This is a genomic window from Aquabacterium sp. (genome assembly GCF_029946005.1).
In the GTDB taxonomy this organism is placed as follows: Bacteria; Pseudomonadota; Gammaproteobacteria; order Burkholderiales; family Burkholderiaceae_C; genus Aquabacterium.
Window position 1 is genome coordinate 1 of the sequence record NZ_JAQSDR010000040.1, and the last position, 57,671, is coordinate 57,671.

The following is a 57,671-nucleotide window of genomic DNA, read 5'->3' on the forward strand; positions in this document are numbered from 1 at the left end:
TGATCGTGGGCGTGGCATCGTTGGTGATGCCGTCGCCCTTGGTGCCGCTGTCGGAAGCGGGGTCCAGTTGCGCGGTCAAAACTGACGGAGGTGTGGTGTCGATGATGGCGCTGTCGGTGCCGGTGGCACCCAGGTTGCCCGCCACATCCTTGACTTGGGCAGTCACCGTCAGGGTGCTGCCTTCGCCAGGGTTGGTGATGCCAGGCACGGACACACTGCCCTTGTCAATGTCGGCTTGCGTCAGCAAGATCGGAGCTTGGGCCGCACCATTGGCGCTGACCAGCAGGCTGTCGCCCGCCTTGGCCGTGGCAGGCAGGGCCACCGAGACGTCGATGTTGCCGCTCAGTTCGGCCTTGTTGATGAAGCCGTCGTTGTTGCTGTCTTCACCGATCGTGACGATGGGCGCGCCAGGCACGCCCAGTTGCAGGCGGGCAGCGTCGATAACCGGTCCTGCGCTATTGCCCGCCGCGTCCACGATGCTGGCCGTGGACACGAAGTCGGTGTTGTCGGCCGTGGGGTTGAATTTCAGGTCCACAAAGCCAGCAGACAGTTGCGCAGCGCTCAAGGTGATCACTTGCGCCACATTGCCCGAGCCAGTCACGCTCAGGGTGTCGCCTGCGGCAGCCCCGGCTGGCAGGGTGACCCGCACGCCGATGGTGTTGTCGGTCAACTCGGCCTTGCTGATGTAGCCGTCGTTGTTGCCATCGGTGGTGATGGCGATGCCCAGGCCGGTGTAGTTCGTTGTGTCGATCCTGGCGCTGTCAGTGCCGGGCGCACTGCTGTTGCCAGCGGTGTCCACGATGAGGGCGGTCACCGTCATGGTCGTGCCTTCGGCGGCTGGCGTGAAGCTGGTGCTCACGAAGCCGTTGGCCTTGTCTTGCGCCGTGATCGTCACGTCATTGGTCACGCCACCGGAGGTGACTTTGACCACATCGCCGATGTTGACCTGGGCCGAGGTGAAGGCCACTTTGACGTCCACATTGCCGTTCAGCTCGGCCTTGTTGATGAAGCCGTCGTTGTTGGCATCTTCCGTGATCGTCACGGTGGGCGCTGCGCCATTGTTGGGCACGCCCGTGTCGATGTTCAGCGGGACGGTGGTTTGCGTGGTGTTGCCTGCGGCATCCGTCTCGGTGACTTGGGCTTGGCCCGTCGTGCCGTTGGGGATGTCTTGCGTGGGTGTGACCGTCCAGGTGCCGTTGGGCAACACGGTGGTGGTCAGCACTTCGCCAGTGCCAGGCATGGTCACCTTGATCTGCGCGCCGGGGTCGCCTGTGCCACTGATCGTGGGCGTGGCATCGTTGGTGATGCCGTCGCCCTTGGTACCGCTGTCGGAAGCGGGGTCCAGTTGCGCGGTCAGGATGGCTGGCGGTGTCGTATCGATGATGGCGCTGTCGGTGCCGGTGGCACCCAGGTTGCCCGCCACGTCCTTGACTTGGGCCGTCACCGTCAAGGTGCTGCCTTCGCCAGGGTTGGTGATGCCAGGCACGGACACGCTGCCCTTGTCAATGTCGGCTTGTGTCAGCACGATTGGCGTTTGCGCGGCGCCATTGGCGCTGACCAGCAGGCTGTCGCCCGCCTTGGCCGTGGCAGGCAGGGCCACCGAGACGTCGATGTTGCCGCTCAGTTCGGCCTTGTTGATGAAGCCGTCGTTGTTGCTGTCTTCACCGATCGTGACGATGGGCGCGCCAGGCACGCCCAGTTGCAGGCGGGCAGCGTCGATAACCGGTCCTGCGCTATTGCCCGCCGCGTCCACGATGCTGGCCGTGGACACGAAGTCGGTGTTGTCGGCCGTGGGGTTGAATTTCAGGTCCACAAAGCCAGCAGACAGTTGCGCAGCGCTCAAGGTGATCACTTGCGCCACATTGCCCGAGCCAGTCACGCTCAGGGTGTCGCCTGCGGCAGCCCCGGCTGGCAGGGTGACCCGCACGCCGATGGTGTTGTCGGTCAACTCGGCCTTGCTGATGTAGCCGTCGTTGTTGCCATCGGTGGTGATGCTGATGCCCAGGCCGGTGTAGCTCGTTGTGTCGATTTTGGCGCTGTCAGTGCCCGTGGCACCCAGGTTGCCCGCCACATCCTTGAATTGCGCCGTCACCGTCAAGGTACCGCCATCGCCTGGGCTGGTCACGCCAGGAATGGCCACGCTGTGGTTGTCGATGTCAGCCTGCGTCAGAACGATCGGCGCCTGGTTGGCACCGTTGATGCTCACCAGCAAACTGTCGCCCGCTTTGGCTGTGCCGGGCAGGTCGATCTGCACGCCGATGGCGCTGCTGGCGCCTTGTTCGGCTTGGTTGATGTAGCCGTCGTTGTTGGCGTCCGTGGTGATGGTCACCTTGGGTGCCAAGATGTCGTCGGTGGCGATGATGGCGTGGTCGCTGACCACCGCAGATTGGTTGCCCGCCGCATCGCTCACTTGCGCCGTGGCCACCAGATCGGTGCCACTGGTCGGAGCCGTCAGGCTGATTTGCACCTGGCCCGCGTCGATTTGCGCTTGCGTCAGGACAATGGTTTGCGGGGCATTGCCGGTGGCCGTGATGCTCAGCGCATCGCCTGCGGCCGCATCAACCGGCAACTTGACTTGTGCCGTGACCTGGCTGCCGCCCGCCAACTCGACCTGGTTGATGAAGCCATCGTCGTTCGCATCGGTGCTGAGGCTGATGCTCAGACCCGTGAGCGTGCTCAGGTCCAGCTTGGCGGCATCGCTGCCGGTGGCACTGACATTGCCCGCCGAATCTTCGATGTGAGAGTTCACCGTCATCGTCGTGCCGTTGGCGGGCGCGGTGAAGGTCGTGTTGACAAAGCCGTTGGCCCTGTCTTGCGCCGTGATGACGATGTCATTGGTCACGCCACCAGAGGTGATCTTGACCACGTCGCCCACGCTCACCTGCGCTGGCGTGAAGGCCACCTTGACGTCCACATTGCCGTTCAGCTCGGCCTTGTTGATGAAGCCGTCGTTGTTGGCATCTTCCGTGATCGTCACGGTGGGCGCTGCGCCATTGTTGGGCACGCCCGTGTCGATGTTCAGCGGGACGGTGGTTTGCGTGGTGTTGCCTGCGGCATCCGTCTCGGTGACTTGGGCTTGGCCCGTCGTGCCGTTGGGGATGTCTTGCGTGGGTGTGACCGTCCAGGTGCCGTTGGGCAACACGGTGGTGGTCAGCACTTCGCCAGTGCCAGGCATGGTCACCTTGATCTGCGCGCCGGGGTCGCCTGTGCCACTGATCGTGGGCGTGGCATCGTTGGTGATGCCGTCGCCCTTGGTGCCGCTGTCGGAAGCGGGGTCCAGCTGCGCGGTCAGGACTGACGGAGGTGTGGTGTCGATGACCGCGCTGTCGGTGCCGGTGGCACCCAGGTTGCCCGCCACGTCCTTGACTTGGGCCGTCACCGTCAAGGTGCTGCCTTCGCCAGGGTTGGTGATGCCAGGCACGGACACGCTGCCCTTGTCAATGTCGGCTTGTGTCAGCACGATTGGCGTTTGCGCGGCGCCATTGGCGCTGACCAGCAGGCTGTCGCCCGCCTTGGCCGTGGCAGGCAGGGCCACTGAGACGTCGATGTTGCCGTTCAGCTCCACTTTGTTGATGTAGCCGTCGTCATTGGCATCTTCGCCAATAGTGACCTTGGGCGCCAAAATGTCATCGGTCGCGATGACGGCATGGTCGCTGACCACGGCGGACTGGTTGCCCGCCGCATCGCTCACTTGGGCTGTGACCACCAGATCAGTGCCACTGGCCAGAGCGACAACGCTCACTTGCACCTGGCCCGCATCAATGTGCGACTGGGTGAGCGTGATGGTTTGTGGCGCACTGCCCGTGCTGGTGACGGTCAGCAAATCGCCAGCCACGGCGTCACTCGGCAGCTTGACCCGTGCATCGGCCGTCTGGGCACCTGCCAGTTCGCTCTGGTTGATGAAGCCATCGTCATTCGCATCGGTGGTGAGGCTGATGCTCAGCCCAGTCAGCGTGCTCAGGTCCAGCTTGGCGGTATCGCTGCCGGTGGCACTGCGGTTGCCGGCAGCATCTTCGATGTGCGAGATCACCGTCATCGTCGTGCCGTTGGCGGGCGCGGTGAAGCTCGTGGCGACAAAGCCATTGGCTTTGTTTTGCGCCGTGATGCTCACTTCATTGGTCACGCCACCGGAGGTGACCTTGACCACATCGCCTACGCTCACTTGCGCTGGCGTGAACGCCACTTTGACATCCACGTTGCCGGTCAACTCGGCCTTGTTGATGAAGCCGTCGTTGTTGGCGTCTTCCGTGATCGTCACAGTCGGCGCAGCGCCGTTGTTGGGCACGCTCGTGTCAATGCTCAGAGGGACCGTGGTTTGCGTGGCATTGCCAGCCGCATCGGTCTCAGTGACCTGAACCAGGCCCGTCGTGCCGTTGGGGATGTTTTGCGTGGGCGTGACCGTCCAGGTTCCGTTGGGCAGGACCGTGGTGGTCAGCACTTCATTCGTGCCAGGCATGGTCACCTTGATCTGCGCGCCAGGGTCGCCCGTGCCGCTGATCGTCGGAGTGGCGTCGTTGGTGATGCCGTCGCCCTTGGTGCCGCTGTCGGACGAGGGGTCCAACTGGGCCGTCAGGATGGCTGGCGGTGTCGTGTCCTCGGCTGCCGGATACAAAGGCTGTTCGGCCGAGGCCAGCGGTGCCGTGGGGGCACCGCGTTCTGTGCTGTATTGGTATTCCTGACCAGTGACGGCTTCGGAAACCCGGTCAACGCGCAGGCCAGGCAGCAATCCGCCACTGCCGCCGCCTTGCAAGCCGGCGGCGGTGTTGAAATCCAACTCGTCGTTGTTCAGGCCGGTGATGACCTTGTCGGTGTCGGCAGCGGCCAGCTTGGCCTTCAGCAACACCGTGGGGCCGTCATCGGAGGTGATTTTGACGATGCCGTCCTGACTCGTCAGGATCGCCTCCCCCCCCTCGATGTGGTCACCAACTTTGACCGGCACGAGCTTGCCATTGGGCAGGTGATAAAACGCCTTGCCCCAAACAGCGACGACGGTACCGGCGGATTGACTCAGGATCGGCATGACAAGCCCAGTTGAACAGTTGGTAACACTTCAAGTGTACCGTCCAGAGCCTTACGCTTAACTGCATTCAACCCCCGATATAGGCGGCATAAGTCACAAGTAAGCGGGCTATTTGAGTAGATAAGGCACGTGATTTTCGTGACTTATTTGGCATATTTCATCCAGTGCAGCGCGCAGCAATGCCGGCAGGTCAGCTTTGACCGCCAAAGACAGGGGGGAATATGGAGGTCAGCGGCTGGCGAGCGTCAGCACGCGGTCGATGTAGGCTGGGCCGTCAAATGGCAAGCCGGAACGCTGGGAGTTCCACACCATCTCCCCCAAAGCTTCCATGACTTCATGATGAGCGTCATGCAACGAAGCCCGGCTTTGCGCCAAACGCTGCACAGCCGCACGGATGCCCGGCGGTTGGTCGATGCTGACCTGCTCGGTGATCGACAAGTGCATGGACAGGTGCAGAAAGGGGTTGGTGCGCCCGCCTTCCACGGCATACACCGCCTTGACCGCTGACTCGGCATCGGCGAGGTCAGTGTGGTACTCGGGATGCTGGGCCGCCCAGTCGGTGGCCTGCAATTCCAGCGGGGTCAGAACCTGCCCGGCCTCGTGCTTGGCCCACGCCTCGCAGAAAAACCGCCGAACCTGGTCCTGACTGGGGGCAAACATGATTGATCAGACCGCCAGCAGATCGACTTCAAACAGCAAGGTGGCATTGGGGGGGATCACGCCGCCAGCGCCACGGGCACCGTAGCCCAGCTCGGGCGGGATGACCAAGGTGCGCGTGCCGCCCACTTTCATGCCTTGCACACCCTCGTCCCAGCCACGGATCACATGACCCGCGCCGAGCGGAAACTCGAAGGGATCGTTGCGATCCTTGCTGGAGTCGAACTTGGCCCCCTTGACGCCACCTTCGTACAACCAACCGGTGTAGTGCACGGAAACGTAAGTGCCGGCCTGAGCGACTTCGCCCTCGCCTTCAACGGTGTCTTCATATTGCAGGCCGGAAGGGGTGGTGGTGACAGGCATGGCAAATCCTTTCAACTGTCCTGGAAGAAAAATAGAGGCCAGAGTCTAACCGCTGAGCTCTGGCCATTAACGCCGTAGGGTGTGATCCCTGATATCGGCCTCCTGCGGCTCTGTCGTAAAATGGGTCACGTCGCGTGCTCTATTTCAATTGCGCACAAGCGACCGTCATGCAATCACAATCAGGGAACACACAAAATGCGCCATGCCATCGTTCAATCCATGCCTGTTCTGGCCATGCTGGCCGCCCTTTCGCAACAGGTCATGGCCGCGCCCGTCGCGGAAGCCCGGGTCGAACTGACCAATCTGCGCTACCAGCTGACCGACCTGAACCCGAACGATGGCATCGCCCCCAACTTGGTTTTCACGGGGCCCTCGTATCCAGGCCAGCTCTCCACGGTGCTGCTTGTCAGCAACATCACTTCCAATGGAAACGAAACGCTTTCGGGCGCGCTCCAGCGCCTCGATCTGACGGGGCTGCCCTTCAGCCCGCAAAACACCGGATCCCTGAGCGTTGGCGGCGTGAACGCCAGCGCAACCAAAACCATCGACGGGCAATCCGCTCACAGCGCCATTGATGCACAGAATGTCAACAATCTCCTGGCGCTTTACCCGAACAACCTGCTGACCTACTACTCCCAGGGTGCCAGCACGTCAGGCATCAGTGATGCGGCCTTCACCCTGTCGCCCGGCACCAAGGTTGAATTCTTTGTCGATGTGGACATGGCCACGACCTTGGACGCTGCCGCCATCCAGCCCCTCACAAACGGGCTTTTCAGCGGCACCGGAAACCTGCGAGTCGGCACCCAGGCCAGCATCAACGGCGGCATCCGTTTTTTGGATCTCAGCGACTTCGACACCTTTTACAACTACCGGGGACAGTCCTACACCTTCAGCAATGCCGGCGTCCAGTTGAACAGTGAGGTCAACCAGGTGAGCGATTTCCACCTGGTGCTGACCAATGCCAGCAACGCGACCAAGACCGGAGAGTTGAGGCTCACAGTCGGGGCCGCCCAGGGCCTGGCGCTGACCGGTCCGGTGCCCGAACCAGGCACCCTGGCGTTGCAAGCGCTGGGCCTGCTGGGCGTGGCCGGTGTCGTTAGCCGCCACCGTCGACGCTGAATCCAGCGCGAACGCGTCCGGCCGACGGGGTCATCAGATCGACATCAGTTGCCGCACACCATCGGCCTCCATGTCCGCCCCTCGGCCGCGCTTGATGATTTCGCCCCGTTCCATGACCAGGTATTGGTCGGCCAGTTCAGCGGCGAAGTCGTAAAACTGCTCCACCAGCACCACGGCCATCTTCTGGCCGTTCAATCCCTCGTCGGCCAGTTTGCGGATGGCGCGGCCGATGTCTTTGATGATGCTGGGCTGGATGCCTTCGGTCGGCTCGTCCAGGATCAGCAGTTTGGGGCCTGCCGCCAGCGCGCGGGCAATGGCCAGCTGCTGCTGCTGCCCGCCCGACAGGTCACCGCCGCGGCGGTGCAACATCTGCTTGAGCACGGGGAAGAGCTCAAACAACTGCTCGGGCAAGGGGGTACTGCCCGGCTTGCTGGCCAGCCCCATCTGCAGGTTTTCTTCGACCGTGAGGCGGCCGAAGATTTCGCGGCCCTGCGGCACATAGCCCACGCCCAGCCGCACGCGCTCGTAGGGCTTGAGCTTGTCGATGGCCTGCCCATCCAGCTTGATCGAGCCGGATTTGATGGAGACGACGCCCATCAGGCTTTTCAGCAAGGTGGTCTTGCCAACACCATTGCGGCCCAGCACCACCGTGACCTCGCCCAGCTTGGCCTCGAAACCCAGGCCACGCAGGATGTGAGAGCCGCCGTAGTACTGATTGACTTGTTCAACATTCAACATAGGTTTGCTCAGCGGCCCAAATAGACTTCGACGACTTTGTCATTGGCCTGCACATCGGCCAGCGTGCCTTCGGCCAGCACCGAGCCTTCGTGCAGCACCGTCACCTTTTTCCGGGCGGCGTTCTTGCCTTGCGTGGTCAATTCGTTGATGAACTTCATGTCGTGCTCGACCACCACCAGCGAGTGCGAACCCTCTTCTTCCAGCGACAGGAACAGTTCGGCCGTGCGTTCGGTTTCTTCGTCGGTCATGCCCGCCACAGGCTCGTCCAGCAGCAGCAGCTTGGGGTCCTGCATCAGCAGCATGCCGATTTCCAGCCATTGTTTCTGGCCGTGCGACAGCAAGCCAGCCGTGCGCTGGGCCTGGTCTCGCAGGTGGATCAGCTTGAGCATCTCGCCGATGCGGTCGAGTTGTTCGCTGTTCAACTTGAAGAACACCGAGGCGCGGGCGCGGCGATCGGCCTTCAAGGCCAGCTCCAGGTTCTCGAACACGCTGAGCTGCTCGAACACCGTGGGCTTTTGGAACTTGCGGCCGATGCCGATGCGGGCGATTTCGTTCTCGCGCATGGCCAGCAGGTCGATGGTCGAGCCAAAGAAGGCCGACCCGGAATCCGGCTTGGTCTTGCCCGTGATGACGTCCATCATCGTGGTCTTGCCCGCGCCGTTGGGGCCGATGATGCAACGCATCTCGCCCGCCGCGATGTTCAAGCACAGCTTGTTCAGCGCCCTGAAACCATCGAAGCTCACAGTGATGTCGTCCACATAAAGGATCGAACCGTGGGCCAGATCGACCTGGTCGGGCACCAGCACGCGACCGTAGCTGACCTCGCGGCCGCCAGATTCGCTCAACACAGGCAGGCCCTTGGCCTTGTTCAGGGCTTGCACCCCGGCTTCCATCAGATCGGGCGTCATACTTTGGTCTCCGGTGCGTTTTTGTTGAACAGTTTCTTCAGGCCACCGACGATGCCTTGCGGCAGCAACAGGGTCACCAGGATGAACAGCAGACCCAGGAAGTACAGCCAGAACTCGGGGTAGGCCACCGTGAGCCAGCTCTTGGCCCCGTTGACGAAGAAAGCACCCACGATGGGCCCAATCAACGAGGCACGACCACCCACCGCCGTCCAGATGGCGATCTCGATGCCCGCCGCGGCCGACATTTCACCCGGGTTGATGATGCCCACCTGGGGCACGTACAAAGCACCAGCGATGCCGCACATCACGGCCGACAAGGTCCAGATGGCGAGCTTGTAGGCCAGCGGGTTGTAGCCGCAGAACATGACGCGGTTCTCGGCATCGCGGATCGCTTGCAGCACGCGGCCGAACTTGGTGTTCACCAACCAGCGGGCCATCAGGTAGAAGCCGATCAGCGTCATGCCGGTGAGGATGAACAGCACCATGCGCGTGGAAGGCTGGGCCAGCGGGATGTCCAGGATGCGCTTGAAATCGGTGAAGCCGTTGTTGCCACCAAAGCCGGTTTCATTGCGAAAGAACAGCAGCATGGCCGCGTAGGTCATGGCCTGGGTGATGATCGAGAAATACACCCCCTTGATGCGCGAACGGAAGGCGAAGAAGCCGAAGATGAAGGCCAGCAGGCCGGGCACCAGGATCACCAGCAGCATCTGGCCGACGAAGGACTCGCTCCAGGCCCAGTGCCAGGGCACTTCTTTCCAGTCGAGGAAGACCATGAAGTCGGGCAGATCGGACTTGTAGCTGCCATCGCGGCCAATCTGGCGCATCAGGTACATGCCCATGGCATAGCCGCCCAGCGCAAAGAACAGGCCGTGGCCCAGCGACAGGATGCCGGTGTAGCCCCAGATCAGGTCCATCGCCAAGGCGCAAATGGCGTAGCACATGATCTTGGCGATCAGGCCGACGGCGTAGTCCGACAGGTGGAAGGCGGAATCCACCGGCACCATCAGGTTGAGCACCGGTACCAGCAGGCACACCACGATGATGGCCACCATGACGCTGCTCCAGCCCTTGATGCCCAAGGCGCTGTGGGGCACGGTCACGGCCGGGGAAAGGAGGGATGGTTTCAACACGGCACTCATGCTTCGGCACTCCGGCCCTTCATGGCAAACAAACCTTGGGGACGCTTCTGGATGAAGACGACGATGAACATCAACACCATGATCTTGGCCAGCACCGCGCCGGCCCAGCCTTCCAGCAGCTTGTTGAAAATGCCCAGGCCCATGGCGGCGTAGACGGTGCCCGCGATCTGCCCCACGCCGCCCAGCACCACCACCATGAACGAATCCACGATGTAGTTCTGACCCAGGTCGGGGCCCACATTGCCGACCTGCGACAAGGCGCAACCAGCCAGGCCTGCGATGCCTGCACCCAGCGAGAACGCCATGGTGTCGACCCGGGCGGTGTTCACGCCCACGCAAGCGGCCATGGGCCGGTTCTGCGTCACGCTGCGCACGAACAAGCCCATGCGCGTCTTCGCGATCAGCAGGGTCATGCCCAGCAGCACCAAACCAGCGAAGGCGATGATGGCCAAACGGTTGTAGGGCAGCGTGAGGTTACTCAGCACGTTGAAGCCGCCGGACATCCACGCCGGGTTCTCAACCTGAACGTTCTGCGCACCAAACAGACCACGCACGGCCTGCATCAACACCAGGCTGATCCCCCAAGTGGCCAGCAGGGTTTCAAGCGGGCGGCCGTAGAGGAAGCGGATCACCGTGCGCTCCAGCACCGCGCCCACCAGGGCCGCCGCCATGAACGAAGCCGGCACGGCCGCCAGGATGTACCAGTCGAAAGCACCGGGCAGGTGGTCGCGGAACAAATTCTGCACGACGTAGGTGGCGTAAGCGCCAATCATCATCAACTCGCCGTGGGCCATGTTGATCACGCCCATCAGGCCATAGGTGATGGCCAGGCCCAGCGCGGCCAACAGCAGGATGGAGCCCAGGCTGATGCCGGTGAACAGCACACCGGCGCGGTCGCCCCAGGCCAGGCGGCTGGCGATGGAGTCGAGCGACTTCTTGACCTCAATCTTCACCTGCGGATCAGTTTCCACGCCATCCTGCAGGCGCTCCATCAGCAAGGCTTGGGTTTCGGGGTCGGCGCTGGCGGCCAACTCTTGCGCGGCTTCAATGCGCTTGGCAGCGTCGGTGCCGCTCAGCAAGGCCTTGGCGCGCAGGTTTTGCAGTTGGATCTTGAGCTTGGGATCGGCCTCCGCCGCCAGGGCTTTGTCGATCATGGGCAGCTTGGCTTCGTCCACGCTCTGCGCGATGGTCTTGATGGCCTCGGCGCGCACGGCCACATCGGGCGACAAGAGCTTGCCCACGGCCAGCACGGCCTCCAGCTCGCCGCTCATGCGGCCGTTGTTGGTGACGTCTTCGGCGTCTTCGGGCAAGGTGGTGGGCTGGCCGGTGGCCGCATCCAACACCTTGTCGTCTTCAATGATGTAGGCCTTCTCGCCAGAGACCTTGACGCTGTCGTTCAACAGCGCCTGGACCAGGATGGGCAGGCGCGCGTCGTTCTTGGGGATGAGTTTTTGCAATGCCTGGATGCGGGCATCGTTGTCGCCGGCCGAGACCGCATGGGCTTCTTCGGCAGTCAGCGCGTGGGCAGGGTTCGTCATGCAACCGAGGGTGACCAACATGGCCAGCCCCAGCTTGCGTGCTGCGTCAAATCGTTTCACAGCTTGGTTCCAGTCGTTTTTACAATAGACAGCGGACAAGAAAATCGCCCCGTTGGGTGACCCCCCAACGGGGCGAACCGCTTTGCTTCGAAAATCAAACCGCCCGTGCTCGACAGCACCGGGCGGCACCAAGCATCACTTGGTTTCTGGCTCGTCCTTCTTCACGTCGTTGCCGGCGATGTATGGGCTCCAGGGTTGTGCCTTGACGGGGCCGGGGGTCTTCCAAACCACCTTGAACTGGCCATCGGCCTTGATCTCGCCGATGAAGACGGGCTTGTGAAGGTGGTGGTTCTTGGCGTCCATCGTGGAGGTGAAGCCACCAGGTGCCTTGAAGGTCTGGCCAGCCATGGCGGCGATGACCTTGTCGGTGTCGGTGCTGCCAGCCTTCTTGACGGCCTGGGCCCACATGTTGATGCCGATGTACGTGGCTTCCATCGGGTCGTTGGTCAAAGGCCTGTCCTTGTGGCCAGCGATGTTCTTGGCCTTGGCATAGGCCGACCACTTCTTGATGAACTCGGCGTTGGTCGGGTTCTTGATGGACATGAAGTAGTTCCAGGCGGCCAGGTGACCAACCAGGGGCTTGGTGTCCACACCGCGCAGTTCTTCTTCACCCACCGAGAAGGCCACCACTGGCACGTCCGACGCCTTCAGGCCCTGGTTGCCCAGTTCCTTGTAGAAAGGCACGTTCGAGTCGCCATTGATGGTCGAGACCACGGCGGTTTTCTTGCCACCGGCCGCGAACTTCTTGATGTTGGCGATGATGGTCTGGTAATCCGAGTGACCGAAGGGGGTGTACTCCTCCATGATGTCCTCGTCTTTCACGCCCTTGGACTTCAGGAAGGCGCGCAGGATCTTGTTCGTGGTGCGGGGGTAGACGTAGTCGGTGCCCAGCAGCACGAAGCGCTTGGCGCTGCCACCGTCCTTGCTCATCAGGTATTCAACAGCGGGGATGGCTTGCTGGTTGGGCGCGGCGCCCGTGTAGAACACGTTCTTTTCCAGCTCTTCACCCTCGTACTGCACGGGATAGAACAGCACGCTGTTCAGTTCCTTGAACACCGGCAGCACCGACTTGCGGCTCACCGAGGTCCAGCAGCCGAAGGTCACGGCGACCTTGTCCTGGCTGATCAGTTGCTTGGCCTTTTCAGCGAAAAGGGGCCAGTTGGAAGCCGGGTCAACCACCACGGGTTCCAGCTTCTTGCCCAGCAGGCCGCCCTTGGCGTTGATTTCATCGATGGCCATCAGGGCCACGTCCTTCAGGACGGTTTCCGAGATGGCCATGGTGCCCGACAGCGAATGCAGAACGCCGACCTTGATCGTGTCGGCGGCATGGGCCAGGGAACCGACGAGCAGGCCGACCACGCCCAAAGCGACGGCCGTCAGCGATTGGGTGGCATTGCGACGAGAAATGTTCATGGATGAAGCTCCTGGTAGACAACAAGTGGGGTTTGGGAATCAGTGAACCCAGTGTGCCCAGCCGCTTGTTTTCCAGGAATACGCCACATGGCGTATCAGAGGCGCATTCGTGGCGTGTGAGAGACTTCTCCCATCGTGTCACAGCAGTCCCCCTTCATCCACAAGAACCGGCAGACCCTGTCGCTGAGCCTGGACTCACCATTGCTCCAGAGTTGCATGCGGCGCAACGACCCCACCGCCCTGATCCTGGACTACACCCGGGCGATGATGGGATTCCTGCTGTTCAACCCAAGCCCCGCCTCCATGCTGATGATTGGCCTGGGCGGAGGCTCGGTGCCCAAGTACTGCCACCAGCACCTGCCGAAGGTCGACATCACCACCGTTGAAATCAACCCTGAGGTGATCGCCCTGCGGGACGAGTTCCTGATCCCGGCAGACAGTGAGCGCTTCCGCGTGATCTGCGCCGATGGCGTGGCTTTCGTGGCTCAAGCCCAGCAACGCTACGACGTGTTGATGGTGGATGGCTTCACCGGCGAAGGCCAGCCAGAGGCCCTGTGCTCACGCGTTTTTTACGACGCCTGCAAGGCCGCGCTGAGTGTAGAGGGCATGCTCGTGGTCAACCTGCACGCCGAAATGCCCCGCTGCGGCGAGCTGACACAGCGCATCGAGCGATGCTTTGGCGGCCACGCGGTGGCGGTGGCCACCGATGATGGCGACAACTGCGTTGTGCTGGCCGGATCGGGCCCCGCCTTCGCCCGATGCCGCCTCGCATTTGAAGACCGCTGGGGAGCCTTGTCGGCAGCGCATCAGCAGACCCTCGGCGCCTGCTCCAGCCGCATTGAGCGCGGTCTGATCAGGCGCTATCCTCCGGTGTGAATCAACCGTCCACCACCAAGGCATCCCCATCCGGCGTGGTGAACAGGACCAGGCCTTTGTCGATGGAAAAGTACCCAATGTCATAAGTGCGGCGCAAGCGGCGTTGCGTCTTGCCAAAGGCCAAGTCCACCGCGCCCGACACGCCCGCGCCAATCTCGACACGCGCGTTGGCGAACAAGGCCATCCTCTTGTCTAAATCATCCTTGCGCACCAGCAACAAGCCCAAGGCCTGCAGCGCCTGCGCCCAGGTGGAGCGCACCCGGTCCAGCACGCCCGTTTTGTCGCCCTGACGGGTCAGGTGCTGAACCAGCTTGCTGAGGTTTTCCTCTTCCTGGTTCTGCTTGGCAATCAGCCCCAGCACCTCCTGGTACTCGGCCTCCAGCACGGGGTTGACGCCCACCAGAACCTGGGTGACGGTGCTGGACGGATCGCCCAGCAAAGGTGTGCGGATCAGCATCATGGCGCGGGCAGATCCCCCCACAAGGCGGCCGCGCTGCGGGGACTGAGTGCCTACGATGATCTGATTGCCCGCCTGCAATTGGCTTTGCAAAGCCATGCTGTCGATGGCGATGCCGACACCCGCGTCCACCTGGGAATGCTCGACAAATCGGGCCGACACTGAATCGCCAGCGCGCGCAGTGGCCAGCGCAATGATGCCCCCACCCACCCTGATGCTGCCACCAGCCTCCAGGTGCCCGCCGTCCACGGTTCCCGTCACGATGATGTCGCCACTGGCCTGCACCTTCATGCCGGTGAGAACGTCGCCTTCGATTTGCACCGTGCCATCAAACGTGATGTTGCCCGAGGCGATGCTGGCGCCGTTGAAGAAAACCACTTTCTCGACCATGACGCCATCGCCAACGCGCACCGGCTGACCCGCGAACACGGCACGCAAGAGCTTGGGATCTTGGGCGTCTACTTTGGCGCCAGGCAGGTCGGCCGCGAAAGCCACCGGTTGGCCACGCACCGGCTCAAGCACCTCAGCGTTGATGTTGCGCCCCAGGAAACCCGCCGTCTCGGGGATGATTCTCATCAAGGCCTGGTCAGCCTCGACCACGGGGATGTCGCCCAATTCACGAAAGTCGATCAAGCCGTCGGCCCCCACTTTGGGCCTGCGGTCGCGCGTGACATCGACCAGCATCTCGAAGCGCGCGTCTTCGCCATGGCGGGCCGGTTTGCCCAGGGCGGCCACCACACGGCCACCTTCGGGCGAGGTGCACACCTGCTGCAAGCTTGCTTCGTCAACACCAAACAGCACTCCAGCTTGAGCCAAGGCCTGCACCACGTCGTTTGCATTCAGCAGGCTGCCGCCCCGCGCTGGTGTCACCGTCACCCAGGCGCACATGGCATCGGGCGCGATTTCTAACTCGAAGCTGGCGTCTCGCCGCTCAGCGATGGCCACCTTGAAGGACTCTTCACTGGCGCACCGACTCACCGCCTGATGCAGTTCGTTGTCCAGCAAAAACCAATCGGCATGCCCGGCTTGGGCAATCAAATCCTTAGCCACCGCGACAGTCAAGGCGGGGCGATCAGGCATGGGCCGGTGCTGCAACCAGAGTTGCCCTTCGGCCTCGATCAGATCAACACCGGGAAAACCCGACATCTGCAGCCCTTTCCAATCGGGACAGGGTCCCAGGCCTCAGTGCAGATCAGTGTACCGAGCCGACTTGAGCTGGCAATAGCGGAAACACCCTTCTGCGGCCAATTGATCACACCTTGCGGGGGCGTGTGGGCGTCTCAGCGCATTTTCAGCTGACCCACCCGGCTCATCGCCAGTCCGGCTGCGGCCGTGCGGGTTTCGACGCCCAGCTTGGCAAAAACATGTTCCAACTGCTTTTTGACGGTGGCCGGGCTGGTGCCCAGGATGTCGCCAATGTCGCGGTTGGTTTTGCCCTTGACGACCCAGTAGAGCACCTCGCCCTCGCGGGCCGTGAGCTTGAGTTCCTGGGTCAGGGCTTCAATGGCGGCCTCGTCCGAGGTCTCGCGCATCACCAGCAACCAGTTGTCGTCACCCGTGGGTTCGTGCAGGGCAAAGCTCAGGCGCCTGCCGCCTTGCTGAACCAGCCAGGGCTGCGGCGGCTTGCCAGTGGCCATGTCGGCCAGCGCACTGGGCGTAACCTGGCGCAGCCACACCACCAGCTCATCGGGCGCCACGGTCTCGGGCGTCTCGAAATACTGCTGCAGGAGCTTTCGCGCCAAAGGCGTCTGCCACATCACCCTGCCGTCGGAAAGGCGCACCGTCATCGACGCGTGACCAAAGGCATCCAGGGCATTGCGGGCCTGGCGTGCCTGCCGGGCACTGGCCATGTGCGAGACGATGCGGGCCAGCACTTCCCGGGGCCGGATCGGTTTGGTGACGTAGTCCACGCCCCCGGCTTCGAAGGCGGCCACCACGTGCTCGGTCTCGGTCAGGCCGGTCATGAAGACGATGGGGATGTGGCTGGTTTCGGGCTGCGCTTTCAGGCGCCGTGCCACCTCGAACCCGTCCATGCCGGGCATCAGGGCATCGAGCAAGATGATGTCGGGCACGGATTGGCTGGCACGCTGCAGGGCGGCTTCGCCATGGGTGGCGACCAGCACGGTGTAGCCCGCCTCGTCCAGCGCGTCGTGCAACAGGGAGAGGTTGTCGGGCACGTCGTCCACGATGAGCACGACATCGGTACGGCTGCGGTCGAGTCGGTCAAGCATCGGGATCATGGCCGCGATTGTGCATGGAACTGCACCAGGGCCCGCCTGACGGCATCGGCCAGGGCATCGAGCTGGAACTGCTTGGCCAGGTGGCGCATGTGCTGCACAAACACCTCGCATTGGGGCTCGGCCGCGGCGATCTGGTCCAGCGTTTTGTGCACGCCACGCACATAGCCAGCGTCGATCAGCTCTTCCAGGCTTTGCAGGGCTTTGAGTGATGGCAGCACTTGGGTGCCCTCGCCTGCGCCTTGCGCGACCGTGTCCAGCAAGGGTTTGCTGACAACGGGGCGTTGCGCCTCGATCCACTGCAGGGTCAAGCGCCGCCCCAGCCAGTCCAGCAGCTCAGTCATGCGCACGGGCTTGACGATGAAGTCTTCAAAGGTGATGCCCACGTCGTTGTCCATGCCCTTGTCAAAGGCGTTGGCCGACACGATGGCGATCGGGGCGCGGCTCAAACCTTCTTGCTTGATGGTGCGGATGGTGGTCCAACCGTCAATGCCCGGCATGGCGAGGTCCATGAACACGGCATGGGGCTCTTGCGCCTGTGGACAGCTGCGCAGCAAAGACAAGCATTCCACGCCAGAGGCCAGCGGCGTCACGTCAAAGCCCAAGGGTTCGAGGATGCGCACCAGCAGGCCTCGGTCGGCTTCTTCGTTGTCCACCACCCAGACGCGGCGGCGATCACCCACGTAGCCGGTGCGCACGCCCAGGGGCACCGAGCGGTCGGCGTGCGTCAGGCGCACCTGAGGCAAGAACAGGCGGATGCGGAAGACCGTGCCCTGCCCTTCCACGCTGCTCACCTTCATTTCGCCGCCCATCAGGTCGGTCAGCATCTTGCTGATGGTCAGACCCAGGCCGGTGCCTGCCACCGCCGAGCCCGCCACGGAAGAGCCACGTGCAAAAGGCTCGAAGACCCGCTCCAGTTCGTCGATCGGGATGCCCGGGCCGGTGTCGATCACCTCCACCAAGGCGATTTCACGCGCGTAGCTGACGCGGAACTTCACGCTGCCTTGCGAGGTGAACTTCACCGCGTTGCCCAGCACATTGAACAGGATCTGGCGCACACGGCGCTCGTCGGCCCGCACCACTTCGGGCAGGGCCGCGTCCAGCTCCACATCAAAGATCAAACCCTTGCTCAAGGCTTGCGGCCGCAGCATGTTGATGATCTGCTGCAGGGATTCGAACAGGCGCATGGGCTTGACGTCCAGCGTCAGCTTGCCGCTTTCAATGCGGGCGATGTCCAGGGTGCCTTCGATCAGCGACAGCAAATGGTCGCCGCCCCGCTTGATCACCTCGATGCCATGCTTGGCGTGCTCAGGCAGGCGCTGGTCTTCGTCCAGCAATTGCGCATAACCCAGGATGCTGTTGAGCGGCGTGCGCAACTCGTGGCTGATGGTCGAGATGTAGCGGCTCTTGGCCTGGTTGGCCTGCTCGGCGGTGCGCTTGGCCTGCTGCAGCTTTTCATCGGTGCGGCGGTGCAACTCCACTTCCCGCACCAGCAGATGCGTCTGGCGGTTGGATTCTTCTTGCGCCACTTTGCGGCTTTTGTGCGCCAGCACCAGCCACCAACCCACCACGCCCGAGATCACCAGCAGCACCGCAAACACCTTGAGGAAGCCGCTTTGCAGCGCGTCGACCAGGCCCAAGGTGGCAGGCTGATCCAAGGCCCGCAACTCGTGGTTGAAGATCAGGGCAAACAACAGCGCGAGGGCCGGCACCAGCCCGCCCATCAACAGCATGAAGTGGCCCAGCTCGGTGTCCAGGTGGCGCCAGATGAAAGGGGGCAAGAGCTTTTGCCCCACGGCCCGCCACTGAACGGACCACCGCGCCTCGGGCTTGCACAGGTCGTGGCACCGCGCGTCCAGCGAGCAGCACAGCGAGCAGATGAAGCCCTGGTAGGCCGGGCAATGGGCCATGTCTTCGCCCTCGTACTCGCGCTCGCACACGGTGCAGCGGTAGACGCCCTTCATGCCTTGCCCGGACGGGCAGGTCTCGCAACTGGGTGCTTTGGGCTCGGCCTGCCTGGCAATGTAGTAGCGGCCCTGCGTGAACCAGGCGATCAACGGCGAGGTGACGAGGGCGGTGACCAAGGCAATCAGCGCCGAGAAGGCCTGCGCCATCGGCCCCAGCCACCCCAGGTAGGCCGTCACCGACAGGATCGAGGCCGCGCTCATCGCGCCCACGCCCACCGGGTTCACGTCATAAAGGTAGGCACGCTTGAATTCGATGCCCTTGGGTGACCAGCCCATGGGCTTGTTGATGACCAGGTCGGCCACCACCGCCATCATCCAGGCGATGGCGATGTTGGAATACAAGCCCAGCACCCGTCCGAGCGCCTGGAACACGTTCAACTCCATCAGCATCAAGGCGATCATGGTGTTGAACACCACCCAGACCACGCGCCCTGGGTGGCTGTGTGTGATGCGCGCGAAGAAGTTGGACCAGGCCAGCGACCCTGCATAGGCGTTGGTGACATTGATCTTGAGCTGCGAGATCACCACGAACAGGCAGGTGGCCGCCACCGCCCAGCTCAGGTTCGAGAACATCGTCTCGTAGGCCAGCAGGTACATCTGGTTGGGGTCGACAGCGCGGTCGGCTGGCACCGACAGGCTCAGCGCCAAGTAGGCCAGCACCGTGCCGCCCAGCATCTTGAGCACGCCCGGGATCACCCAGCCCGGCCCACCCAGGAACACGCTCAACCACCATCGCACACGGTGCTTGGGTTGCTGCTCGGGCATGAAGCGCAGGTAGTCGGCCTGCTCGCCCATCTGCGTGATCAGGGCCACGCCCACCGTCATGGCCGCACCAAATGACATGAGGTTGAAACCCGGCGCCTCGCCCTGCGCACCGCCGTAGCCCACCAGGTCGCTCAGCACATGCGGATTGGCCTTGAACACGTAGATGTAGGGCAGCACCAACATCACCAGCCAGATCGGTTGCGTCCACACCTGCAAGCGGCTGATGACGGTGACCCCGTGGGTGACCAGCGGCACCACCACCACCGCACAGATCAAATAGCCCCAGGCGGGCGGGATGTCGAAGGCGAGCTCCAGCGCATAGGCCATGATCGCGGCCTCCAGCGCGAAGAAGATGAAGGTGAAGGTGGCGTAGATCAGCGAGGTGATGGTGGAGCCGATGTAGCCAAAGCCCGCGCCGCGCGTCAGCAGGTCCATGTCGACACCATGGCGGGCGGCATACACGCTGATGGGCCAACCGGCCAGCAAGATGATCAAACCGGTGGCCAGGATGGCCCACAAGGCGTTGATGAAGCCGTGCTCCACCATCAAGGTGGCGCCCACGGCTTCCAATACCAAAAAGGATGCAGCGCCAAAGGCCGTGTTGGCCACCCGCCATTCGCTCCATTTCCGGAAAGACCGGGGGGTGAAGCGCAGGGCGTAGTCTTCCAGCGTCTCGCTGCCCACCCAGGTGTTGTAGTCACGCCGCACCTTGACCACGCGCTGCAAGGCCTGTTCTCCCGGCAAATCGACCGAAGTGTCGTCCCCGGCATCGGTCGGGCCATCAATACGCCGTTCGGCGGCTGGACTCATTTGGCGTGTGTCTTGCATAGTGGGTACTTCATCAACGGCCATTGCCGCAATTTCGGTGCCGAGAACCCCAATGGAACTGACCCCACGAGAGAAAGACAAGCTGCTGATCTTCACGGCCGCCCTGCTGGCCGAGCGGCGCAAGGCCCGGGGGCTGAAGCTGAACTATCCTGAAGCTGTGGCTCTGATCACCGCCGCCATCATGGAAGGCGCCCGAGATGGCAAAACCGTGGCCACTTTGATGAGCGAAGGCAAAACCGTGCTGAGCCGCCATGACGTCATGGACGGCGTGGCCGACATGGTGCCTGAAATCCAGGTGGAAGCGACCTTCCCGGATGGCACCAAGTTGGTGACCGTGCACCAACCCATTGCATGAAATCATTCTCTTCGCAGATTTGCACCACTTAAGTGCAATCAAAACCATCCACGTCCCAGCCTGGATTCAACGACATGCCGAACATCACCTACCGCCGCACCATTCTGGTCTGTGCCCCCTGGGCTGCCGGGCTGGCAGCCGCCTCATTGACCACCGTGGCTCATGCCCACGTGGGTGCCGAAGCTGGACTGGGCCACACCCATGACACCTTCAGCAGCCTGTTGGCAGGTGCGGCCCACCCGTTGACCGGCCTGGACCACGTGGCCGCCATGGTGAGCGTGGGCTTGTGGAGCGCGCTGAGTTTCTCCAAACAGGCATCGTCGCCCATGGGGGCCGCGCGCATTCTGTCCGCACCATTGGTGTTTGCCGCCACCTTGCTGATGGGCGCCCTGATGGCGCTCAATGGTGTCACGCTGCCTGGCGTTGAGCCCATGATCGCCGCCTCGCTGTTGGCCATGGGGCTGCTGGTGGCCACGCGCAGCGCACTGCCCACCGGCATGGGCGCCGCCCTCGTGGTCGGCTTCGCCCTCTTCCACGGCTTGGCGCACGGCCAGGAATTGGGCGGCCATGCCGCCGCCGCGCTCACCGGCATGGTCTTGAGCACCCTGGCCTTGCACGCTGTCGGCATCGCTGCGGGGCTGGCTTTGCGCCAACGCAGCCGCTGGCTGCCACGCATCGCTGGCATCGGGGTCGCCACCTTAGGCCTTGGTTTGCTGACCCCAGCCATCGCTGGCGCGTTCTGAAGGGCCCACGATGATCCCCGGCGAACTCCTCACCGATGGCCCTGACCACGACCTCAACCCTGGCCGCCGCACCATCACCCTGGTCGTCGAGAACGCGGGCGACCGCCCCATCCAGGTCGGCTCGCACTACCACTTCAGCGAAACCAATGCGGGCCTGCGCTTTGACCGTGGCGCCGCCCACGGCATGCGCCTGAACATCGCATCCGGCACCGCAGTGCGCTTCGAGCCCGGCCAGCAGCGCACCATTGAGCTGGTCGACTATGCAGGCGACCGCATCGTTTATGGATTCCGTGGCCTGACCCAAGGCCCCCTCTGATTTTGGCGAAAGACACCTTCTGATGGCAACCATCCAACGGCGTGCCTACGCTGAAATGTTCGGCCCCACCGTCGGCGACCGCCTGCGCCTGGCCGACACCAACCTCATCATCGAAGTCGAGCGCGACTTGACCTTGCAGGCTGGTGGCTACGGCGAGGAGGTCAAGTTCGGCGGCGGCAAGACCATCCGCGACGGCATGGGTCAGAGCCAGCGCATCAACGGCCCCGGCCCCATGGACGCGGTCGATTGCGTGCTCACCAATGCGCTGATCCTCGACCACTGGGGCATCGTCAAGGCGGACATCGGCATCAAAGGCAGCCGCATCTTCAAAATCGGCAAGGCGGGCAACCCCGATGTGCAACCCGGCGTGGACATCGTCATTGGCCCGGGCACCGAGATCATCGCGGCCGAGGGCATGATCGTCACGGCGGGCGGCATCGACACGCACATCCACTTCATCTGCCCACAGCAGATCGAAGAGGCGCTCAACAGCGGCGTGACCACCATGATGGGTGGCGGCACAGGCCCGGCCACCGGCACCTTCGCCACCACCTGCACGCCTGGGCCGGAGAACATCTCGCGGATGCTGCAAGCGGCCGAGGCTTTCCCGATGAACCTGGGCTTTCTGGGCAAGGGCAACGCCAGCCGCCCCGAGGCCTTGCGCCAGCAGGTCGAGGCCGGCGTGATCGGCCTGAAACTGCACGAAGACTGGGGCACCACGCCCTCGGCCATCGACTGCTGCCTGAGCGTGGCCGAAGAGACCGACACCCAGGTCTCGATCCACAGCGACACGCTGAATGAATCGGGCTTTGTCGAGAACACCATCGCCGCCACCAAGGGCCGCACCTTGTGCGCCTTCCACACCGAGGGCGCCGGTGGCGGCCACGCGCCCGACATCATGCGCGTGGTGGGCGAGGCCAATTTCTTGCCCTCATCGACCAACCCGACCATGCCCTACACGGTCAACACCATCGACGAGCACCTGGACATGCTCATGGTGTGCCACCACCTTGACGCGTCCATCGCCGAAGACCTGGCCTTTGCCGAAAGCCGCATCCGCCGCGAGACCATCGCCGCCGAAGACATCCTGCACGACCTGGGCGCCATCAGCATGTTCAGCTCCGACTCGCAGGCCATGGGCCGCGTGGGCGAGGTCATCCTGCGCACCTGGCAGACGGCGCACAAGATGAAGACGCAACGCGGCGCCCTGCCTGGCGATTCCGATCGCAATGACAACACGCGCGTGAAACGCTATGTGGCCAAGTACACGATCAACCCGGCTTTGTCGCATGGCATTGCGCACGAAGTGGGCAGCATCGAGGTGGGCAAATGGGCCGATCTGGTGGTGTGGAAGCCCGGTTTCTTCGGCATCAAGCCCAGCCTGATCCTCAAGGGCGGTTTCATCGCCTCGGCAGCCATGGGGGATCCGAGTGCGTCCATCCCGACGCCTCAACCGGTGCATTACCGGCCCATGTTCGGCGCCTTTGGCGGCGCCTTGGCGCGTGGTTCGCTGACCTTCATGAGTCAGGCGTCCATCAATGCGGGCATGCCCGAGCAATATGGTTTGAAGAAGAAGGCGGTGGGCGTGCGGGGCAACCGCAGCATCAAGAAGGCCGACATGATCCACAACCACTACCTGCCGGTGATGGAGATCGACGCGCAAACCTACCAGGTGCGCGCCGATGGGCAGTTGTTGACCTGCGAGCCCGCCACGGTTTTGCCGATGGCGCAGCGTTACTTCTTGTTCTGAACCTCGCCTGGCGGAAACACAATGAGGTGATCCATCTCCAGGCGCACGCCGATCGATTCGTTGAGCGCATGGTCGTGGTGCGAAGGCACCATCGACAGCACCCTGGCACCGCTGGGCAGCTCCAGGGTGTAGAGGATCTCGGCCCCCCGGAAAGCCTTGTGTTTCACCAAAGCCCGCACCGCACTGGCATCGTCGTGGACCACGTCATCGGGCCGCAACAACACCTCAACCGCGCTTCCAGGCGCGCACGGCGCCAGGTCATCGGCGTAGCAGATGGGCCCTGGTGAGATCACGTCACCCAACTCGATGTTCAAACACCTCGCATCGCGCACCCGGCCCGACACGAACACGCCCTGCCCGATGAAGTCGGCCACGAAACGATTGCGGGGCCGGTGGTACAGGTTGTAAGCCGTGTCGATTTGCTGAATGCGGCCCTGCTCCATCACCACGATCTGATCGGCCATGGCAAACGCTTCGTTCTGGTCATGCGTGACGAACACCGCCGTGGTACCCGTCGCCTTCAACACGCCACGCACCTCGGCGGCCAGTTGCTCACGCAAGGCCACATCCAGGTTGGAAAAAGGCTCGTCCAGCAACAGCAAGCGCGGCCGAGGCGCCAAGGCCCGAGCCAAGGCCACCCGCTGCTGCTGGCCTCCGGACAACTCGTGCGGAAAGCGCTGGGCGGCAGAGGCCAAACCCACCGTCTCAAGCCATTGCCGTGCCGTTTGAAGTGCCTCCGCCCCGCCCTTCAAACCGAAGGCCACATTGCGCTCAACACTCAGGTGGGGAAACAAGGCGTAGTCCTGAAACACCATGCCGATGCGCCTGCGCTCAGGGGGCACGTGCCGCCCCTGCCCGCTGACTACATCGCCCTCCATGCTGATCGACCCCGACGTCAAACGCTCGAAGCCGCCCACACACCGCAGCACCGTGGTCTTGCCGCAGCCAGAGGGGCCCAGCAAACAGCAGATGTCGCCAGCAGCGACCGACAGGCTCAAGTGCTCGACGGTGGGCCGACCCTCATAGGCGTGGTGGATGCCGTGCAGCGCCAGCGATGGATGAGGTGGTGAATGAGTCATACAGGGCGGCACCTTACACTAGCCCGCATCCATGATGTCCTCCTACCCCCACCGCATTCGACCCAGTGGGCTGACCCTGCTCGCACTGCTCATCGCCGTGGTCATGGTCATCCCGCTGCTGTCCGTGGCCACCAATGTGTTCAATGCAGGCACCACCGGCACCTGGGCCCACCTGATGGACACGGTGATGGCGGATTACATCACCACCACCGTGGTGTTGTGCCTGGGTGTGGGCACCGGCACGGCGCTGGTCGGCGTGGGCGCGGCCTGGCTGGTCACCCATTGTGAGTTTCCGGGGCGCCGGGTTTTTGAATGGGCCCTGGTGTTGCCGCTGGCCATGCCTGCCTATGTGATGGCCTATGCCTACACGGATGTCCTCCAGTTCTCAGGCCCGGTTCAGAGCTGGCTTCGGGCCAGCTTGAACTGGACCCGCGCCGACTATTGGTTCCCCGATGTTCGCACCTTGGGCGGGGCGATTTTCATGTTCATCGGGGTGCTTTACCCCTATGTGTACATGCTGACCCGCACCGCGTTTCTGGAAAGAGGCGGTGCCGTGACCGAAGCCGCCCGCTCCCTGGGCTTGAGCCCATGGCAGAGCTTTGTCAGGGTCTCGCTGCCCATCGCCCGCCCCGCCATCGCCGCCGGCATGGCCCTGGCTTTGATGGAAACACTGGCCGACTATGGCGCGGTCTCTTACTTCGCCGTTCAAACCTTCACCACCGGCATCTATCGGGCCTGGTTCTCGTTGGGCGACCGAGTGGCCGCCGCCCAGTTGGCCATGTGCCTGCTGGGCTTTGTGCTGGTGGTCTTGAGCATTGAGCAAAGCTCACGCGGACGGGCCCGCTTCCACGGCACCGGTTTGCGCAAGCCGTCGCGAGGTCACCGACTTCGGGGCGGGCCAGCAGGATTGGCGGTGGTGGCTTGCCTGATCCCGTTGTTGATCGGCTTCGTGCTGCCAGGCGGCGTGATGCTGCACATGGCACTGACCGACGGCGATGCCCAGTTCGGCACGCGCTTCCTGACCTTGGCACGCAACAGCTTCGTGGTCTCGGCCATGACCGCCGTGCTGGCCGTGACGTTGGCCCTCATCGTGGCCTATGCCCATCGTCTGCACCCCACACTTTGGACCAGGGCCGCCCATGGCGCTGTGGGCATGGGCTATGCCCTGCCGGGATCCGTCATCGCAGTGGGCGTGTTGATCCCGGTCACCCAACTGGACAATGCCCTGGTATCGGCTTTGAAAGCGCACCTGGGCTGGCAAGGTGGCTTGATACTCACGGGCGGCATTGCCGCGTTGGTGTACGCCTGCCTGGTTCGCTTCCTGACCGCCGCCTTGCAAAACGTGGACGCTGCCTTGCACCGGGTCACATCCCACATGGACGACGCCGCGCGCAGCCTGGGGCTGTCCTCAGGAAAAACCTTGCTCAGGGTGCACCTGCCACTGCTCAGGCGAGGCCTGTTGACCGCGGGGCTGCTCGTGTTCATCGACGTGATGAAAGAGCTGCCTGCCACGCTGGTCATGCGGCCATTTAATTTCGACACCCTCGCCACACAGGTCTACACCCTGGCCTCGGACGAGCGATTGAGCGAAGCCTCCACCGCCGCCCTGGCCATCGTGGCGGTGGGACTGGTGCCACTCATCATTTTGTGCCGCCAGATTGCCGCAGAGCGGCACGCCTGATTCAGCGCCATCCGGCGCGGTCAAACACCTTCTGAGCCAGCACTGCGTTGGCACCCAGTTGGCCCACGGGCAGCGCATCGGCCTTGAAGGCCCCCAATGACTCCAAAGCCGGGTTCTTGACCTTGGCCGAACTGACCACTGGCCACTCGTTGTTGCCATCGGCAAAGTAAGCCTGCGCCTCGTCGCTGCTCAGGTATTCCAGAAAACGGATGGCGGCATCACGGTTCGGCGCGGTCTTGATCACGCCAGCGCCAGACACATTGATGTGGGTGCCCCAGGACTTCTGGTTGGGCCAGGCCACGCCCAGGTCCTTGACCACCTGAAGGTCTTCAGGCTTGCTGGAGCGCATGAGCCGCGCCAGGTAGTAGCTGTTTGAAATGGCCACACCGCATTCGCCAGACGCCACCGCCTTGATCTGGTCGGTGTCCCCCCCCTTGGGCGAGCGGGCAAAATTGGCCACCAGGCCCTTGGCCCAAGCTTCCGTCTTGGCCTCGCCCAGGTGAGCGATCATCGCGCCACCGAGCGACAGGTTGTAGGGATGCGAGCCCGAGCGCACGCAAACTTGCCCCTTCAAACGCGGCAAGGCCAAGTCTTCATAGGTCTGAACCATGTCAGCCTTGATGGTGGCCTTGTTGTAGACGATCAAGCGAGCCCTGGTTGAAAACGCGACCCAGGTGGGCGTGCGCAAAGTGGCTGGAATGCGGGCTTCCAGCACCTTGGATTGCCAGGGCTGAAACAACCCTGCCTTGTCGGCGACTTCAAGGCGCGAGGCATCCACGGTGATTAGTAGGTCAGCCGGGCCATTGGCGCCTTCGTTCTTGATCCGCTCCAGCAACTCGTCTTCCTTGCCATCCAGGCGGTTGACCTTGATGCCGGTCTGCTTGGTGAAGTTGGCGTACATCGCCTCGTCGGTTTGATAGTGGCGCGCCGAGTAGATGTTGAGCACGCCGCCAGATTGAGCATGAGCGCTGACCACAACGGCCCCAACAAGCACGCCGGTAAATACGGATTTGACGAAGATATTCATGAGCTTTGAGGCCGGTTGGCGTCCAATTGTTCTTCAAAAATAATAACAGCAATGATTCTTATTTGCAGAATACAGGTGTCACGTTTTTTGCTTACCATTGACCCCATGCTGACCGTCAACAAACTCCTCCCCCAAGGCCAGGGCCTTGCCAACGCGCTGCTCAAGCGCGCCCACACCGTCGAACTCGACTGGGATGTTCGTCAGAAAAGCCGCTTTGACGCCACCGACAGCGCTGGCCGACAGTTGGGCATTTTTCTGAGCCGCGGCACTGCCGTGCGCGGTGGTGATGTGCTGGTGGCCGAAGACGGTTCGCTGATCCGCGTCACCGCCAAGCCCCAGCCCGTGCTGGTGATCACACCCTGCGCCGAGCACGGCAAAGCGTTCGACTTGACGCGCGCGGCCTACCACTTGGGCAACCGCCATGTGCAGATCGAGTTGCAGCCCGATCACCTGAAGATTGAGCCCGACCACGTGCTGGCCGACATGCTGCGGGCCCTGCACCTGACCGTGGTGGAAGCCAACACGACCTTCGAGCCCGAAGGCGGGGCCTATGCGGCGGGCGGTGGTCATTCACATGGCCACGGGCATCAGCACGAAGAAGACGGGCACGACCATGCGCAAGAAGGCCATGCTCAGGGGCACGAGCACCATGACCACGGTCATGCCCCGCCCGCCACACCGGCTCGTGGCAAACCGATTGGCATCGCGGTGAAGTCCGCAGCCGCACCCCACGTGCATGGCCCTGGCTGCAACCACGGCCACGACCACTGATGCCTCGCGTTCTGGGCGCTCCCACGCCCCTGAGTGCCTCCGCACGATTGCAGTTGATGTGGCTGGCCTCGCCCGCCTTGCCCGTGGGCGGCTTCAGTTATTCCGAGGTGCTTGAAGCCGCCGTTGAATCAGGCTTCGTCTCCAATGAGGCCACCGCCGGTGCCTGGCTGCGCGACCAGTTGCACCTGAGCGTGGCCCGCGCCGACCTGGCCGTGGTGGCCAAGGCCCTGCCCGCCTGGCAGCGCCACAACCTGCCCCGCATCACCGAACTGAACGACTGGGTCGTCCACACCCGTGAAACCACCGAACTGAAGCTGCAGGCCGAACAGATGGGCCGCTCGCTGGTCGAATGGGTGCGCAACCGTGGCAACTCCGTGGCCCCGAACGACCCTAGGTTGGCGCAGTGCGCCGCGCTCAAGCCCGCGCCCACCTGGCCCGTGGCTTTTGCACTGGCCGTGGCCCAGTGCCTGCCCGACAACCCGGCCCACACCGCGCCGCACAGCGACATCGTCAAAGACACGCTGCTGAGCTTCGCCTTCGGCTGGGCCGAGAACATGGTACAGGCCGCCATCAAGTCCGTGCCCCTGGGCCAGAGCGCCGGTCAGCGCATTTTGCAATCACTGATTGACGACATCCCCACCGCCATTGACCACGCCTGCGCCCTGCCCGACAGCCAGCGCCAGGCTTTCACCCCCATGCTGGCCATCTTGAGCAGCCAGCACGAAACCCAATACTCACGCCTCTTCCGATCATGAGCACCAACCTGCACAACATCCCCAACCGCACCAAGAAACTGCCCCCCCTGCGCGTGGGAGTGGGCGGCCCGGTCGGCTCCGGCAAGACCACCCTGGTCGAAATGCTCTGCAAGGGCATGCGCGACACCTACGACCTGGTCGTGGTCACCAACGACATCTACACCAAGGAAGACCAGCGCCTGCTGACCGTGGCTGGCGCGCTGGAGCCCGACCGCATCATGGGCGTGGAAACCGGCGGCTGCCCGCACACCGCCATTCGCGAAGACGCCTCCATCAACCTGGAGGCGGTGGACCGCATGCTGGCCAAGTACCCCAATGCTGACATCGTCTTCATCGAATCGGGTGGCGACAACCTGGCGGCCACCTTCAGCCCCGAGCTGAGTGACCTGACCATCTACGTGATCGATGTGGCGGCAGGCGAGAAGATCCCGCGCAAGGGCGGGCCTGGCATCACCAAGAGCGACCTGTTCGTCATCAACAAGACCGACCTGGCCCCTTACGTGGGCGCCAACCTGGACGTGATGGAGGCCGACACCAAGCGCATGCGCGCTGCGCGGCCATTCGTGATGAGTAATCTGAAGACCAAGGCGGGACTGGATGAGGTCATTGCCTTCATCGAGACCAAGGGCATGCTCAAGAGCTGATGGTGGATGGTGGCCCCAGCAGGAATCGAACCTGCATCTGCCCCTTAGGAGGGGGCTGTTCTATCCATTGAACCATGGAGCCAGACCGGCCGCCATTGTGCCTCAGGTCGCGGCCGCTGTTTTCAAGGGTTGATGGCGGGGGCGGCCGACGCGCCGTGCTCGTCTTTCAAGCGCACGCCCGACAACTGCAGGCGCCTGGACTCGCGCAGCAATTGCATCAGCTTCAGCGCGGCGTGTTCATAGTCCAGGCCTTCGGGCCGCACGTTCGAGATGCAGTTGCGGTCAGCGTCGGTCAAACCTGGGCGAGGCATCCACGCCAGGTAGAGGCCCATGCTGTCGGGTGAACTGAGCCCGGGCCGCTCGCCGATCAGGATCACCACCAGCCGGGCGCCCAGCAGCTCGCCCACCTCGTCTTCAATGGCGACCCGGCCTTGCTCCACGATGACCAAAGGCGCGATCGACCAGGCTTCGGCTTGCACGGCAGGCAACACCCGCTGCAAGAAAGGCACGGCATGCCTGCCGATGGCCAGTGCCGACAGGCCATCGGCCACCACGAAGGCGATGTCACAGCCACGTGCCTGCGGCTCGGCGGCTTGCAAGGCGCTGGCTGAACAACGATCCAGGAGCATTTGCCGCGATGGGGCATCCAGCCGGCGGCCCAGGTCGGGCCGTTTCAAGTAAGCATCTCGGTCAGCCGCCGCGCTGTGCAGCCACAGGGTTTCATGGCCCAGCGCCGTCAAGGCGGCCTGCAAGGCGGGCACATCCAGCGCCAGGTGCACGGCATCGCGTGCCTGGGCATGGGCCTGTTGGAACGCCAGATGCGGCGCGGTCGGCAGGCTCACACCCGCGCGCCCCAAGGCAATGCGGGCCCGTGTGAAACGGCGTAAGGCCAGCCAGGGATTGGCGGTAACGGGCGACGGGCTCATGGCGCGCTCAGCAGGGCATGCTGAAAGCCCGGGGGCAACTCACTGGCCAACCGAAAAGCGGCCCCCTCACCTTGCAGGATCTGCATGCCTTGCAACCAGGCCTCGAACTCGGGCGCCGGCCGCAAGCCCAACACCCGGCGCACATACAGCGCATCATGGAACGAGGTGCTCTGGTAGTTGAGCATGATGTCGTCCGAGCCCGGCACGCCCATCACGAAAGTGCAACCCGCCGTGCCCAGCAGCGTGAGCAGCACGTCCATGTCGTCCTGATCGGCCTCCGCGTGGTTGGTGTAGCAAACGTCGCAGCCCATGGGCAGGCCCAACAGCTTCCCGCAGAAGTGGTCTTCCAGGCCTGCGCGGATGATCTGCTTGCCGTCGTACAAGTACTCGGGCCCGATGAAGCCGACCACGGTGTTCACCAGCAAGGGCTTGAAGTGGCGCGCCACCGCATAGGCGCGGGCCTCACAGGTTTGCTGGTCCACCCCATGATGCCCATTGGCCGACAGGGCACTGCCCTGCCCTGTTTCGAAGTACATCACGTTGTCGCCCACCGTGCCCCGCTTCAAGGACAGCGCCGCCTCGCGCGCCTGCCCCAACAAAGCCAGGTCAATGCCAAAACTGCGGTTGGTGGCCTCGGTGCCGCCAATCGACTGGAACACCAGGTCCACGGGCGCGCCACGTTCCATCGCGGCCAGGGTGTTGGTGACGTGGGTGAGCACGCAGGACTGGGTCGGGATGGCGTATTGCTCGATCAGTTCGGCCATCATCGTCACCAGCTTGATGACCTGCGGCACGTTGTCGGTGGCCGGGTTGATGCCAATGACCGCATCGCCACTGCCATACAGCAGTCCATCAATCAGGCTGGCCGCGATGCCGCTGGCGTCGTCGGTCGGGTGATTGGGCTGCAAGCGGGTGGACAGTCGGCCTTTCAAACCGATGGTGTTGCGAAAGGCGGTGACCACCCGGCATTTTTGACCGACCAGGATCAGGTCCTGGTTGCGCATGATCTTGCAAACCGCGGCGGCCATCTCGGGTGTGATGCCCGGCGCCACAGCGGCCAAAGTGTCACTGTCGGTGTCGTCTCGCAACAGCCAGTTGCGAAAGTCGCCCACCGTGAGGTGCGCGATCGGCGCAAACGCCTTCGCATCATGGGTGTCCATGATCAGGCGCGTGACCTCGTCCTCTTCATAGGGGATCAGCGCGTCGTTCAAGAAGGTGCGCAGGGGAAGATCAGCGAGGGCCATCTGCGCCACCACCCGTTCTTGCGCAGTTTGCGCGGCAATGCCCGCCAGGAAATCTCCCGATCGTGCGGGCGTGGCCTTGGCCATCAGGTCTTTCAGATCGCGGAACAGGGGCATGCGAAACCCTTTCAGGCCAGACCAGCACAGTCTGCCTGATTTTGTCAGCGAGGGCGGCACCCGCATTGCTGGTCAGGGTGCTCAAGGGCTTTTTCCAATCTGTTTTACATGCACATTGCCTGGTTCGTACTAGTGGGGTCCGTGCTAATCGCGATGGCGTTTTCCAACCATCTGGTCAAGCGGTTGCCCTTGTCACCCGCCATCCTCTACCTTGGCGTCGGGGTCCTGATCGGGCCGCTGGGCGCCAGCATGCTCGACCTGTCACCCGAGGACAGCATGCCATGGCTGGAAGTGCTGACGGAAGTGGCGGTGTTGATCACCCTGTTCACGGTGGGCATGCGCTTGCGGGTGCCGTTTTCACTTTCAGCCTGGGCGGTGCCGCTTCGATTGGCCACCGTAGGCATGGTGGTGACCACCGCCTGCATCGCCTTGATTGGATGGCTCCTGCTGGACCTGCCCTGGCCCGCTTTGTTGCTGCTGGGTGCCGTCTTGTCGCCCACCGACCCGGTGTTGGCTTCCGAGGTTCAGATCCGTCACCCCGAGGACCGGGATGGTTTGCGGTTCTCGCTGACCGCCGAAGGGGGGCTCAACGATGGCATGGCGTTTCCGGGCGTGATGCTGGCGCTGGGCTTGATGGGCCTGCATGAAATCGGTGACTGGGGCTGGCGGTGGCTGGCCGTTGACGTGGTTTGGGCCCTGGCTTCGGCCCTGCTATTGGGTTGGCTCTGCGGCTACGCGGTGGGGCGGGCAGTGCATGCCCTGCGGCAAAGCGGACACCCGCTGGAGGCCGAAGAGTTCTTGGCCTTTGGCATGATTGCCCTGGTGTACGGGGCCGCGCTGCTGATCCACGCCTATGGCTTCCTGGCGGTATTCGCAGCAGGCGCCGCGCTGGCCCATTGCGAGCGGTCTTTGCGGGCTGACAAAGTGGCCCACCAGGACGGCGCGCACTCGTCTCGATTGATCCACTTCAGCGCGCAGAGCGAGCACCTGGCCGAGGTGGCCATCGTGCTCGTGATCGGAGCATCACTGGCCTCGGTCGACTGGGAATGGACTACCGTCGTGTTTGCCCTGCTGGTGATGGCCGTGGCACGGCCCGTGGCGGTGCTGGCCACGGTGCCTTTGCGCCTGATGGCCCAGCCCCAGCGCCGCCTGGTAGCCTGGTTCGGCATCCGGGGCGTGGGGTCGGTGTACTACCTGGCTTACGCGATCAACCATGGCATCGATGGCACGGTGGCGCGCACCTTGACCAGCGCAGTCATGATCGCGATATTCATCTCGATCCTGGCCCATGGCATCTCGGCCACACCCCTGATGGAGCGCTACATGAAACGGAAGAAGCGCAGCCCCGGCGCCGAACGCGACTGACCCCTCTCGGAGCCCGTCAGCGCTTGGACGCCACCAGCGGCTCCTTCTTGCGGCAACTGCCTGGGCCATCGGGTGCTTTTTCTTGCACAAGGGGCATCAGGGCCGGTGCAAGCGACTTCAGCACTTGGGTCGACAAGGCACTGGTGAAGGTGTACTTGGCGGCATAGGGCTCGTGCACATAGGCCGTCAACGTGCCAAAAAAGCGGTCGCCAATCAAAAAGACGAAGGTGGCCGATCGGTTGACCACGCGCGACGAGATCAGGCCGCCCCCAGGCCCATGAACGTCAAAGCGGTGGTCGCCGGTGCCGGTTTTTCCACCCACATCGATCACGCTGCCGTCAGGACGCACAAAGGCCCCCTTGAGCCGCTTGGCGGTTCCGCCGTCGACCACGGCGAGCAAGGTACGGCGCGCCACATCAGCCACTTCTTCAGGCAAGACCCGCTCCGCCTTGGCGGTGGTCTGCTCCAGCCGGGTTTCGAAAGGTGTTCCCGATGCAAAGTCCAGGCGTTGCAACTTGCTGACTGGCATGCGCATGCCCTTGTTGACGATGATGCCCATCAGTTCGGCCAAGGCAGCGGGCCGATCACCAGAGGCGCCCAGGGCCGTGGCATAGGACGGTGTCAATGTGGCAAACGGGTAGCCAAGACGACGCCAGTCGCGGTTGATTTCGGCAAAGGTGTCTCGCTCCAGCAGGTTGCGGATGCGGGAGTCCTGGGCGGTCTTGTGCCGGGTTTTGAAGAGCCAGCCGTAGACCGCTTGGCGCTCCTCAGGGCTGGCCGCCATCACCTCGGTCAGGCTGGCCTTGGGGTGAGATTTCAAGTGCCCCACCAGCCACAGGTCAAGGGGGTGAACGCGGGCAATGTAGCCCCGGTCGGCCAGTGAAAACTTGTCGGGTGCGTAGTCGTCGTAGAGGCGCTGCAGCTTGGCCTCACTCAATGGCCGCTCTGGCAACTGCTCGTTCATGAAGCTCGTGAACTCGGCCAACGAGGCCTGGGGATCAATGCTGCGGAACATCACCGCCAGGCGCGATGGCGCGGACTTGGCTCGCTTGATGAGCTGGTCGCGGGCTTCCTCTGGGGGCTTGCCTTTGTACTTTTTGTAGAAACGGCGCAGGAACTCACGGCCCTCGCTGTCGGCGAACCGGGCCAGGTATTCCTGGCGACGCGGGTCGTCTGAATCTTCCAGCAAATCGTTGTCCGATTTGCTGTTGTTGGCCATGTAGGCGTACACCACATCGCGCATGAGGCGAACAAACACCAGGTTGACCGACTTCTGGAAAGCCGTGCGCAGGTCCATGACCCCGCCGTCTTCTTCCGATTCGAAGTTGTTGAAGTGGTGCGCCCCACCGCCCGTGAAAAAGGTCTCGCCCGGACTGGCCGAGTACTTGCGGTCCATGGCAGCCTCCAGCATGGTCTTGAGGCTCTTGTCCTTGGCGTCGAGCAGGTAGTCACGCGACCAGCGTCGCAATACATCCCGGCGCTGCACGGGCACGGCGGTCAGGTCTTCTTCGCTCATGGGGCTGAACTGCCCGTGCAAGTCGGCGATGACCTTGAGGTAAGAGATCAGGGTGCGCAGCTTGGCGGTGGAGCCCAGGTCGAGCTTGGCCCCTTCATTGATGTCGAAGGGCTGGTCCAGGTTGTCACTTTGCACCCGAAGCAGGTTGGCCTGGCCACTGCGCTCGAACAGCGTGAAGCTCAAGGTCAGCTTGCTGGGATCGTCGCCCGCCTGCAGCATGTGATAGCCGTAAAGACCCTGAGCCATGGCCATTTTGGGGTCCTTGAGGTCGCTGAGCAGGCGCGTGGCCGTGCGCTGCAAATCGCCATCGAGGGTGCTGTTGGTTTTCAGGTCCAGGCGGTCCAGGTCGTACAGACGCGGCACCTTCAGCATGGTGGACAGCGTGGACCGCATCGCTGTGATGGCCTTGCGGTCCACGAAGGAGATCGGCCGCTCGATGGGTTGCACGGGGTGCAACTTGAGTTTGATGGGCAAGGCGGCATCGCGCAGCGCGATGGGGATCAGGTTGACGCTCGCCAACAGGCGCAGGTGGCTGTCGGTCAGCCTTTGCAGGTCCTCGTGGCCATCGACCAGGTAATGGGAGGGGCGGCGTTGAGCAATGAACAGGGAGAGCACCTGCTTGTAGGCCTTGGCCTGCCGCTCCAGTTCAGGGCCCGCAGGCGCCGGTGATTTGACCGCGGCGTTCACCAGGGCATTGACCTCGGCGAAATCCCGGCCATACCAGGCCCACAAACCATCGCCCACGCCATGGACTTCACCCACACCTGGTTTGGCGGACAGGGGCACTGAGTTGACGTAATCAAGGACGATGCGGCGGCGCGCACCACGGGTGTCCTCGCCATCAAGGTAGGCGCGCACCGAGGCAGAGGCCACTTGGCGCAACTTCTCCTTCATGGACGAGGTGCGGCCGTCGGGCGAATGTCGGTATTTTTCGATTTGCGTGGCCAAGGTGCTGCCACCCGCCGAGCCTGGCGCGTCGCTGACGTGCCGAGCCACCTGCGTGATCACGGCCTTGCCCAGGCGGCTCCATTCGATGGCCGGGTTGTGCGTGGGGTAGGCTGCATCGAGCAGCTCGCGGTTTTCGATGAACAGCAGCGCATCGACCAAGGGATCAGGGATCGCCTCGAAGCGCGGGTAGACACGCTCTGGAAACCGAACCGCGTACATGGCCTGCCCGCTGCAATCCAGGATCTGCAGCCCCGCCTGCGAGGTCTCGTGGTAAGCCGTGAAGATGCCTTGGTCGGTCACGCGCAGCAGATCGTCGGACATGCGCGCCTGGGCGCTGACCTGGTAACCCTGCACACCCAATCGTTTGACGAAATCAGGAATGTGGCTGTAACCCAGCCGATCGTCATAAGGCCCGGGCTGGGGAAAACTGAGAGCGCGGCTGGGCCCAGGCTCGACTTTGTAGGTCAGGCCCTGGGCCAGGCCGCTCAGATACCGGGCCTGCAGACGGGAGGTCTTCGCCTCGTCAGACACGAAATAAGCGGCCGCCGCGATGGAAGCCACCACGACACTGCCGATGAGCAGCCGCTTCAATATTCGGGGGGACTTGGTTGGGGAATCGGTCAAGGGTCACTCAGCTGGGAAAACAGGCCGCTGGCGAGCTGCCAACACGGGCAATTCGCAAAAATCCAGCATAAAGCGGATCGGCCTTTTTCATCATTAAAAATGGCTGTGGCTTTCACGCTTCTTTCGTGTGGCAGTGGGCGATGTGTGTTGGGCGCAACGGCGCCACGCTCAGATGCCTCTCAAGCGTAATTCCCGGTAGACGGATTCGTAACGTACAGCGCTGCCAGACCAGTCCAGCGACTGAGCCATGCCGACCTGAATCAGGCGATCCCAGGCTGCGGGATCCCTGTAGCGACCAAAGGCCCGCCTCAAGGCAGCGATCAGCGCTTCGGCGGTGGGGTTTTTAAAAACGAAGCCGGTGACTTCGTCCACCACGGAATCGGCCAGCCCACCCGTGGCGTGAACGATGGGCGGTGTGCCGTAAACCAGGCTGTACAGCTGATTCAGGCCACAGGGCTCGAAACGGGACGGCATCAGAAAGCAGTCCGCACCGGCCTCGATCAGGTGGGCCAGGGTTTCGTCAAACCCGATGCTCACGTGGACGCGCCCAGGGTGCTGCTGCGCCATCAAGCGCAGTGCGCTTTCCAGGTCAGTGTCGCCTGCGCCCAGCATGACCAGTTGGCCGCCCTGCGCGATGATCTCTGGCACCGCGTGCATGATCAGATCGCTGCCTTTCTGGGCTGTCAAACGGCTGACCACGCCGAACAGCATCGCCTGCGGATCAAGATTGAGGTGGCAACGCACCTGCAGCGCCGCCTTGTTGGCTCGCTTGCCAGCTTGCACGGTCGAGGCGTCATAACGATGCGGGATGAAGGTGTCCACGTCCGGATTCCATACCCCGGTGTCGATGCCATTGAGGATGCCGTGCAGGTGGTCGACGTGGTCACGCAGCACACCTTGCAGCCCAAAGCCCAGTGGCTCTTCCTGGATTTCGCGGGCATAGGTCGGGCTGACCGTGGTGATGGCATCGGCGAATTGCAAGCCCCCCTTCATGAAGGACAGTTGCGACCAATACTCGAGGCCGCTGACCGACAGCCATTCATCGGGCAGGTCCAGCTTGGCGGCCTCGCTCGCGGGGAACAGGCCCTGGAAAGCCAGGTTGTGGATGGTCATGACGCTGGCGGCCCTGCCTGGCAGACGACTCAAGTAGGCAGGCGCCAGGCCCGTGGTCCAGTCGTTGCAATGAACGATGTCGGCCTGCCATCCCGGCACGGGGCTGAGGTCGCTGCCCAGTCGGGCTGCCACCTGGCTGAGCCAGCCAAAGCGGACGGCGTTGGTGGCGTGGTCCTGGCCGCGTTCATCCTGGTAGGGGCCGCCCGCCAGGTCATACAGTGGCGGGCAATCCAGCAGCCACAGCGAGAAGCCAGCGTTTTGCTGGACGGATGGTGCGGCCTGCACCACGCGTGCAGCGGGCCACACGCCTTGAGCCGGGATGTCGGCCAGTACCTCCCCTTGGGCCGACAAATCCCGCAAGCTTCGGTAGGCGGGCATGAGCACTTTGACGTCATGGCCCAGTTCGCCAAGGGCTTTGGGGAGGGCCGCCGACACCTCCCCCAGGCCACCCGTCTTGACCCAGGGCGCGCACTCGGGGGTGACAAACAAGATCTTCATGGCTGGTTCGCTGAAGGCTCGGCAGGGACCAGCACAGCGGCTGGCCAATGCCTCAACAGGTCGGACAAGGCCAGGCCACCCGCCGGTCCGTCACTCACCGTCAACATCCGCCCTGTCAGCACATCTCGCCATCGACCAGGCGAATCAACAGGCAAGCCCACACGCGTGTCACCCCAGCATCCGGGTCGGCGCAGGGCACCGTGATCACCCTGCGTCAAGGCATGCAACAAGCGGCTGCCAATGGTGATGCAATGCTGGCCTTCCCATGCCCTGGCGTAGGCCACCACGTGTGAGGCGGCCGTTCCCACCACGGGCAGCGCCTGGTAGGAGCCGCGGCTGAACAGCTCTGGGCAGCTAGCGCGCAACTGCAGCAGGCGCCAGGTGAACAGCATCTTGGGCCCCCCATCGCGCCAGTTCTGCATCAGGTCTTCAAGCGCCCACTCATCGGCTTGCCCGCCGGCGAACAGCGATTGAACCTGGGCGTGCCGAGCCCGCAGGGCTTTGAAATCCACCGGACGGCGGTTGTCGGGGTCCACCAGGCTGAAGTTCCAGGTCTCGCTGCCTTGGTAGAGGTCGGGCACGCCGGGGGCGGTCAACTTGAAAGCCACCAGGTTCAAGCTATTGAAGGCGCCAAAGGGGGCCACCTGATCCACCAAGGCCTGCAGATCCTTCAAGAAAGGATTGGGCTCCAGCTGCCCCAACAGGGCGTCAATGAAGCGCGCCAGGGCAGCCTCGTACGCCTGATTGGGATTGATCCAACTGGTCTGCTCCTTGGCCTCGCGCACGGCTTTGAGCATGTAAGCCTGAACGCGTTGGCACACATCGGCCAGAGCCTCGCTGTTGATGGGCTCCAGGGGCCACACGCCCACCAGGGTCTGGTACAGCAGGTACTCATCGTTGCGAGTGGGAGCGAGCACGCCTTCAATGCGGGTCGTGCGCTTGTGGTTCAGCGCCTGCCAGCGCTCGATGGCGCCTTGCCACACTTGCGGCATTTCCGACAGGACGTCGATGCGGGTGCGCACATCCTCAGAACGCTTGGTATCGTGGGTCGAGGTGGCCAGCATGTTGTGGGGCGTGAAGCGGGCCCGGTGCTGATTGGCTGCGTGGAAGGCGCTGACCGACAGGCCAAAGTGCCGCGGATCGCCCCCCACATCGTTGAGTGAAGCCAGGCGGTGGTATCGGTAGAACGCCGTGTCTTCCATGGACTTCGCCATCACCGGGGCGGTGAACTGCTGCCAACGGTAGACCAGATTCAGCATGGCCTGACGGCGCTCGGCATCGGGCTCGGTGGGCGCACCCAGCATGATGTCGCGCAGGTAGTCGATGACGCTCACCTCAGAGGCACGGCTGCGGCGTTTGGCACTGGCGATGGCCCAGTCGATGTGCTGCCGATCGGCGCTGCTGAAGCCTCGCTCGCCAATGTAGGTTCGGTACACCGGGAAGGCCGCGGCGACGGCGCGCAAGGCCACGCGCAATCGGTTGCGGGTGAAATCGCAGGTGCGGCGATCGCCCAGCGCGATGCGGTGCAGGGCCTCCGTCAGCACCTCCAGGTCACTGGACAACGAGGTAGCGATGACGTCGAGCTTGGCCTGGTGCAGCACATCGTCGAATCCCAATTTGTGGCCAATGAAATCGCTATAGAGGCGATCGAAGTCTTCCTCGTGATGGCCATCCACAAACAGCCCGTTGACGAGGTTGGAGAAGCGGTAGCCGGTGCCGCCATGCACAGGCCAGTCTGGCGGCAGGCGCTCGTGGTCGGCCAGGATCTTTTCCACGGCCACGAACAAGGCCTTAGGGGTTTCGTCGGGCTCATCCGCCGTCCGCATGAGGGCGATGTAGCGCGATTGCAGCTTGGTGAAGTAGCCTTGAGGGTCGCACAGGCCATCGGGGTGATCGACCCGCAGGCCCGCCACCTTGCGCGCTCGCAACCACTGGAAGATGGTTTGGTGCGTGGCCTCGAACACGGCGTCCCGCTCCATGCGCACGGAGGCCAGGGTGTTGATGTCGAAAAAGCGGCGGTAGTTGATGTCATCACCCGCCACCCGCCAAAAGGCCAGTCGGTAGGCCTGCTGCCTGATCAGCGCGTCCAGCAGGTCGAAGCTGGCCGCATCGCCGGGCGTGCCGTTCAGGCGACTCAGGCAAGCGTCCGCCCAGTGGCCCAGCCACTCGAAGCGGCTAGCCAGTTGGGCCAACCGCCGCTTGTGGATGCCCTTGTCCCGTTGCCGCACCGCACGCTGTGACGGTGCCCCATCACCTCGCAGCGGCAAGCTGGCCAAGGCATGCAGCAGTGACTGAACGATCTGGACCTCCTCGCTGACCGACTCATCGGTGGGCGTCGGAGCGGGCACCACGGCCAGAATGTCCGCGTAGTGGCGAGGGTCGATGGGGAAACGGTGGTCGTGGTAATGAATCCAGAACTCGCCAACCAGCGCATCGAAAGACAACTTGAGCTCGCCCGCCTCCAGCACCTTGCCATAGTGGTCACCCAGCACTGGTAGCAGCACCTGGCCCACCAGTTCAGGCGCAGGTGGGTTCCAGTCGATGTCAAAGGTCTCGGCATGCACCGAGGCGGGGCCGCTCTCCAGCACGTCCAGCCACCAGGCGTTGTCGGCCTCCAGCACACCCATGTGGTTGGGCACGATGTCAATCAACTGGTGCATGCCGTGGCGCAACAGGGTCGCGCAAAGCCGTTCAAAGTCGCCTTCGTCACCGATCTCGGGGTTCAGCGCGTTGTGGTCAACAACGTCGTAGCCGTGCGTACTGCCCGCGCGGGCCCGCAGGTAGGGCGAGGTGTACAAGTGGCTGATGCCCAGCGCATCCAGGTAGGGCACGATGTCCATGGCATCGCTGAAGCGAAAGTCCTTGTGCAGTTGCACGCGGTAGGTGGCACGGGGAATCACAGCCGTGGCCAGCGGCGGTAGTTCATCCAGGGGGGTGTGAGGCGCCACATCGCTGGGTCGCGCGCGCCGCAAAGCGGCTCCGATCGACAGCAGACGGGGATCGCTGGCCAGGCTTTCCAGCGTCACCCCCAACTTGCGCCGCCAGTTGGGAAACTGCGATTCGCTGGTGCCCGGGATGTTGACCTGGATGAGCTGCTGGGTGACATCCTCCAGCTGGACACCGACCAGCTGTGAGGGCGTGCGCCCCAGGAAGCTGTAAACGGCGTCTGTGAACGCTGGCGAGGTGTCATCCATCCCGGGTGGGTGGACGCTACCTTGAGGGATGACACCTTCTTGCGCCAAGGCCAACAGCAGTTGCGCCCGATCTTGCGCGCGGCCCACCACCTGCTGAGCCCGCACTTCTTCGCTGGGAAACAGGCCCAACTCGGTCCGCAGATCGACATCCTTGCCGTTCCAGAAACCACGCAATGTGGGCAGATCATGCGTGCTGACCACGGCCAGGGCATGAAGCGGCCAATCGGCAGGCGGCTTGAAGCGCCCATCGTGCGTGCGCTCAAAAAACAGCGGGCAGTAAGAGAGCAGGTATTGCTCACGCATCGCTTCGCGCATGGCGGGCGGAACGGTGCCCAGGTCTTCGCCGATGACGAGGCAACGGTGATGGTGGCTTTCGAGCGCCAGGATGCCCATCATCTCCTCGAAGGGGTAGCTCATGTAAGCGCCCGACTTGGCGCCATCCTCAGGGTGGATCCAGAACAGCCGCATCAAGGCCATCACATGGTCGATGCGCAAAGCCCCCGCGCAGCGCATGTTGGCGCGCAGGGTGTCGATGAAGGGCTGAAAATCCTGATCGCGCAAACGCGACGGGATCATCGGCGGCAAACCCCAATCCTGCCCAGCGAGGTTGTACTCTTCTGGCGGCGCACCAACGTGCAGGCTCATGGCATAGAGGTTTTGGCGGCTCCAGGTTTCGGCCCCACCTTCGTTCACGCCCACGGCCAGGTCACGGTATAGACCGATGGCCATGCCCAAGGACTCGGCCCGCGCCTGGGCCGATTGCAATTGCAGCTCGGCCTGCCATTGGAGGTACTCAAAGAATTCAACCTGCACCTCGTGCTCGCGCTCAAAGTCCGCCACGGCAAGCGATTCAGGGTCGCGGTAGGCCTGGGGCCACAGGGACCAACCCCAAACCGCCGAGTCTTGCGCGTGAAAGTGCGCCTGCAAAGTCTCGAACAAAGCCTGACGTCGCAACTCGCTGCCACGCTCTTTCTGAAAGGCCCTGAACGCACGGCCGCGGTGGGTATCGGCCGACAAGTGGCGCAAATGAAAGTGCTTGAAAAGCATCTCCAGCACTTCGAACTTGGCTGCCGCCACAGCTCGGTAGTTGACGATCTCGGGCTCACGCAAGGCCTGCAAGCGCTGCTGAAACAGCACGCTGTTGACCAGGTCAAGCGCAAAGCGGCACTCGGCGAAGTCCTGCACCGCCGTCACGTCGAGGTACAGCACATTGAGCGCGTTGCGGCTAGATGGGCTGTAGGGGCTTGCGCGCTCAGGCTCGTGCGGGAACAAGGCGTGCAAGGGGTTCACGCCCACGAACGAGGCGCCCTGCCCCGCCACGATCTCCAGCAGCCGCTTCAGGTCTGAAAAATCACCAATGCCCCAGTTGTCGTTGGAACGCAGGGCGTAAAGCTGAATGCTCGGCCCCCACAGCCGCTCACCTTGCCTCAGCACTTTGGGCTCGTGGCACCGCGTTGGGCAGACGATGACGCGCGTGCGCGCCATCTCGCCCGAAGACTGAGATGCCGACCTGAGGGTGAGCTGGTGGTACCCCAATGGCAGGGCCTGGGGTAGATCAATTTGCAGGTGGAGCGCTTCAGGGCAACCATCCTGCCGCGTGAACATCAGACCGCCAAAACGCTCGGCGTTCTCACACGCCAGTGTCCAGGTGTAGCGGCAGTCCGACTCAACCTGCGGCGCCTGCTTTGGCAGCGTGACGCTGATGCTCGCAGGCTGGCCTTGGCGCAGCACCAACACGGAAGGCATCAACCGATGCTGCTCCTTGGCTTTCAGTCCGGCCACGGTGCGCTGCGCTGCCTCGTCTGTCTCGGCATCCAGGTCCATGGCTTTCAGCAACTTGCGCAAAGAGGCTTCCGGCACCTCGTGGTCGTGCCCCCAGACGTCGTTGTAGCGCGTAGCCAGACCAAGGTGGGCGCACAGCGACTCCAAGCCTTCTCCCTTCGAGGTGTTGTTCATCAAGGTTCCGTCCGATCAATCCACCAACAACCCGCCCACGGCCCCAAGCCATCAGCCGCCACCTCGCCCACCACCATCAACGCGCCCGCCACTGGCAACGCTGGGACAGACACGGGCAAGCTCAAGCTCTGCGCTGAAAGGTTGAGCGCCATGTGCAACACAACGCCATCGCCAAACGCCCAGCGCACCTTCAGGCCCTTTTCGCCAATGCGCTCTGCCTGGTGTTCACCGTCGAGCACCGTGGGCAGGTAGGGCACGATCCACCGGCGACGCAAGGCCAGCAGTTCTCTGTAGAAGCTCAGCCACCGTTGTCCTTCTGGCTGGGCCGCAGCGATCCAATCCAGTTGGCTGCGAACAAAAGTCGCTTCATCGCAGGGATCGGGAATGCTTGCCCGACTCTCGGCGTTGGAGAACTGCGGAAACTGTGCGAACTCCCGGCGGCGACCTTCGGTCACGGCCTGGCGCAAGTCGCCGCTCCAGTCGCTGAAATACAGAAACGGCGTGACGGCACCAAACTCCTCGCCCATGAACAGCAGCGGTGGCGCGGGGTTCAGCAAGTGCGCGGCGGTGACCAGGCGCAGGGCCGACTCTTCGACCAGTTGAGCAAGGCGGTCGCCCATGGCGCGATTGCCCACCTGGTCGTGGTTCTGCAAGAAATTCACCATGTTCAGCAAAGGCTGGGGCGAGGTCGTTCGACGCCTTGGTTGAGCATGTGCCCAGTTGTGGGGGCCACCCTGCCAAACCAGGCCGTTGGTCAAGCTGGTGGCCAACTGTTCCATGGGATCGTCCGCATACTCGGCGTAATAGCCGTCGCGTTCGCCAGTCAACAGCACGTGCAAGGGATGATGGAAGTCGCCATTCCACTGCCCCTCGAACCGACCCGGTGTGGCGGGTTTGCCCAGGCGCGAGGCATCATTGCTGTCGTTCTCCAGTACCAGGTGAATGTGGCGCTGAGGCAGGGCCTGGCGCACCCGGACCGACAGCGCCGCCATGATGTCAAGGCGAGAGTCATCCAGCATGGCGTGCACGGCATCAAAGCGCAGACCATCGAATCGGTATTCGTCCACCCAGTACAAGGCGTTGTCGATGAAAAAGTCGCGCACCGTGGCGCTGCCCGGCCCGTCGAAGTTGATGGCGGCGCCCCAGGCCGTGTGGTGTTGAACAGAGAAGAATCCCGGCGCATAGCGCGGCAGGTAGTTGCCATCCGGCCCGAAGTGGTTGTAGACCACATCCAACATCACCATCAGCCCACAGCCATGGGCCGCGTCGATGAATCGCTTCAAATCGTCGGGCGTGCCATGGCTGCACTGGGGCGCGAAAAGCAGCACACCGTCATAGCCCCAGCCAAACCGGCCCGGGTAACTGGCTTGCGGCATCAACTGGATGGCGGTGATGCCCAGCCGGGCCAGTTCTGAAAGGTGTGCCTGTGCGGCGGCATACGTGCCTTCCGGCGTGAATGCGCCCACGTGCATCTCGTACATCACCGCTTCGTGCCAAGGCAAGCCTTGCCAAGCCTTTGAGTGTGTCCACTCAAAACCCATGGGATCAATGACCTCGCTGAAGCCGTGCACCCCATCGGGATTGCTTCGAGAAGCCGGGTCTGGCACATCGAGCTCACCATCAATGCGCCAGCGGTATCGGCTGCCCGCCGTGGCCTCCGGCACGTACAACTCATACCACTCTCGGGCGGGATCCTCATTGCCCCCGCAGGCGTTGCCATGGACCTCGATGAAACGCGCATCGCCGCCCTCGGCCACCTGGATCTTCAACACCAGTTCGATCCGCTGGGCAGCGGGCGCCCACAAGCGGAAATCAACGCCACCACCTTCGCGCACCTGCGCCCCAAAACGCATGGCGTGGGCATGTCGAGCGCTCATCCCGGAGCCTGCGTGAACACGACCATGGACCTGGCTGCCAAAGGATAGGCCTCGCCCGCCCGCCATGCCTGCTGCTCGGGCTGACCGTGGACATGGCTGGTGTCGAAACGCGCGGTCCAGTCCTTTTGCTCGTAATGCGGCGGCAGGGTGAACGGCACGTCCTCGTGGTGCCCGTTGATCAGCATCAGCAGCGTCTCGGCATTGGCGCGGCGGCCATGCTCGTCGTATTCCCCCGTGTGGCGGCCGCAGAACATGGATGCCACCGTGCGAGCCTCGGGCTCTTGCCACGCTTCGGTCGTCATCTCGCGGCCCTCGGCATCGAACCAGGTGACGTCGCGGTGGCCATCTTCGTCAATGTGGCCATCCAGGAAGTCGGTGCGACGCAGGCCAGGCTGGGCCTTGCGAAACTCGACCAGGCGCTGCACGTATGACAGCAAGCCCTGCTGATCGGGGGTGAGGTTCCAGTCGAACCAGCTGATCTCACTGTCCTGACAATAGCCATTGTTGTTGCCACCTTGCGTGCGTCCGACCTCATCGCCACCCAGCAACAAAGGCGTGCCTTGCGACAAAAACAAGGTCGTCAGCAGATTACGCTGCTGTTGCAGGCGCAAGGCCCGGATGGCCTCATCGTCACACTCGCCCTCCGCGCCGCAGTTCCAGCTGCGGTTGTGGCTTTCACCATCGCGGTTGTCTTCGCCGTTGGCTTCGTTGTGCTTGTCGTTGTAGCTGACCAGGTCCCGCAGGGTGAAGCCATCGTGCACAGTGATCAGGTTGACGCTGTCGGTCGGGCAACGCCCCCGTTGCTCATACAGGTCACTCGAACCGCACATGCGGCGCGACAACTCGGCCACCGTGTGCTCTTGCCCACGCCAGAAGTCGCGCACGGCATCGCGGTAAAGGCCATTCCACTCAACCCAGCCTGGTGGAAAACCACCCACCTGGTAGCCGTTGTCACCCAGGTCCCAAGGCTCGGCGATGAGCTTGACTTGCGACAGCACAGGGTCTTGCGCCAGCGCGGCAAAGAAACTGCTGTGGTGGTCAAAGTCTGATGCACTGCGGCCCAACGTGGTCGCCAGGTCAAAGCGAAAGCCATCCACGTGCATTTGCGTCACCCAGTAACGCAAGCTGTCCATGATCAGGCGCAGCACCACGGGGTGGTGGCTGTTCAGCGTGTTGCCGGTGCCGGTGTAATCCACGTAGTACCGTGAATCTTCGGGGCTCAGGCGGTAGTAGGTGGCGTTGTCAATGCCTTTGAAACACAGCGTGGGGCCCATGTGGTTGCCCTCGGCTGTGTGGTTGTAGACCACGTCCAGGATCACCTCCAGCCCGGCGGCGTGCACATCCTTGACCATCTGCTTGAACTCGTTGATCGAGCCCGTGGCGCTGTAGCGCATCTCGGGCGCGAAGAAGCCGATCGTGTTGTAGCCCCAGTAATTGCGCAAGCCGGCCTCAACCAGGCGCTGGTCATCAATGAAAGCGTGCACGGGCAGCAGTTCAATCGACGTCACCCCGAGTTTCTTCAAGTGATCCAACACGGGGGGCGAGGCCAGCCCGGCGTACGTGCCACGTTGGGCCTCAGGCACGTCGGGGTGCCGCTGGCTCAAGCCTTTGACATGAACCTCGTAGAAGATGGTGTCACGCCAAGACACCTTCGGTGGCTGGTCATCGCCCCAATCAAAGGAATCGTCCACCACTTGCGACTTGGGCATGCCTGGCGCACTGTCCTTGTTGTTTTGCGCCAGGTCTTCGTCAACCGTGTCCAACTCATAATCGTAGTGCGCTGGGGACCAGTCCACCGACCCGACGATGGCCTTGGCATAAGGATCTATCAGCAACTTGCTGGGATTGAACCGCTGCCCGTCCTCGGGCGAATGCGGGCCATGCACCCGATAGCCATACAGGGTGCCTGCCGGGCAACCCCGCACATAGCCATGCCACACATGGTGCAATTTGCGCGTTAACTCAAAGCGGCGAATCTCGCGGCCATCAAGCGCATGAAAACACAACTCCACCTTGTCCGCCGTGCTGGCATACAGTGCAAAGTTGGCACCGCCGCCATCCAGCGTGGCACCCAGCGGGTAAGCCTGGCCGGCTTCCAGGTGCCAAGTACGCGCGGCCTCTGCCACCCCATCTTTTCCGGATGATTTCTTCATTGTTCAAGCGTGCCGACTGGTGAGGTCGCGCTCCACAGGCACGGTGCCTGGAAAATAGCCTCGGGGCACAACCACCACCCCACCTTCGCTGACGTGGAAGCGTTGACGGTCCTTCTCCAGGTCGTACCCGATCAACTCGCCCGGCGGGATGTGGTTGTTCTGGTCAATGATGGCGCGCCTGATGCGCGCGCCAGTGCTGATCACCGAACGCTCCATCACGATGCAATGCTCCAACTGGGCATCGGGCTCAACGAGCACCGATCGACGCAGCATGGCATGGTCCAGTCTCGCACCATTGATCACGCTGCCCGAGCCCACCACCGAGCGGTTGATCATGCCCTTCTCGATCTGAGCCGATTCAGCCGAATCGTTGCTGGAGTAAATCGGCCACTGCGGGTTGCTCATCCGAAAATTCGGCTTGGCGCCCAAGGTGTCGAAGTGCGCCTCAAAATAGGCATCGATGGTGCCCACATCCCGCCAATACGCCGCTTCCTCATAGGGCTGAGTGCCTGGAATTTCATTGGTCGCAAAGTCATACGCCACCAGCTTGTGCGTTTTCATCATGCGCGGCAGGATGTGCTGGCCAAAATCACTCTCGCCCAACTCTTTGGCGCGTTTGAGTTCACGCAGCAGCACATCAGCCTTGAAGATGTAGTTGCCCATCGAGGCCAGCGCACGCCCAGGTCGGCCAGGCATCGACTTGGCAGTGGGCGGCTTTTCAATGAAATCAATCACGCGGTGCTCATCGTCGATCTCAACAATGCCAAAGGATGGGCTTTGCGAAACAGGCACCGGCAAGGTGGCGACACTCACATCAGCCTGGGTCTTCAAATGGAACTCGACCATCTGACGGACATCCATGCGGTAAATGTGGTCAGCCCCAAACACCGCCACCAAGTCGGGCTGGGCACTTTCAATCAGGTGAATGTTCTGGAAGATGGCATCGGCCGTGCCCTGGAACCACTCTCTGCCCGAGTGCATCTGGGGCGGCACCACGGTGATGAAGTGGTTGGGGATGAAGCGGCTCATGGTCCATGATTGACGCACATGCTCAATCAAGGACTGAGACTTGTACTGCACCAGCAAGTACACCGAGTAGATCTCGGAATTGACCAGGTTGCTGAGCACGAAGTCCACGATTCGATGCTTGCCATTGAACGGTACCGAAGGCTTGCAACGATCTGCTGTCAGCGAATGCAGGCGCGTGCCCTCGCCGCCCGCCATGACGAAAGCGAGCACGTTTTTGCCAGCAATCATGGCAGCCTCCGTCGGCTCAGCGTGGGATTTGCAGTCATGGACTGTCCTTGAATAGATCGATGCCTCATTTGGGCAAACGGCGTGCCCGTTCATCGATCGCTTCAGTTCTGGAAACTCAGGACCAGCGCGTGTAAACCTGTCGCAAAACCTTGTAAAAGCTGCGGGTCAAATCAGCCGACCGGTTGGGCCGGAGTTGACAGATCAGCACCGCCCTGATCGCCACTCCCAACACCGAGCCAATCTGCCGCCACCCCAAACATGAACACCTGGCGGTCTCTCCGTTTGGGCAGCATTAGCTCAGGCGTCGGCCGCAACCAAGTAGACGCCCGGCTCGGCAGACAAGCCCTGCTTGACCTGCTGCGTGACCTCATCGGCCAGCACCTCATCTGCCCCCGCTTCAAGCGCATCAAGCGTGCGCGCGGCGATCACACCCGGAGGCGTTTTGGGCGCATCAAAGCCACGCGCCATGTCGGTGTCGATGAAACCCACGTGCAGACCCAGCACCTGCGTCTTCTGTGGACGAAGCTCGTGGCGCAGGCCATTGGTCAGGCCCCAGGCGGCCGACTTGCTGGCGCTGTACACCCCCAGCACGGGCGCGTTGATCCAGCTGACCACCGACAGCACATTGATGATGCCGCCACCACCATTGGCCGCCAGCACGCTTGCAAAGGCCTGGCTTAAGCGCAAGGGGCCGAAGAAATTGGTCTCCATGTGCGCCCGAGCAGACTCCACGCTGTTGGGCGCAAGAAAACCGCCGGTGTTGGCTATGCCGGCGTTGTTGATCAACAGCGTGACATCGCCCAGCTCAGCCGCCACACGCGCCACATCGGCAGGATCAGTCACGTCCAGCTTCACGGGGATGACGCCGGGCAGCGTGACCGAGGCGGGATCGCGTGCCCCGGCGTACACCTTGCGAGCGCCACGGACCAGCGCCTCTTGGGCGAAAGCCAAGCCCAGGCCCCGGTTGGCACCGGTGATGAGAACCACAGCGTTATTGAGTTTCATGGTCATGAACTTCTGGTTAATTTATATGATGGTCATCATATTATTGGGTCAAAAAAAGCCATCATTCTGGACGGCGCGTTCAGGGAAACTGCAGTGTCAATCGGGCTGGTCGTGCTGAGCCAGCAAGCTTTGGCGATTGGCTTTGAGCAAGGCCTTGGCTTGCGCGTTGTTGCCCAGCGCACGGGCCAGCTGCAAGGCGCCCACCATGGTGCTGGCAATCACCATGGCCGCCTCGGCTTGGCTGCTGGCGGGCAATGTCTTCTTCACCAACTTGACCATGCCTTGCACTCGCAGCGCAGAGGCATCGCGGACTTCCGCGGCCTGGCGGGGCATTTCAGAGCAAAGCGCCGCCACGGGGCAGCCGTGCTCGGCGCCGGTCAGGTGGGCGTCAGACAGGTAGGACTCAACCAAGGCGCGGAACTCGCTGGCACCAGCTGCCTGGCGTTGGGCCATGCGGCGCGTCATGTTGGCCAAGCCATCTTGGCCTGCGCGCTCCAGGGCTTCAACCAACAAGGCATTGCGAGAAGCAAAGTGCGCATAGAAGCCACCGTGCGTGAGCCCGGCCTCTTTCATGATGTCGGCCACGCCCACACCTTGGTAACCGGCACGGCGGATGGCGCGTGCGGCGGCTTCAACAATGCGATCGTGGGTGGCCTCGCGGCGGCTTGGTTTGGCGTCCATGGCTGAATGTTAACCAATATTTATGACGATCATCATATTTCAAAAAGAGAGGCACGTGCTTTGGGTGGAGATCAAGGCCAAGCCAGCCGCTTAACGTAGAGGCAGATGTCCTCTGACCAATCGGTCACCAGATTGACAAAGCGCGTCGCATCGTCGGCAAACAGCGCACGGCTGGCTTCTTCAAAATGGGGCAAATTGCCCGCCAAGGCAGCCATTGCGCGGTAGGCCGCTTCTTGCGATTGCCGCTTACGTTCTTTCTCCGGCAAGGCACGCCGCGCTTCCTCAACCAATTTACGCAGGGCCACGGACGCCCCGCCCGGTTGCGCGTTGAGCCATTCCCAATGGCGGGGCAGCAAGGTCACCTCACGGGCGACCACACCCAGGCGGGGCCTGCCTCGGCCCCGCGGTTCGGCCATGGCCATCTCGGCGCCGACGGGCTGGGGGCTGAGCGCCGGGTCCAACCGTTGCAAGATGTCTTGATCCGAACCTCGCAAGTCCAGGTCAATCACGGTGCCGGTCGCGTCCCTGAATACCAGGACCGGATCAGGCGCATCACCGGCAGCTTTCACGGCCAGTGCGACTTGGTGAAGGGGGCCTGTGGCCAGCAGGCGATGCCCCATGAAGGCGGTGGCCAAAATCAGTGATGAATGCTCCATCCCCAAATATTACCCGGATAAAATTTACCCGTCAATTAAAACCGGGTAAATTAAATCGGGGCGGTCATCAAGAGAGCCAAGGGTGAAATCCCTGATCTTTAATGGCCATCAGCACAGCCTGCTCGGGCTGCGTGGTCACCACATCGACAAAGCCTTGCTGCAGGTCGAACTGCACCAACGCGGTCGGGTCGAGTTTTTGAATGGCCTGGGTCAGCCGCTGCACGCATTGCGGGCCCGCCAGATCGCGCACGTTCACATGGAATTCGGAACCGATGGTCATGGTCTTGCTCCTTTCAGTTGAGGTCGCCAAACGCTTTTGGCGTGATTGCACTTCCTTGTCAAACCATTCGGGGTGACCGTCAAGCCAAGGCCTGACAAAAAGTTGGGCGATATCATTTCCCCAAAATTTCGCTTCAATTCAAACCACCCTTCAGGACACAAGATGCCTTATATGTTGCTGGTTGTCGAGCCCGTTGATCAAAGGCTCTCTCGCACCGAAGCCGAAGGCCGCGAGGCCTACGCCAGCATGGTTCGCTTTGGAGCCAACCTGAAGGAGCGTGGTTTGTTGCTGTCCAGCGAGTCCTTGAAATCCCAGCACAATGCGGCGCGCGTTGAAGTGCGCGGAGGTACCAGCCGGGTGGTGGACGGCCCGTTTGCCGAGGCCAAAGAAATGATCGGCGGCTTTTTTTTGCTGGATTGTCAGACCCGCGACGAAGCCATCGCCATTGCCAAAGAATGCCCGGCGGCCGAATGGTGCACCGTCGAAGTGCGGGCGCTCGCGCCCTGCTACGAGACCTGAATCGATTTGACAAAGCGGAGAAAACACCATGAGCCCCCAGATATTCATCAACCTGGCCGTCAAGGACCTGGACAAGACCAAAGCGTTCTTCAGCAGCCTCGGATTCAGTTTTAACCAGCAGTTCACGAACGAGCCAGCGGTCGATGCGATGGTGGCCAAGGCGATTGCCGCCGAAGGCACGGTTTTCAAGGAAGCCAAGGACCATGGCTTCATGCACGAACATGGCGTCGAAGACTTGCACATGGACATGAGCACCGCCCCGGCCAAGTTCTGATGACGACGTCGGCCACGCACCGCGCGATCGAGGCGATTTGGCGCATCGAGTCGACCAAGATCATCGGCGGCGTGGCGCGCATGGTGCGCGACATCGGGCTGGCCGAGGAGTTGGCACACGACGCGCTCCTCACGGCTCTGGAGCTGTGGCCGTCAACCGGGGTGCCCGACAAGCCCGGCGCCTGGCTGATGACCACCGCCAAAAACCGCGCGCTGGACCGCCTGCGGCGCGCCAAGATGATCGAGGGCAAGCTGCGAGAGCTTGGCCACGACCTGGAAGCACAGGAGGCCCTGATCGTGCCTGACTTTGTGGACGCGCTGGACGCCGCCCGGGCCGATGAAATCGGCGACGACCTGCTGCGGCTGATCTTCACGGCCTGCCACCCTCTGCTGTCGACCGAGGCGCGTGCGGCCTTGACCTTGAAGCTGCTGGGCGGGCTGACCACCGAGGAGATCGCCCGCGCTTTCCTAGCTTCAGAGACCACGATCGCGCAACGCATCGTGCGGGCCAAACGCACGCTCACTGCGGCCAAGGTGCCCTTTGAGGTGCCGCGCGGCGAAGCGTTGGGGCAGCGCCTGGCATCGGTGCTGGAAGTGGTCTACCTGATCTTCAATGAGGGCTACACCGCCACCAGTGGCGAAGACTGGATGCGCCCAGCTTTGTGCGATGAGGCCTTGCGCCTGGGGCGCATGCTGGCCGAACTGGCACCTGGCGAACCCGAGGCGCATGGGCTGATCGCACTGATGGAACTGCAGGCCTCGCGTTCTGCGGCGCGGGTAGATGCCCTTGGCAAACCGGTGCTGCTGCTGGCTCAAGACCGCGCCCGTTGGGACCATTTGTTGATTCGCCGTGGCTTGACGGCCCTGGGACGCGCCGAAGCCTTGGCCGTGTCCTTGCCCCAACCCCTGGGTGCCTACACCTTGCAGGCCTCGATTGCCGCTTGCCATAGCCGGGCGTGCACCGGCGATGAAACCGACTGGCCCCGCATCGCGGCTTTGTACGATGCGCTGGCCCAGGTCCTGCCCTCGCCGGTCGTGGCATTGAACCGCGCGGTGGCCGTGGGCATGGCCTTTGGGTCGGCCGCGGGGCTGCAGATGGTGGACGACCTGCGCGAATCCCCCTCGCTGAAAAACTACCAGTGGCTGCCCAGCGTGCGCGGCGACCTGCTGGCCAAACTGGGCCGGATTGAAGAGGCCCGCACTGAGTTTGAACGCGCGGCGGAGATGGCGGGCAATGCGCGTGAACGCGAGTTGCTGCTGGCGCGGGCGCGTGGACTGGGTGCTTGAGGCCGCGATGGCGGCCTCAAGCGCATTCAGCCGCCTTCCTCCCAGGCCAGCGGCCACCCACGTTCATGCAGGCGCCCTTGCGTGATGCGGATGCGCAGCAGGCGCAGTGCACCCTTGTGCTCGGCCTGTTCCGGGCTGTCGTGATCGACATGGGCCCACCCTTGCAACCACAACAGCGCGCCACTGGCAAAGTCGATGAACAACAGGCCCACCTTGGGATTGCTCACGATGTTACCCAGGGTGTTGAACATGAAGTTGCCGGTGTAGTCGGGCACGGTCAAGCAGGTGCCCTCGGCTTCTTCGCGCACCTTGACGAAGCCCGGCGGCCCACCTCGGTGCGACACATCCACCCCTTCACTGCTGGCCATGTCGCTGCCGCCCGCGTGCAGCGAAGCCGAGGCGATGAAAAAGGTATCGGCCTTTTGAATAATGGCCATGGCCTGCGGCGACAGGTCGAGGCCTTCTGCATGCACCTGAGGGGCCTCCTTGGGCCAGCCATCTCCACCCATCCACACCGCGCGGCGCGGCTGGATGTACTTGGGGCAATTGCCAAAGCTCTGCCGCACCGCCACCAAGGCCCCCGCCTCGCCCACCTGGGTCAACACCCCATTCATCCGATTGCGCCGGCGGGTGTGCGGCTGGATGCCCAGCAAACCCAGGGGCGCCCCAGCGTGCCAACTCGGCGCCAGAGGATCGTCGGCCAGCAACTCGGCATTCAAACGCAGCACCTGCGGATCGGGCGAATCCATGAACCCCGGCGGGCCTGCCATCACAGTGGCCCACGGATGCCCCTGCGCGTCCAGCGCCCCGATCACGACGAAGGGCAAGGCCGCGAAGAAATCGCGGTGCTGGTCGGGCATGTGGTCCCGGATGACCTGGCGTCCACGCGCTTCCATCACATCGCGAACACCCACCAGGCTTTGCATGGCCCGCTCGCCAGCATGAAAGGGCGAAGGGCTGGCGTTCATGTCGGCTTCTTGAAGGGCTGGGTTGACGGCATGGGCACGAAACCTGGCAAGGATTCCAACTCGGACAACCAGCGCCGCACGTGCGGGTATGCCTCCAGCGACATACCGCCTTCCGGCGCGCGCACCGTGTAGCTGTAAAGGGCGATGTCGGCCACGGTGGGGTGCTGCTCCGAGGCCAGGAAACGCTGACCAGACAGATGCTGGTCCATCACGCGCAGCAATTGCACCGCCGTGTCGATCACCGTTTGGTCGGGCGTGCCGCCAGTCAGGCAGATCCAGCGCGCGCGGGCCGCGCCTTGCGCCAGCTGCCCTGCCGCCACGCTCAGCCAACGCTGCACCCGCGCGATCTGCACTGGCGACTCGGGCCACCACTGCCGCGACGGGTCGTGCTTCAACGCCAGGTAGATGTTGATGGCATTGCTGTCGGACAGGATCACGTCGCCATCCTCCAGCACCGGCACCTGGCCAAATGCGTTCAGGGCCAGGAATGGCTCGCTTTTGTGCTCGCCTTTGAGCATGTTGACCGGCACCGTCTCGAAGGGCAAACCCAGCAGTGACAGGAACAGGCGCACCCGGTGGGCGTGCCCGGACAAGGCAAAGTCGTGCAATCGAATGGACATGGTGGAGGCTCCTTGGTTGAACAGTGACCTCACCTTATTCCCACCAGGGATTGCTGTGAATCCTCATGTGCAGAAAATCATCGTTGCAAATTACGCAACAATGAAGCCATGGACCAACTTGAATCAATGCGGGTGTTCGTCGCCGTGGCCGATGCCCAGAGCTTCGCCGGCGCTGCCCGTTGGCTGAAATGCTCACCCGCGGCCGTCACCCGCGCCGTGGCCGCCCTGGAGGCCCACCTCGGCGCGCGCCTGCTGCACCGGACCACCCGCAGCCTGCGCCTGAGCGAGGCCGGCGAGCGCTACGTGGCCGAATGCCGCCGCATCCTGGGCCAACTGAACGAGGCCGATGCCGTGGCCAGCGGTGCGCACGTCGAACCGCAGGGCTACCTCACGGTGACGGCGCCAGTGCTGTTCGGCCGCATCCACATCGCGCCGCTGATGCTGGACTTCCTCAAGGCGCACCCGCGTGTGCAGGCCAAAGCCTTTTTCGTGGACCGCGTGGTGCACCTGATCGACGAAGGCATGGACGTGGCCTTGCGCATCGCGCACCTGCCCGACTCGTCCCTGAGCGCGGTCAAAGTGGGCACCGTGCGGCGTGTGGTGGTCGCCTCGCCCGATTACCTGGCCCAGCATGGCGAGCCTCTGACACCCGACGAGCTGGGCCAGCACGACGCCATTGGCATCTCGACCTCCGGCGGGCCCTTCACGCCCTGGCAATTCGCCCGCCCAGATGATCCCAAGCGCGAACTGCGCCCCGCGCCCTCACCCCGGGTGCAATGCACGGTCAACGGCAGCGAGGTCGGCATCCTGGCCGCACGGGCCGGCCATGGGCTGGCGCGGGCCATCTCCTACCAGGTGGCCGAGCATGTGGCCTCAGGCCATCTGCGCATCGTGCTGGCGGCTTACGAGCCAGCCCCCGTGCCTGTGCACCTGGTGCACCCTGAGGGCCGGCATGCCGCCGCCAAGGTGCGCGCTTTCATCGACTTCGCGGTGGCGCGGCTGCGCGCTCACCCCGCGCTCAACGATGTGGATCCGTCCCGCTCACCGTGATGCCGACGTACGCCACCCTCACCTCTTCCACACCGTGCACTCGCTCCAGCCGCCGCACGATGAAATGCCCCCGCGCCATGCACTGAAAGTGCTCCATGAACAAGGTGTTGATCACCGCGCCACCCACAGCCCCCACGATGGGCACGGCCTGCGCCATCACTTTCTCAGACACGTTCACTGAAAAGCGCGACGCCACCTGTGCGATGAGCTGAACCATCGCCGTCCCCTTGCGCTGGACCAGGCCTTTTTGCGCCACCTGCCGGGCAGCCTCAGACACCGCCTGGGCCATGGCCGCGCGGGCGGCAAAGTAGCCGGTCTCGGCCGCATCGTCTTGGTGAGATCGGCCACCCAGTGCCAACACCTGCACGCACTCCAGCTGAGACTCGGGCGTGCTCAGATCTTCGCCTTCACTGCGAGCCACATCGGCGATTGAGCGCAACATGATCGTCGTCGACACCGGCAATTCAATCAGCAAGGTGGACAGGCCAAACGCGCCACCAACAGCGCCACTGGCCCCCACCGCCAGCTTGTGCCAACCGTTGGACGAATGGTTGGATGGCAAGCTGTTCATGGTGCTCAAGGCCACGTCCATGGCCTTGGCAATGGCCTTGCTGGCAGCCTCGTTGACCATCGCGCCCCACTTTTTGGGCAGCATGCCGAAACCTTTTTCAAGCGGCGTGCCCAGCACATCACTGATCCTGGCCACCAAGCCTGGGTTTTCAAGCAGCGCCTTGGCTTTACGAAGGTGGCCCATGTCGGCAGATGAAAGTGGCATGTTGTGGTCCTCAGGTTGGATCTTCATCAGCAAATGATGCGCCCACGCCAGGCCATCCGCAGGGCCAAGTGAAAAAAGGTATTCTGCGGACCATGCGTGAACGACGTGCCCACCATCACCTTGCTCTGATCGCGACCACCATCGCGGCCCTGCAGGGCGCGTCCGCCAACGCAGAGTCACTGCGCTGCAACGGCAACATCGCCGCCGAAGGCGATTCCCGCATGTCCGTTTTGTACAAATGCGGCCAGCCTGTGCTCACCGACAGCTTCTGCGCGCCTGTCTACTACGCCCCCTCGCTGATGCCCGTGCCCCAACCCTTTGCCAGCGTGGTCATCCCATGTCAGCAAGTCGAGGAATGGCTTTACGACCGGGGCGATGGCAACCTCATGGCCACGGTGCGCTTCAGGTCCGGGGTGGTGCAATCCATCACCTACGGCCGCTCCCCACGCTGACCCATCCCCAACCGCACGGCCAGACGGTGAAAATTGCTGCGATCCATGCCCGCTTCGCGCGCGGCGGCGGCCATGGCGCCGTCATGCTTGGTCAAAACCGCTTCGATCCACCGACGCTGAAAAGCGTCCGTGGCAGCACGCAGCCCCTCCCCGTCAACCATCTCCAAAGGCGGTAGAGCTTCGGCACCTGACGCCATCGGCGGCGTGAAATTACGGCCCGACTCGCCCAAGTCAAGGTGAGCCGGCTCGATGGCCACCCACCTCGCGGCCCGCCCTTGCTCGGACAAGGCACGCAGCGCGGCCCGATTGATCAGATGCTCCAACTCTCGAACATTGCCAGGCCAGTCATAGGCCAGCAGCGCCGCCTTGGCCTGCGGCGACAAGCGCAGGTTTCGCGCACCCAAGCGGTGCTGGTTTTCCTCCAGAAAACCGCCGGCCAAGGTCAGCACATCGCGGCCACGCTCGCGCAATGGCGGCACCAACAAGGGATACACGGACAAGCGGTGGTACAGATCAGCCCGAAAACGTCCTTGCGCCACCTCCTGCTTCAGATCGCGGTTGGTCGCGGCCACCACCCTCACGTCCACCCGCAACGCCTTGTCGCTGCCCGGCCGCTGCAACTCCCCACTTTGCAGCACGCGCAACAATTTGGCCTGCACAGACGGCGACAACTCGCCCACCTCGTCTAGAAACAGGGTGCCGCCATCGGCCAGTTCGAACTTGCCCACCCGGTCCTGCACAGCGCCGGTGAATGCGCCCCGCTTGTGCCCGAACAACTCGCTGTCGGCCAGGTTCTCGGGCAGGGCCGCGCAGTTGAGCTGAATCAGTGGGCGATCCCGCCGCGCCGATTGGGCGTGCAATTGCTGCGCCACCAACTCCTTGCCCACACCGGTCTCACCCAGAATCAGCACGGTCAGATCTGAAGACGCGACGATGTTGATTTCGCCCAGCAGCTGCTGCAAGGGCGGGCTGTGGCCCAGCAAGCGCCGGGGCTGTTGACCAGTTTGCAGCAAGGCCCGCGACACGGCTTGCTCGCGTTCAGCGCGCTCGGCCAGCGCCCCCATGGTGTTCTGCTTTTCGATGCTGTCTTCAAACAGGGCGGTCAAGGCTCGCA

At 63.1% G+C, this 57,671-nt stretch carries 45 protein-coding genes and 1 tRNA gene (1 of these 46 running past the window's edge); 16 read left to right on the forward strand and 30 right to left on the reverse strand.

Going from position 1 to position 57,671, the window contains the following annotated elements; translation table 11 throughout:
- The 3 genes from PSV38_RS19430 to PSV38_RS19440 all read right to left on the reverse strand — a co-directional run.
- A partial coding sequence (locus PSV38_RS19430; RefSeq protein ID WP_300550451.1) for an Ig-like domain-containing protein occupies positions 1-5,020 on the reverse strand: 5,020 nt, incomplete at its 3' end.
- Between the two features lie 228 nt (positions 5,021-5,248).
- On the reverse strand, positions 5,249-5,680 hold the full coding sequence (locus PSV38_RS19435) for a DUF1841 family protein (RefSeq protein WP_300550453.1): 432 nt from the start codon (positions 5,678-5,680) through the stop codon (positions 5,249-5,251).
- 6 nt (positions 5,681-5,686) lie between these two features.
- Entirely contained in the window at positions 5,687-6,040 is a 354-nt protein-coding gene (locus PSV38_RS19440; protein ID WP_300550455.1) for an FKBP-type peptidyl-prolyl cis-trans isomerase, read from the reverse strand.
- A gap of 81 nt (positions 6,041-6,121) precedes the next feature.
- Here PSV38_RS19440 and PSV38_RS19445 point away from each other — a divergent pair, with 81 nt between their 5' ends.
- Complete coding sequence (locus PSV38_RS19445) at positions 6,122-7,159, forward strand: PEP-CTERM sorting domain-containing protein (RefSeq protein ID WP_300550457.1); 1,038 nt, start codon at positions 6,122-6,124, stop codon at positions 7,157-7,159.
- A gap of 33 nt (positions 7,160-7,192) precedes the next feature.
- Here PSV38_RS19445 and urtE read toward each other — a convergent pair whose 3' ends face one another.
- The 5 genes from urtE to urtA form a co-directional block, all read right to left on the reverse strand.
- Positions 7,193-7,897: an urea ABC transporter ATP-binding subunit UrtE gene (urtE, locus tag PSV38_RS19450; RefSeq protein WP_300550459.1), complete on the reverse strand. Its 705-nt coding sequence runs from the start codon at positions 7,895-7,897 to the stop codon at positions 7,193-7,195.
- Between the two features lie 8 nt (positions 7,898-7,905).
- Complete coding sequence (gene urtD, locus PSV38_RS19455) at positions 7,906-8,805, reverse strand: urea ABC transporter ATP-binding protein UrtD (RefSeq protein ID WP_300550461.1); 900 nt, start codon at positions 8,803-8,805, stop codon at positions 7,906-7,908.
- Positions 8,802-9,857 carry an urea ABC transporter permease subunit UrtC gene (gene urtC / locus PSV38_RS19460; protein ID WP_300550632.1) on the reverse strand — a complete coding sequence of 352 codons (1,056 nt, stop codon included), beginning with the start codon at positions 9,855-9,857 and terminating at the stop codon, positions 8,802-8,804. Before urtC ends, urtD begins: the two co-directional genes overlap by 4 nt.
- Positions 9,858-9,940: 83 nt before the next feature.
- A complete protein-coding gene (gene urtB, locus PSV38_RS19465) occupies positions 9,941-11,503 on the reverse strand; it encodes an urea ABC transporter permease subunit UrtB (protein WP_300550634.1) in 1,563 nt (520 codons plus the stop codon).
- A gap of 174 nt (positions 11,504-11,677) precedes the next feature.
- A complete protein-coding gene (urtA, locus tag PSV38_RS19470) occupies positions 11,678-12,955 on the reverse strand; it encodes an urea ABC transporter substrate-binding protein (protein WP_300550463.1) in 1,278 nt (425 codons plus the stop codon).
- 135 nt (positions 12,956-13,090) lie between these two features.
- On the opposite strand from urtA, the gene PSV38_RS19475 reads away from it, so the two are divergent.
- The gene (locus tag PSV38_RS19475) at positions 13,091-13,831 is read left to right on the forward strand and encodes a fused MFS/spermidine synthase (protein WP_300550465.1); all 741 of its coding nucleotides are present in this window, start codon (positions 13,091-13,093) and stop codon (positions 13,829-13,831) included.
- 1 nt (position 13,832) lies between these two features.
- Here the strand turns inward: PSV38_RS19475 and PSV38_RS19480 are convergent, their stop codons facing one another.
- The 3 genes from PSV38_RS19480 to PSV38_RS19490 all read right to left on the reverse strand — a co-directional run bounded on the left by PSV38_RS19480 (position 13,833) and on the right by PSV38_RS19490 (position 20,085).
- Positions 13,833-15,434, reverse strand: a complete 1,602-nt coding sequence (locus PSV38_RS19480; RefSeq protein ID WP_300550467.1) for a FapA family protein — start codon at positions 15,432-15,434, stop codon at positions 13,833-13,835.
- A 134-nt stretch (positions 15,435-15,568) separates the two neighbouring features.
- Positions 15,569-16,528, reverse strand: a complete 960-nt coding sequence (locus tag PSV38_RS19485) for a response regulator transcription factor (RefSeq protein WP_300550469.1) — start codon at positions 16,526-16,528, stop codon at positions 15,569-15,571.
- The gene (locus tag PSV38_RS19490) at positions 16,525-20,085 is read right to left on the reverse strand and encodes an ATP-binding protein (protein WP_300550470.1); all 3,561 of its coding nucleotides are present in this window, start codon (positions 20,083-20,085) and stop codon (positions 16,525-16,527) included. The genes PSV38_RS19485 and PSV38_RS19490 overlap by 4 nt, the downstream gene beginning before the upstream one ends.
- A 52-nt stretch (positions 20,086-20,137) precedes the next feature.
- Here PSV38_RS19490 and ureA point away from each other — a divergent pair, with 52 nt between their 5' ends.
- From ureA to ureC, 4 genes are all read left to right on the forward strand, one after another.
- A complete protein-coding gene (ureA, locus tag PSV38_RS19495; RefSeq protein ID WP_230182490.1) occupies positions 20,138-20,440 on the forward strand; it encodes an urease subunit gamma in 303 nt (100 codons plus the stop codon).
- A gap of 74 nt (positions 20,441-20,514) precedes the next feature.
- The gene (locus PSV38_RS19500; RefSeq protein ID WP_300550473.1) at positions 20,515-21,183 is read left to right on the forward strand and encodes a HupE/UreJ family protein; all 669 of its coding nucleotides are present in this window, start codon (positions 20,515-20,517) and stop codon (positions 21,181-21,183) included.
- A 10-nt stretch (positions 21,184-21,193) separates the two neighbouring features.
- The gene (locus PSV38_RS19505; RefSeq protein ID WP_300550474.1) at positions 21,194-21,499 is read left to right on the forward strand and encodes an urease subunit beta; all 306 of its coding nucleotides are present in this window, start codon (positions 21,194-21,196) and stop codon (positions 21,497-21,499) included.
- 22 nt (positions 21,500-21,521) lie between these two features.
- Positions 21,522-23,249 carry an urease subunit alpha gene (gene ureC, locus PSV38_RS19510; protein ID WP_300550476.1) on the forward strand — a complete coding sequence of 576 codons (1,728 nt, stop codon included), beginning with the start codon at positions 21,522-21,524 and terminating at the stop codon, positions 23,247-23,249.
- Here ureC and PSV38_RS19515 read toward each other — a convergent pair.
- Positions 23,234-24,328 carry an ABC transporter ATP-binding protein gene (locus tag PSV38_RS19515; protein ID WP_300550478.1) on the reverse strand — a complete coding sequence of 365 codons (1,095 nt, stop codon included), beginning with the start codon at positions 24,326-24,328 and terminating at the stop codon, positions 23,234-23,236. The two genes, ureC and PSV38_RS19515, sit on opposite strands and share 16 nt — an antisense overlap.
- A gap of 34 nt (positions 24,329-24,362) precedes the next feature.
- On the opposite strand from PSV38_RS19515, the gene PSV38_RS19520 reads away from it, so the two are divergent.
- Entirely contained in the window at positions 24,363-26,009 is a 1,647-nt protein-coding gene (locus PSV38_RS19520) for an iron ABC transporter permease (protein ID WP_300550636.1), read from the forward strand.
- A gap of 1 nt (position 26,010) precedes the next feature.
- Here the strand turns inward: PSV38_RS19520 and PSV38_RS19525 are convergent, their stop codons facing one another.
- The gene (locus tag PSV38_RS19525) at positions 26,011-27,036 is read right to left on the reverse strand and encodes an extracellular solute-binding protein (protein WP_300550480.1); all 1,026 of its coding nucleotides are present in this window, start codon (positions 27,034-27,036) and stop codon (positions 26,011-26,013) included.
- Positions 27,037-27,141: 105 nt separating this feature from the next.
- Here PSV38_RS19525 and ureE point away from each other — a divergent pair, with 105 nt between their 5' ends.
- The 3 genes from ureE to ureG are packed head-to-tail and all read left to right on the forward strand — an operon-like array spanning position 27,142 to position 29,206.
- Complete coding sequence (gene ureE, locus PSV38_RS19530) at positions 27,142-27,807, forward strand: urease accessory protein UreE (protein WP_300550482.1); 666 nt, start codon at positions 27,142-27,144, stop codon at positions 27,805-27,807.
- Positions 27,807-28,562, forward strand: a complete 756-nt coding sequence (locus tag PSV38_RS19535; RefSeq protein WP_300550483.1) for an urease accessory UreF family protein — start codon at positions 27,807-27,809, stop codon at positions 28,560-28,562. Before ureE ends, PSV38_RS19535 begins: the two co-directional genes overlap by 1 nt.
- On the forward strand, positions 28,559-29,206 hold the full coding sequence (ureG, locus tag PSV38_RS19540) for an urease accessory protein UreG (RefSeq protein ID WP_300550485.1): 648 nt from the start codon (positions 28,559-28,561) through the stop codon (positions 29,204-29,206). Before PSV38_RS19535 ends, ureG begins: the two co-directional genes overlap by 4 nt.
- Before the next feature lie 7 nt (positions 29,207-29,213).
- On the opposite strand, the gene PSV38_RS19545 is transcribed toward ureG, so the two are convergent.
- The 3 genes from PSV38_RS19545 to PSV38_RS19555 form a co-directional block, all read right to left on the reverse strand.
- Positions 29,214-29,288, reverse strand: a tRNA-Arg gene (locus tag PSV38_RS19545).
- A 40-nt stretch (positions 29,289-29,328) separates the two neighbouring features.
- Positions 29,329-30,132 carry an ethanolamine ammonia-lyase subunit EutC gene (gene eutC / locus PSV38_RS19550; RefSeq protein WP_300550487.1) on the reverse strand — a complete coding sequence of 268 codons (804 nt, stop codon included), beginning with the start codon at positions 30,130-30,132 and terminating at the stop codon, positions 29,329-29,331.
- Positions 30,129-31,490 carry an ethanolamine ammonia-lyase subunit EutB gene (locus PSV38_RS19555; protein WP_300550489.1) on the reverse strand — a complete coding sequence of 454 codons (1,362 nt, stop codon included), beginning with the start codon at positions 31,488-31,490 and terminating at the stop codon, positions 30,129-30,131. The genes eutC and PSV38_RS19555 overlap by 4 nt, the downstream gene beginning before the upstream one ends.
- A 141-nt stretch (positions 31,491-31,631) precedes the next feature.
- Between PSV38_RS19555 and PSV38_RS19560 the strand changes: the two genes are divergently transcribed.
- Positions 31,632-32,855 carry a cation:proton antiporter gene (locus PSV38_RS19560; protein WP_300550491.1) on the forward strand — a complete coding sequence of 408 codons (1,224 nt, stop codon included), beginning with the start codon at positions 31,632-31,634 and terminating at the stop codon, positions 32,853-32,855.
- A 16-nt stretch (positions 32,856-32,871) separates the two neighbouring features.
- Here the strand turns inward: PSV38_RS19560 and PSV38_RS19565 are convergent, their stop codons facing one another.
- The 10 genes from PSV38_RS19565 to PSV38_RS19610 all read right to left on the reverse strand — a co-directional run bounded on the left by PSV38_RS19565 (position 32,872) and on the right by PSV38_RS19610 (position 50,613).
- Positions 32,872-35,943 (reverse strand): transglycosylase domain-containing protein, encoded by a 3,072-nt coding sequence (locus PSV38_RS19565; protein ID WP_300550493.1) that lies wholly within the window; start codon positions 35,941-35,943, stop codon positions 32,872-32,874.
- Between the two features lie 168 nt (positions 35,944-36,111).
- Complete coding sequence (gene glgA / locus PSV38_RS19570) at positions 36,112-37,554, reverse strand: glycogen synthase GlgA (RefSeq protein ID WP_300550495.1); 1,443 nt, start codon at positions 37,552-37,554, stop codon at positions 36,112-36,114.
- Positions 37,551-42,704: a malto-oligosyltrehalose synthase gene (locus PSV38_RS19575; protein WP_300550497.1), complete on the reverse strand. Its 5,154-nt coding sequence runs from the start codon at positions 42,702-42,704 to the stop codon at positions 37,551-37,553. Before PSV38_RS19575 ends, glgA begins: the two co-directional genes overlap by 4 nt.
- Complete coding sequence (gene treZ / locus PSV38_RS19580) at positions 42,704-44,581, reverse strand: malto-oligosyltrehalose trehalohydrolase (protein ID WP_300550499.1); 1,878 nt, start codon at positions 44,579-44,581, stop codon at positions 42,704-42,706. The genes PSV38_RS19575 and treZ overlap by 1 nt, the downstream gene beginning before the upstream one ends.
- Positions 44,578-46,734 carry a glycogen debranching protein GlgX gene (gene glgX / locus PSV38_RS19585; protein ID WP_300550501.1) on the reverse strand — a complete coding sequence of 719 codons (2,157 nt, stop codon included), beginning with the start codon at positions 46,732-46,734 and terminating at the stop codon, positions 44,578-44,580. Before glgX ends, treZ begins: the two co-directional genes overlap by 4 nt.
- A gap of 3 nt (positions 46,735-46,737) precedes the next feature.
- The gene (locus PSV38_RS19590; RefSeq protein WP_366526675.1) at positions 46,738-47,991 is read right to left on the reverse strand and encodes a glucose-1-phosphate adenylyltransferase; all 1,254 of its coding nucleotides are present in this window, start codon (positions 47,989-47,991) and stop codon (positions 46,738-46,740) included.
- Positions 47,992-48,288: 297 nt separating this feature from the next.
- The gene (locus tag PSV38_RS19595; RefSeq protein ID WP_300550503.1) at positions 48,289-48,996 is read right to left on the reverse strand and encodes an SDR family oxidoreductase; all 708 of its coding nucleotides are present in this window, start codon (positions 48,994-48,996) and stop codon (positions 48,289-48,291) included.
- 96 nt (positions 48,997-49,092) lie between these two features.
- A complete protein-coding gene (locus tag PSV38_RS19600; RefSeq protein WP_300550505.1) occupies positions 49,093-49,677 on the reverse strand; it encodes a TetR/AcrR family transcriptional regulator in 585 nt (194 codons plus the stop codon).
- Between the two features lie 71 nt (positions 49,678-49,748).
- Positions 49,749-50,333, reverse strand: a complete 585-nt coding sequence (locus PSV38_RS19605; protein ID WP_300550507.1) for a DUF2239 family protein — start codon at positions 50,331-50,333, stop codon at positions 49,749-49,751.
- A 67-nt stretch (positions 50,334-50,400) separates the two neighbouring features.
- Positions 50,401-50,613 carry a hypothetical protein gene (locus PSV38_RS19610; RefSeq protein WP_300550509.1) on the reverse strand — a complete coding sequence of 71 codons (213 nt, stop codon included), beginning with the start codon at positions 50,611-50,613 and terminating at the stop codon, positions 50,401-50,403.
- A gap of 162 nt (positions 50,614-50,775) precedes the next feature.
- On the opposite strand from PSV38_RS19610, the gene PSV38_RS19615 reads away from it, so the two are divergent.
- The 3 genes from PSV38_RS19615 to PSV38_RS19625 are packed head-to-tail and all read left to right on the forward strand — an operon-like array spanning position 50,776 to position 52,692.
- A complete protein-coding gene (locus tag PSV38_RS19615) occupies positions 50,776-51,132 on the forward strand; it encodes a YciI family protein (RefSeq protein WP_300550511.1) in 357 nt (118 codons plus the stop codon).
- Between the two features lie 28 nt (positions 51,133-51,160).
- Positions 51,161-51,406 carry a hypothetical protein gene (locus PSV38_RS19620; protein ID WP_300550513.1) on the forward strand — a complete coding sequence of 82 codons (246 nt, stop codon included), beginning with the start codon at positions 51,161-51,163 and terminating at the stop codon, positions 51,404-51,406.
- Positions 51,406-52,692, forward strand: coding sequence for an RNA polymerase sigma factor (locus tag PSV38_RS19625; protein WP_300550515.1), 1,287 nt, complete (start codon positions 51,406-51,408; stop codon positions 52,690-52,692). The genes PSV38_RS19620 and PSV38_RS19625 overlap by 1 nt, the downstream gene beginning before the upstream one ends.
- Positions 52,693-52,718: 26 nt before the next feature.
- Here the strand turns inward: PSV38_RS19625 and PSV38_RS19630 are convergent, their stop codons facing one another.
- Together PSV38_RS19630 and PSV38_RS19635 are read right to left on the reverse strand one after the other, a co-directional pair.
- Positions 52,719-53,660 (reverse strand): pyridoxamine 5'-phosphate oxidase family protein, encoded by a 942-nt coding sequence (locus PSV38_RS19630; RefSeq protein ID WP_300550517.1) that lies wholly within the window; start codon positions 53,658-53,660, stop codon positions 52,719-52,721.
- Entirely contained in the window at positions 53,657-54,280 is a 624-nt protein-coding gene (locus PSV38_RS19635) for a glutathione S-transferase family protein (protein ID WP_300550519.1), read from the reverse strand. The genes PSV38_RS19630 and PSV38_RS19635 overlap by 4 nt, the downstream gene beginning before the upstream one ends.
- Before the next feature lie 108 nt (positions 54,281-54,388).
- On the opposite strand from PSV38_RS19635, the gene PSV38_RS19640 reads away from it, so the two are divergent.
- On the forward strand, positions 54,389-55,330 hold the full coding sequence (locus tag PSV38_RS19640; RefSeq protein ID WP_300550521.1) for a LysR family transcriptional regulator: 942 nt from the start codon (positions 54,389-54,391) through the stop codon (positions 55,328-55,330).
- Here PSV38_RS19640 and PSV38_RS19645 read toward each other — a convergent pair.
- A complete protein-coding gene (locus PSV38_RS19645) occupies positions 55,299-56,105 on the reverse strand; it encodes an EcsC family protein (protein WP_300550523.1) in 807 nt (268 codons plus the stop codon). The two genes, PSV38_RS19640 and PSV38_RS19645, sit on opposite strands and share 32 nt — an antisense overlap.
- Before the next feature lie 92 nt (positions 56,106-56,197).
- Between PSV38_RS19645 and PSV38_RS19650 the strand changes: the two genes are divergently transcribed.
- The gene (locus tag PSV38_RS19650) at positions 56,198-56,557 is read left to right on the forward strand and encodes a DUF2845 domain-containing protein (RefSeq protein ID WP_300550525.1); all 360 of its coding nucleotides are present in this window, start codon (positions 56,198-56,200) and stop codon (positions 56,555-56,557) included.
- Here the strand turns inward: PSV38_RS19650 and norR are convergent.
- Positions 56,536-57,671, reverse strand: partial view of a nitric oxide reductase transcriptional regulator NorR gene (norR, locus tag PSV38_RS19655; protein WP_300550527.1) — the 3' portion only. 394 nt of this gene lie beyond the right edge of the window; 1,136 of the gene's 1,530 nt are visible here — the last part of the coding sequence; the start codon falls outside the window, past its right edge; it ends in the stop codon at positions 56,536-56,538. The genes PSV38_RS19650 and norR overlap by 22 nt on opposite strands.

What these genes read in the sequence shown, in the direction of transcription:
- ureG (WP_300550485.1), top strand. Translation starts at nt 28,559, where the DNA reads ATGAGCACCAACCTGCACAACATCCCCAACCGCACCAAGAAACTGCCC.
- PSV38_RS19520 (WP_300550636.1), top strand. Translation starts at nt 24,363, where the DNA reads ATGTCCTCCTACCCCCACCGCATTCGACCCAGTGGGCTGACCCTGCTC.
- ureE (WP_300550482.1), top strand. Translation starts at nt 27,142, where the DNA reads ATGCTGACCGTCAACAAACTCCTCCCCCAAGGCCAGGGCCTTGCCAAC.
- PSV38_RS19595 (WP_300550503.1), bottom strand. Translation starts at nt 48,996, where the DNA reads ATGAAACTCAATAACGCTGTGGTTCTCATCACCGGTGCCAACCGGGGC.
- PSV38_RS19600 (WP_300550505.1), bottom strand. Translation starts at nt 49,677, where the DNA reads ATGGACGCCAAACCAAGCCGCCGCGAGGCCACCCACGATCGCATTGTT.
- PSV38_RS19515 (WP_300550478.1), bottom strand. Translation starts at nt 24,328, where the DNA reads ATGACTCATTCACCACCTCATCCATCGCTGGCGCTGCACGGCATCCAC.
- PSV38_RS19630 (WP_300550517.1), bottom strand. Translation starts at nt 53,660, where the DNA reads ATGAACGCCAGCCCTTCGCCCTTTCATGCTGGCGAGCGGGCCATGCAA.
- glgX (WP_300550501.1), bottom strand. Translation starts at nt 46,734, where the DNA reads ATGAAGAAATCATCCGGAAAAGATGGGGTGGCAGAGGCCGCGCGTACT.
- ureC (WP_300550476.1), top strand. Translation starts at nt 21,522, where the DNA reads ATGGCAACCATCCAACGGCGTGCCTACGCTGAAATGTTCGGCCCCACC.
- PSV38_RS19435 (WP_300550453.1), bottom strand. Translation starts at nt 5,680, where the DNA reads ATGTTTGCCCCCAGTCAGGACCAGGTTCGGCGGTTTTTCTGCGAGGCG.
- PSV38_RS19525 (WP_300550480.1), bottom strand. Translation starts at nt 27,036, where the DNA reads ATGAATATCTTCGTCAAATCCGTATTTACCGGCGTGCTTGTTGGGGCC.
- urtA (WP_300550463.1), bottom strand. Translation starts at nt 12,955, where the DNA reads ATGAACATTTCTCGTCGCAATGCCACCCAATCGCTGACGGCCGTCGCT.
- eutC (WP_300550487.1), bottom strand. Translation starts at nt 30,132, where the DNA reads ATGAGCCCGTCGCCCGTTACCGCCAATCCCTGGCTGGCCTTACGCCGT.
- urtC (WP_300550632.1), bottom strand. Translation starts at nt 9,857, where the DNA reads ATGGTGGCCATCATCGTGGTGTGCCTGCTGGTACCGGTGCTCAACCTG.
- treZ (WP_300550499.1), bottom strand. Translation starts at nt 44,581, where the DNA reads ATGAGCGCTCGACATGCCCACGCCATGCGTTTTGGGGCGCAGGTGCGC.
- PSV38_RS19605 (WP_300550507.1), bottom strand. Translation starts at nt 50,333, where the DNA reads ATGGAGCATTCATCACTGATTTTGGCCACCGCCTTCATGGGGCATCGC.
- glgA (WP_300550495.1), bottom strand. Translation starts at nt 37,554, where the DNA reads ATGAAGATCTTGTTTGTCACCCCCGAGTGCGCGCCCTGGGTCAAGACG.
- PSV38_RS19635 (WP_300550519.1), bottom strand. Translation starts at nt 54,280, where the DNA reads ATGTCCATTCGATTGCACGACTTTGCCTTGTCCGGGCACGCCCACCGG.
- PSV38_RS19625 (WP_300550515.1), top strand. Translation starts at nt 51,406, where the DNA reads ATGACGACGTCGGCCACGCACCGCGCGATCGAGGCGATTTGGCGCATC.
- PSV38_RS19535 (WP_300550483.1), top strand. Translation starts at nt 27,807, where the DNA reads ATGCCTCGCGTTCTGGGCGCTCCCACGCCCCTGAGTGCCTCCGCACGA.
- PSV38_RS19485 (WP_300550469.1), bottom strand. Translation starts at nt 16,528, where the DNA reads ATGATCCCGATGCTTGACCGACTCGACCGCAGCCGTACCGATGTCGTG.
- urtB (WP_300550634.1), bottom strand. Translation starts at nt 11,503, where the DNA reads ATGTTGGTCACCCTCGGTTGCATGACGAACCCTGCCCACGCGCTGACT.
- PSV38_RS19480 (WP_300550467.1), bottom strand. Translation starts at nt 15,434, where the DNA reads ATGTCGGGTTTTCCCGGTGTTGATCTGATCGAGGCCGAAGGGCAACTC.
- PSV38_RS19500 (WP_300550473.1), top strand. Translation starts at nt 20,515, where the DNA reads ATGCCGAACATCACCTACCGCCGCACCATTCTGGTCTGTGCCCCCTGG.
- ureA (WP_230182490.1), top strand. Translation starts at nt 20,138, where the DNA reads ATGGAACTGACCCCACGAGAGAAAGACAAGCTGCTGATCTTCACGGCC.
- PSV38_RS19650 (WP_300550525.1), top strand. Translation starts at nt 56,198, where the DNA reads ATGCGTGAACGACGTGCCCACCATCACCTTGCTCTGATCGCGACCACC.
- PSV38_RS19620 (WP_300550513.1), top strand. Translation starts at nt 51,161, where the DNA reads ATGAGCCCCCAGATATTCATCAACCTGGCCGTCAAGGACCTGGACAAG.
- PSV38_RS19575 (WP_300550497.1), bottom strand. Translation starts at nt 42,704, where the DNA reads ATGAACAACACCTCGAAGGGAGAAGGCTTGGAGTCGCTGTGCGCCCAC.
- PSV38_RS19615 (WP_300550511.1), top strand. Translation starts at nt 50,776, where the DNA reads ATGCCTTATATGTTGCTGGTTGTCGAGCCCGTTGATCAAAGGCTCTCT.
- urtE (WP_300550459.1), bottom strand. Translation starts at nt 7,897, where the DNA reads ATGTTGAATGTTGAACAAGTCAATCAGTACTACGGCGGCTCTCACATC.
- PSV38_RS19610 (WP_300550509.1), bottom strand. Translation starts at nt 50,613, where the DNA reads ATGACCATCGGTTCCGAATTCCATGTGAACGTGCGCGATCTGGCGGGC.
- PSV38_RS19440 (WP_300550455.1), bottom strand. Translation starts at nt 6,040, where the DNA reads ATGCCTGTCACCACCACCCCTTCCGGCCTGCAATATGAAGACACCGTT.
- urtD (WP_300550461.1), bottom strand. Translation starts at nt 8,805, where the DNA reads ATGACGCCCGATCTGATGGAAGCCGGGGTGCAAGCCCTGAACAAGGCC.
- PSV38_RS19645 (WP_300550523.1), bottom strand. Translation starts at nt 56,105, where the DNA reads ATGCCACTTTCATCTGCCGACATGGGCCACCTTCGTAAAGCCAAGGCG.
- PSV38_RS19640 (WP_300550521.1), top strand. Translation starts at nt 54,389, where the DNA reads ATGGACCAACTTGAATCAATGCGGGTGTTCGTCGCCGTGGCCGATGCC.
- PSV38_RS19505 (WP_300550474.1), top strand. Translation starts at nt 21,194, where the DNA reads ATGATCCCCGGCGAACTCCTCACCGATGGCCCTGACCACGACCTCAAC.
- PSV38_RS19555 (WP_300550489.1), bottom strand. Translation starts at nt 31,490, where the DNA reads ATGCCCCTGTTCCGCGATCTGAAAGACCTGATGGCCAAGGCCACGCCC.
- PSV38_RS19590 (WP_366526675.1), bottom strand. Translation starts at nt 47,991, where the DNA reads ATGATTGCTGGCAAAAACGTGCTCGCTTTCGTCATGGCGGGCGGCGAG.
- PSV38_RS19490 (WP_300550470.1), bottom strand. Translation starts at nt 20,085, where the DNA reads ATGCAAGACACACGCCAAATGAGTCCAGCCGCCGAACGGCGTATTGAT.